The sequence below is a fragment of the Haliscomenobacter sp. genome, from assembly GCF_033763495.1.
Classification (GTDB): domain Bacteria; phylum Bacteroidota; class Bacteroidia; order Chitinophagales; family Saprospiraceae; genus Haliscomenobacter.
Genome location: NZ_JANRKL010000184.1, coordinates 1 through 57,671 on the forward strand (window position 1 = coordinate 1; position 57,671 = coordinate 57,671).

A 57,671-nucleotide genomic window follows, 5' to 3' on the forward strand; every position below is an offset into this window, starting at 1 on the left:
AACAATCTGGCTTTGGTGCCAATCATGCTTGCCTGATTTCCTTTTAAAGCCCATATCGTACTGTCGAGTTTGGTGTAATACGTCGTGTTGGCGATGGTGATGATTTGCAAAATGTCTGTCCAATTGTTTCCAGAGCCGGAGTAAAGTTTGATTTTGCTATCGTTTTGATGGGCTACCGTATATCCATTTTCACAGCGGAGTACATCACAATTGGTCAGGATTTGATTGTTTCCATCAAACACCAGATCGCCGTATAAGGATAGATTCTTTTGTGGACAAAACAATTTTTGCTTTAAATAATCAGTATTGAAAGTTTCATTGAGAAAAACTTTGGGGAAGGTTTGTCCATACTTTTTGATGGTTAAAACTTCTGCCTGGGTGCCTTCTCCGGTGTTGGGATTGGTGACATAACCAAAGTTACTGCTCATACTTTCAACCCCTCTGGTGATGGTCACATTGCCTGTACTCTTTTGTTCGTACAATATGCTGTCTTGTAAAAAGAAGGTTCTACTGATTCGATTAAACACGTCGACAAACACCGATACCGATTGAATAACCAAGAGGTCATAGCTACCCTTGGCATTTTGCCATCCATCTACCACAATGTAATAAGTACCGGGGTCAAGATAACGTTTGATCGTCGACTCCTTGGTGCCTGAATTTCCACCACCTGAGTCAATAAAATCATTGTTGTTGCAGGATCTGAGCAGGATAAGATCCAATGCGGCACCTTTATTGCTGAGTTTGATTGAAACTTCACCACCCGTCCATTCCAGTTTGTGCACAACCTCGGGACCTGTCAATTGCCACCAGGGGTCGTTGTTGTAGGTGGATACATTGCTTTTGCCATTGGTGCTGGTATTGCCCTGGATGGTTTTTCCAATGGTGAGGAGGGGGGCATTGCTGCAATTCAGCTGTGCAAAAGCTGCTACACTATTGAGGAGTAATAAACCAGCACATAACATTTTCAGGTTGTGCTTGGCAAATAAGCGGTACAAGTTGGATTTTTTGCTCGGGCTCAAAAGGCTAGTTAGCGGTTGCATGGTTTTTAGGTGTTTGGATTTTACCATAGTTTTCCAAGCATAAAAATAGCCCCCTTCTCCCACTTGCATTTGCTTTGAGCAGGGCGATGTTCTGAACGGTAGCCTGGATGTTCTGAATGGTAAATCATTTGAGTGCATGACAAAATAGCGTCTCTACGTAGCACTGCCCCGATTTTGTCATGCACTCTGATCATTTAGTACTAGGACTTATAGAAACTTCACATCTATATGCGTGTTCATTGAACTGGTGCTCCGCTGGTGAAATTGGAACTTGAACCGCTCAATTGGAATTTTTGCAAGGTGCCATTCAGTACAGATTTTGAGTCGCTTAGGGTCGTCATAGTTTTGTTATCACCATTGGCAGTTCCCTGATTAAACTTGTAGTAGTTGCTTAGCCCTGGTTCATTGCCAGTTAAGGTTTTGTCCTTATTGGCAAGGATATCCTGCTGCGATCTGGCTACATTCCAAAAGCGGATTTCGTCCATTGAGCCCTTGTAGTAGCGTGGGGAATGCGGTTGATCCATGCCCAAACGCATCTTGTAAGGTGTAGAAGCAAAATCACCTGTTAGATACGGACTTTTACCTTCCAACTTCCCATCAATGTACAATTGCAAGTAATCGTCATCCCCCTTCACAGCTGCGAAATGATGCCATTTCCCATCTGTGACTACATTTACTTTGCCAATAATATCGGCTCCTCCTGACTTAGCTGGCGGATTACGGACAAGAAACCGGAAAGTGTTGTACATTGTAACTTCTGCATAAATGGCAGAGTTTTCATTTTGATAAACGTTGAAGATTGCTCCTGCACCCATGGGTTTGATCCAGCCTTCTATCGTAAAACTGTTTTTGTAAAAAGTTGGAACACCCAATTCGATAACATCGTCTACCCCGTCAAAAGTTAAGGCGTTGTTGGGTGTGGTTGGATAGGCTTTTAAAAAATCCGCTTTGCTGTTATAACTACCGCTTTTGACATGAATTTGAATATTTCCAACGGATCCTGTCGCCACAAGTGGTCTGATGGCAGAAAGATCAGTCAAAGCAGGTGACTGACTTACATAGAATCTTTCACTTACTTGTTGCAATGAGAATAAATCGTTCAAGCTTTTTAGGTTATTGTTAAGCGTTATTTCGGCGCTTCCAATACTTGTTAAAGCCGACATTCCAATGGTAGTTAGGCTATTATTTTCGGAAATAAATAAGACCCCTCCGATGGTTGTCAGCTTCGACAGCCCTGCTGCATCCGTCAACAATGGATTTTTAGTAATAAAAAATCTTCCGCCACATGTGTTTAGCCCTGATAGCCCGATCAGGCTTGTTAAGTCGTTATTAGATTGAATGTAGACGTAGTTGTCCACTGTCTTCAAATTTTGCAAACCTTGAAAATTGACAATTTTTGTGGCGTTTACACTCAAAGACTTAACCTTCTTAAGTGAAGTTAATTTGTTAAGATTCGTCACATTGGCTCCCGAAATAAACAAATTACCATTCACCTCTGAGTAATTAAATGCGTCTACCTCGGTTTGAGTATAAAGGTTTAAATCACCATTATGCACTTGCGCCAAAGACGCCCCAAGCGCGATAAAATACAAGCAAAAGGCTAAGAGGAATTTTTTCATAAATGTGGTTTTTAGGTGCCTACTCTTTGAAGGATTTTCGGCTTCTCCGAGCATAAAAATACCCCCTTCCCCTACCTTCATTTGCTTTAGGCAGGGCGATGTTCTGAATGGTAGCCTGGATGTTCTGAGTGGTAATTTTTACTTCATCTGAATGCAGCGCACATGGTTGCCAACCCGGGTATCCTGCCCTTTGATTTTGAGGATGCCCAGGTTATTTACTTCAAAGGTATAAGCTTCCTTTTTGGGGGTGTTGGCTACCCGGTCAATGCTCCACCAAAACCCGATGGCATTTTGTAAACCCGATCCATAACTATCGATGCGACCATTTAAGGTTGCGTTAAAGCCGCTGTCCCCACCAGCGAGTAGCTTTTTGCCAGCCACGCTCAAGCCACCTAGTTGTACGATCAGCTCCTCCCAATCCGCTTTAGTAGGAATCCTGTAACCTTCCGGGCAAATGGAGCAGTTTTGAATAGCCTGATAATTGTAAATGATCCCATTATTTCCTAAATCTTTATTGTTGTAAAAAGCATAATGCGGGTGAAGAGTATCGTAAAAAGCAACGCCCGGGCCTCGTTCCAGACCATCTGAAAAGATGACTTTCAGGTCATTGTCACATTCAATTTTGTTGTTTCGCAAGTCTTCTGCCATCCAGATTTGGGCACCAATTTTGATGGTTTTGTATTGGTTTCCAGCCTTATCGGTGCAAAATCCTTCTAGCGTCTCTTTTTTTTCAGAAGTATCCCCTGATTCTTGGGGCGTAGAGGTTGAACAACTTGAGGTAAAAAGATTCCAACTGAAAATGGCAAGGTAAATGAGTGGTATAATAATTTTAGGCAATTTCATTGTGGCACAATTGAAGGAAGTGAAGGATGGTTCGAGCAGTTCTGTTTGGTTCAAGTACGTAAAACTACAAAGGAATTTTTATACCTTTCAGGCAACTTCATCAAATTAGTTGCATATATGGGAAGGCTGTTCACTTTTACTTTCATGAGTATGACGCTGCTCCTGGGAATAAAAATGTCAGCACATGCACAATCGCCCGAGGAGTTCATTCCCGCTCCTATGCAACAAACTTTACGTAAAGCAAAGCGACTCATTGATTTATCGCGGAGCGACAGTGCACTATATCATCTCTCACCGCTTGTCCAACGAATAGAGGAGCAAAAACTTACCTATACCGCCTTCTTTTTGGAGGCGAACTTGAATTTGGGAATTGCTTATGCCGAAGGCAACCGGAATGTGCAAGCCATGCGGATACTCAACGCCGTAAAAGATAAAAGCCGAACGAAAGGCTACTGGCGGACGTATGCAAAAGCTTGCCTAGGTTTAGCTCGGTTGCAGCAAAAATTGCAAAGGCCAAATCAGGCCAAAACAAACCTTGACGATGCCCGTATGGCAATCGTTCAAAATGGTTTAAATACCACTTATCCTGCCCTGGCAATCGGAAGTGCATCCTGGCATTACAACTTTGGGTATCCTGACAGTGTGCGGTACTTTGCATTGGAAGCAATTGGAGCTTCCCGGAAATTCAATTTCCCTATTTTACTTGCCGATGGCTACAGCCTGATGGGGCTTTTTGCAGAGGAGAACCAGGTGCAAAAAGCCATCAAATACCATCAACAATCAGCCCATATTTTCCGTGAGGTTCACAACTTCAAGCGTTTAAGTGAGGAATACATGCATGTTGTGCAATTGTATCTTAAGTTCCCGGATTTTCTAAATGGTATGTTGTACGTCGATTCCTCCATCGTTACGGCCTATCAGTCGATAGCAGTTGGGGACGAGAAAAATGCAACGCTGCACGAAGCCTATCAGGTTAAAGGAGCAATTTTTAATCACCTTGGCAGACTTGATTCCGCCCTTTTTTATACGAATAGAGGCTGGTCGCAAATGGTCATGTTCATGCAACTCCAGGACCACGACCGGGCAGTAGAGGTTGACGAAAAATACAAAGACGAACAACGCACACAACAACTCAAAACCCAAGCCCAACTCCTCGTTTTGGAGCGACAGCGTTTTCGCGGGGCCTTGATTATGACCGGTGTCATCCTGTTTTTTACCAGCATTTTAGTGTATTATTATCTGCGGCTGCAAAAAGCCAATCGAATCACCAGGGAACAGACGAAAACCATCCTTGAAACAAACGATAAACTGTCCCATTCCCTTGATCAACAGATCACCCTGCAAGGTGAAATACACCACCGGGTGAAAAACAACCTCCAGTTGATCATCAGTTTGTTGGAGCTGCAAAAGGAGGAGATTAAAGATGAAAACACGCGCAATGGCTTGGAGGCCATGTCTTCCAGAATCTACGCGATTGCTGCTGTGCACGATGTGTTGTACCAGGGGCATGAAGGGCAACTCATCAATTTTTTGGATTACACCAACAAACTCTGTTTGCACCTCCAGCAAGCCATGGCTAAGGAAGATTCCATATTCAAGCTGAAAATCCCGGAGCAGCTCTTTAATTTAGATACCCTGATTCCGCTTGGAATTATGTTGAATGAATTGATTACCAACAGTTTTAAGTATGGTTTTCAAAAGAATAATCCTGTTCGGATCGACATTCAATTGAAACCGGAGCCCAATGGATTTTATTTGAATTACAAGGACAATGGCCCTGGTTTTCCAGACGGTCATTTGCAGGGTAGGGAAGGAGGCCTAGGGGCGTATTTGATTCGGAGTATGGCCCGCCAGTTGAGGGGGCAAGTGGAGTCGCAAAACGATGGAGGAGCTAGTTATACCATTTTTTTTCAGGAAAAAAATGCGACTAACCTCGCTCAAGTTTAAACTCCTGGAATCAGTCATCAAACTACGGTACTTTGAGAAAGTGGAAGATTCTAATTGTTGAAGATGAAATCTTAATTGCAGATACCCTTCAAAGGTACCTGGAGCAGCAGGGGTATCAGGTGTGCGGCATTGCCATTTCTTTTGAGGAAGCCTTGGATTTTTTTTCTGCCGAGCAGCCTGACCTTTTGCTGATTGACATCCGTTTGAGCGGGCCCAAAACCGGAATTGATCTGGCGCTTTTCCTTCAGGAGCAAGGTCAAACCGTTCCATTTATTTACCTGACCTCACAAACGGACAAAAAGCATATTGATCTGGCCAAACAAACCTTTCCTGCTTCTTTTTTGACCAAACCCATCCAGGCCTCTGCGCTTTATGCCAACATTGAAATTGCTCTGCACAAACAAGAGACACAAAGCCTCCACGAAACCAAAATCAATATTTACGATGGGGTGAACATGTACCTCATTCCAGTAGAAGACATCCTGTACTTAAAGGCGGATCACGTATACGTAGAGGTGCACACGAAAAATCAAGGCGTCTTGATTCAGCGCAAACCTTTAACGGAAATGCTGGAAGACTTGCCCATTCCTCATTTCCAACAGGTTCATCGCAGTTTTGTGGTCAACCTGAAAGCGGTCACGGGTTGGCAACACCATTGTGTATTCGTCAATGAGGCTACCATCCCAATTAGTCGTTCCAGAAGAAAGGAAATCCTGACTTACCTGGAAGAGATGAAATGAAATCAATGCACCTGTTTGACAAAAAACAGGGTATCTACCGCCATCCGAGGAAACTCCAGTGGTAAACCACCTGCTTCAACCCGATCAAAGCCATTTTTTTCATAAAACTTTACTGCTGCTTCGAGCCGGGGAACGGTGCCCAACCAAATGCTTTCCAGGCCATTTTCCACACACCATTCGAGGGCTATATTCATCAAGGATTGGGCCAAACCATATGTTTTTCCCCGATACTCGGCGGCTACGAACATTTTGCGCAACGCAGCCCGGTTGGGCGGGAATTCAATCAAGGCAATGGTACCGATGACCCGATGTTCGGCATTGGTGGCCACCCAGAAATTACCCCGACCTTGTTGGTATACTGCAGGAATTGTAAACAAGTCTGGTTGATCATCAAGGGTGATGGGCACCTTGAATTCAATCTGTTGGATGGGCAAAATCAAGTCGATGATGCCCTGGCAGTGTTCGGGTTGGTAGGTTTGAATGGTGATCATTGGTCTGTACTCATGAATCGGCCAGGAGCTGGTGGTAAACCGCCAAACCCCGTGCAGTTAAATGTGGGGCCAAGGTAGCAAAAAACAGTCGAACGTAGTGCTTTCGTTTGTAATCTGAATCGCCATCCAGCATGATTTCGGCGCTGGCCATCCAATAATCGCCAATCAAAGAGGCCTGCTCAATCCAGCCTTTAAATTGGCCAGGGTATCGCTCGGCTTCAACCCAGCCACCTGCTTGTAAGGCGGCAATGAGGGAGAGAAACTGGCTTTGGCGCACTTTTGCCAGTTCCCGGAAATGCTTTTTCAGCAGTTCGTGCCTGCGCATGATGTCCGCAAAATCCAGCATCAAAAATTTGTAGCGCTGGAAAATGGCAAAAGTTTGTTCGATGGAACGATAGGTAAATTGCAGATCAATGCCTTGGTTGCTGGCCAACTGCATACTTTCCAAAATCAGTGCATCCAACTCTTCAACCAACCGAAAATACAAGGCTTCCACGATCACATCCACATTGGCGTAATGATAACTCAGGTTGCCCGGGCTCATGTTTAGCCGATCCCCAATGCTCCGGATGCTGACCTGTGCAACACCCTGTTCATTGAGCAATTCCAGCGCTTTTTCGAGAATCCTTTCCTTGGTTTTTGACATTGCAGAAAAATAGTTTTTAGAACACTTGACCTAATTGTGCAAAATTAGTACATTTGTTCTAAATTTTCTAATTTTTACACCTCATACTGTATGAAGATCAACATTATTGGTGCGGGCATTGGTGGACTAACCGCAGCTATCGCACTTGAAAAAAAAGGCCATCAGGTTGAAGTATTCGATGCTGCTGCCGCATTGCGCCCAATTGGGGCAGGCATCATTATGGCTTCCAATGCCATGCAGATTGCCCGAAAATTGGGTTTTGCAGATGAAATTGCCCAGGCTGGTAATGTACTTGAACGTTTTGGCGTTGCCGATCACCAGGGGCGACCCTTGCAAATGATGGACATCCAGGCGATTCGGGCAAAATTTGGCGAACCCAGCGTGGCCATCCACCGGGGGCAATTGCAACAGGTTTTGCTGCAACAATTGCCCAATACACCTATTCATATCAACAAACGGCTTCAATCGATCCAACAAGTCCCAGGGGGCAGAGTAATTGCCTTTTTTGAAGACGGCAGTCAGGCTGAATCCGATGTATTGATCGGAGCAGACGGATTGCGCTCGGCAACGCGAAAAGCTATTTTTGGTGAAAAAACCTTGCGTTACTCCAGCCACACTTGTTGGCGCGGCATCATCGAACACCAGTTCGAAGCTCCCCATCAGGCCAAAGAGTTGTGGGCAAAAACGGGTGGCAAAAGGGTGGCCATGATTCAGGTAGCGCCCAACAAGGTTTATTTTTATTACACCGAAAAACACAAGCCAGGTTTTAAGGTATCGACAGCTGATCAGCTCAGGTATTTGCAGGTGCAATTTCGTGAATTTCCCCCCATGTATGCCGGAGTGATTGCCAAAGCCAAGTCCACTGAAATTTTCCATGACGACTTGTACGATCTCAAACCACTCTCCAAATGGCATCACGATAGGGTTTTGCTATTGGGCGACGCTGCCCACGCTACCACACCCAACATGGGGCAGGGAGGTTGCCAGGCCATTGAGGATGCCTGGTATCTGGCGGAATACCTGGAGCGTTACGACAGTGTTGCAGGGGCATTTGTGGCATACGAACAATTCCGGCGGCCCAAGGTCAATTTTGTGGTGAACACTTCTTTTATGATTGGAAAAATGAGTAATCTGGGGGGAGTTTTGGGGTATCGTTTGCGTAATTGGGTATTGTCGGCTACGCCGAAGAAGATGGCGGAGCAGCAGTTGGAGGCTTTGTTCAGGTTAAATTGAGGAGTTGAGGCCACGCAGCGGCATAAACTCCTCAAGTGCTCAACTCCTCAACCATTCACCGCAAACTCATATCCCGCAATTTCGGCGCTTTCCACCACGTTGTCACCACGACCACCAAAGTCATCGTGCCACCAAACACCACCGAAGGCACCAAGCCCATTATTTTAGCTGCCAGCCCCGACTCAAAAGCCCCCAATTCATTGGACGAACCGATGAAGAGGGCATTAACCGCGGATACCCGGCCCCGCATTTCGTTGGGGGTATACAACTGGATAATGGTACCCCGAACCACCATGCTGATGTTGTCGAAAAAGCCTGTACCTGCCAGCATAATCAGGGAAAACAAGAAAGAATTGGATAGGGCAAACAAAATGGTACAAATGCCAAAACCCGCCACCGCGCCCAGCAAAATTTTACCGGAGTTTTTAAGGGGTGGTCGATAGGCCAAAATCCAGGCCATGAGGAAAGCCCCCACCGCCGGAGCGGCCCGGAGCGCCCCAAAGCCTTGAGGACCAACTTCCAACACCTCTTTGGCAAAGGCGGGCAATAAGGCTACCGCACCACCAAACAATACGGCAAACATGTCCAGGGCCAGGCTGGCGAGAATAATCTGTTTGTTCAATACAAAACGGAGTCCGGTTTGGACACTTTTGAAAAAACCTTCTCTGGGCACATTTTTCCCTGAGCTATTTGAATCTTCGTGTTTGCTGGGAATCAGCAATAAACATCCTAATCCAACAATGGCTAAAGTGGTGGTGAGGACATAACTCGGCCAGGCGCTTTTACTAAAGGCGCACAACAAACCTCCAACTGCCGGGCCACTCATCGAGGAAATCTGCCAGATCATGGTATTCCAGGTGGTTGCATTGGCGTACAATTGGGGAGGGACCAGTTGTGCAGCAAAGGCGGTTTGGGCCGGGCTCATAAACCCTCGAACCAGACCCGTCAGCCCAATGATGAAATAGATGGGCGTAGCACCCTTGGCGAGTACTTCCGGGAATTGATGGGTGATCAGGTACAGGCTAAAAGCGCAGGTAGTGTACAAGCTGATACAAGTTAGCATGATTTTGCGCCGATCAAAAATATCTGCAATGTAGCCACCAATCAGGGTTACCAGTAAAAAAGGCAAAAACTCGGCCAAACCAATCAAACCCAGCGCAAAAGGCTCCTGAGTGATTTCGTAAATTTGCCAACCCACCGTTGGCCCCAGTACGTTTACCCCAAAAGTAATCGCTGCCCGGGAAAAGAGATAGTTTCGGTAATCGGCAATTTTGAGTACCTCGTAAGCGTCCTTGGATTGCGTTTGTGCCATGTGTTTAGTGCGGGTTGGAAAGTGGGCACAAGATACAGTTCTTATGCCCATCTCTGGTACATCCCCACTAGCGCTTTTGCAAATACTGCCGGGCAAAGCCAATTTTTGACGAAAGATTGCAGCAAGAAATAGTATTTTCGTGAATTAGTCTTCTTAACCGAATAAGACATGAAAAAACTGATCTTTTTGCTCTTGCTGAGCATCGCATCAATGGCCAATGCCCAAAATGCAGAAACGGCCAAACCCAAATTGTACAATCCCAGCGCCGACGCCAAAGCGGACATCGATGCTGCGGTGAAGCAGGCGGCCAAAGAAGGCAAACACGTATTGCTACAAATTGGCGGCAACTGGTGCAGCTGGTGTATTCTTTTTCACAACAAAGTGACTACCAATGATACCCTCAAAACGGTAATGGAGAAAAACTTTGTTCCTTACCATTTGAATTACAGCCCTGAAAATAAAAATGAAGCAATCCTGGCATCTCTGGGCTATCCGGAGCGTTTTGGTTTCCCGGTATTTGTGATTTTGGATGGTAAAGGCAATCGCCTGCACACTCAGAATAGTGCCTATCTAGAACAGGGCCAAGGCCACAGTACGGCAGCCGTATTGGAGTTTTTTAACCACTGGTCGCCCAAGGCCATTGACCCCAAGACGTACCAGAAGAAGGGGAAGTGAACCCAGTCTTCAACATATTTTTTGCCACAAAGACTCAAAGGCGCTAAGTGCAAATTTTCTGAATAACCGTACGCTGTGTCTTAGTGTCTTCGTGGCGAAGAAAAATGTTTAGTGGTAGGATAAAAATAAGATTTTAGGGCTTTGATTTTTTGAATATTAGCCTTCTTTTTTCTACCAACACTACGGCCAAAACCCCCATCGTGTAAGCCAAAATATCCCGCCATTCAAATGAACTGCCAATGATGATGCGTGCAGCCCTGGAATGTTGTAGCCCCAACACTTCAACAATGTGGAAATACTGCAACAATTCAACCATGTAGGCAAAAAACAAAACGCCAATTGCGGTAGGCACTACCGGGGTGTTTAAAAATGATTTGACGAAGCAATAAATCAAAATCACCACCAAAAAATCGCCGATGTAGGGACGGATGAATTGGTCGTGGACGAAGAGGGCAATGAGCACTTCGGTGATGAAAAGCAGCAGTGTTGAGATGGCATAAAATGGAGAAAATTTTAAAACAGGATTTGGCATTATGGAAACTTTAAACGGTTAAAGGTAGAATTATAAAGCCAAACACTCCCGTTTAATCTCCCCAATTTCCCGGCACCCCGCCAAGCGCATGGTCAGCTCAAAGTCGGACATCAAATGCCTCAATACCTGATGCACGCCCTGCTGACCGCCTAAGGTAAGTCCATACACATAAGGTCGGCCCAAACCAACTGCATCTGCCCCTAGCGCCAAGGCCTTGAACACATCCGCTCCACCACGAATACCACTGTCGAGGATGACGGGTACTTGTTTGAACACCGCCGCCACAATCCCCGGCAACGCTTCAATTGCGCTGATGGAACCATCTACCTGTCGGCCTCCGTGGTTGGACACTACCAGGCCGTTCACACCGTAATCCAGCGCTTTGCGGGCATCATCGGGATGAAGAATTCCTTTGAGGATGATGGGCAATTTGGTGTGCTCGCGCAAGAAAGACAAATCCTCCCAAGTGATGGCAGGATTGGAATAAGTTTGCACGAAGAGCTGCACCGCAGCCATTGGACGCCCTGAGCGCAATTTGCGTACGAATCCCTTGCCAGGATATCGACTGACGCTGCTGATTAGCCCCTTGATCAACTCCAAAGAAAGGGGAGGCCGCGCTGGCCCAGCACCAGGATTTTGCATTTTTTCATCCAACATTTTTTGAAACACCGGATCGGAGGTGTACTGAGCAATACCTTTTCCCTCCAAAAAAGGCAGATAGGCCAATTCCAAATCCATGGTGCGCCAACCCAGTAGGGTAGTGTCCAGCGTAAGCACAATGCCACTGCAGCCACAAGCCTCCGCTCGTTGTACAAAACTGGCCACCAGGTCCCGATTCTTAGACCAATACAATTGAAAAAAGCGGGGACTAGAACCCATTGCTTCGCCGCAGGTTTCCATGGGCACAGAAGCCTGATTAGAAAAAACGTAGGGAATACCCAGTTCAGCAGCAGCCCTTGCCACCGCTAGATCGGCCTCAGGGTGCACCATTTCCAGGACACCGATGGGGCAAAGCCAGAAGGGGGATGGCGTTTTTTGTCCAAATAACTCGGTTGAAGTGTCGCCCTGCTCCACGTTGCGCAACATGCGGGGCACAATTTTGCATTGCCCAAAGCCAGAGCGATTGCTGGACACCGTGTCCTGATTGCCTGCACCTCCCACAATATACCCAGCTGCCTGGGGGCTCATTTTTTGGATAGCCGCAGCTTCCAGTTTGTTCCAGTCTGGGCTTAGGGTATCTTTTTTTCCGGCAAATCCATTGATGTAGATTTTGGATTGCCAATCGATGGCTTTGTGCATAGTAGAATTTTTAAAGACCAAACCCTAAAGTAGGAAAAAATAATATAATCAGTTATTTTGCCCTCAAATCATTTACCATATGGCGACGGGCACCGCAATTGTACTTTCAGGAGGAATGTTGAGCGAAATCAATGCTAAAACCACGCATGGACTGTTGAGGGGGAGTGAACGTTTTGAAATTTTGGCAGTAATCGACTCCAATCATGCTGGCAAGGATGCGGGCGAAGTAATGGATGGTCGCCATTGCAATATACCCGTATACGCTACCATTGACGAAGCGCTACAAAAGGTAAGTGTGCTACCCGATTTTTGTATCGTTGGGGTAGCAACGATAGGCGGTGTGCTGCCTCCAAGTATCCTCGACGAAATTCGCGAGGCTTTGATGCACGGCATTTCCATTATAAATGGTTTGCACGATTTTTTGAGTGAAAGGCCAGACATCCTAAAACTTTCCCAAGCCAATGCAGCTATGCTGATCGATGTCCGCAAGCCCAAACGCCGCGCTGAATTGCATTTTTGGGAAGGAAAAATTTATCAGGTTACTGCGCCAATCGTGGCGGTAATGGGCATGGATTGTGCTACGGGCAAACGTACTACCGCCCGTTTTCTGCGCGACGCCTGCCGGGCCAAAGGCAAAAATGCCCACATGATTTACACCGGGCAAACGGGCTGGATGCAAGGTGGGGAGTATGGCTTTATTTTTGATTCTACGCTGAATGATTTTATTTCTGGGGAGCTGGAGCATGCCATCGTTTCTTGTTGGGAAGAAACGCAAGCGGACATCATTTTTCTGGAAGGGCAGTCGGCTCTACGTAATCCCAGCGGGCCTTGTGGGCCGGAATTCCTGATTTCGGGCAACGCCAAAAAAGTGGTGTTGGTGGTGCCGATCAAACGGGAGTTTTATGATGATTTGCCAGAGTGGGGGCGGATTCCTTCGGTGGAGAGTGAGATTGCGCTGATTAACGCGTATGGGGCTGAGGTGGTGGCGGTGGCGCTGAATACGCAGGGGGCGACGGGGGAGGAGATTGAACAGTATAAGAAGGAAAAGGAGGCCGCATTGGGCATTCCAGTGGTAGCACCTTTGGAAGAAGGAGTTGAAGGAATATTGGCTGTTTTAAGCATTTAAATTGATAATTTTCATATTTTCTAAAATTTTCCTTGACGGTGTCAAATATTTTCCCAATATTTGCAATGCACATTGGGGAATCTCAGTGTAAACCAGTTTTTGAACGATTAATACCCTAAGTTAAATGGAAACCTTTTTGGCTAAAACCCAAATCGTAATCCGTTCGGAAAGATTTTTAGAAATGCTTTCACCGATTACAACGTTACACCTGAACCGACCGACTAACTCGTGCCGCAAGCTGATAAAACGGCTAGAAAAGACCCCACTGCATTACTCCCGTAATTTGCAGTTCCTGCTACCTTGTATCGACAAGATCATTTTTTCTACCCTTTCATTAGGAGTTCCAATTAAATCAAGTCTATACTACCTGAAGAATCATCAATAATGTATTCCCTTGCGAAGGAATCAATCTGATGTTGTGTTTTTAACATTACTCTTTAGCACGGTATTCAAACGTTAATTCATTTCATAAACACATGTATTGTCCAATGCCCGGTTCCTGGGTGTTGAGATAGCTATTTTGACTGAGTCCATTCTCCATGTGACTCAGAAAGGCGAAGCCGTATCATAACACTTAAAAAAACCATATGACACCTAACCCTAGTGCAGCCAAATGGTATGTATTAAAAGTCAAGCCAAAATCTGAAAAAAAAGTTGGGTTACGTTTACGTGAAATGGGATTTGAATCCTGTGTGCCTACACAAAAACAACTGAGAAACTGGAGCGACCGGAAAAAACTTGTGGAGGTTGTTCTTTTCAACAATTACGTTTTTGTCGCAACCAACTCACAACGCAAAAATGAAGTTTTTCGGGCTGGAAATATCTATGGGTACCTCAATCTTGGGGGGCGGGCCGCCGTACTTACTGAAAACGAGGTAACCATGGTAAAACGTTTAAGCAATCTAGTCGAGCCTGTTCAAATTACTTATGAAGGTTTTCGCTTGTACGAAGAAGTGGAGATCTTGTCAGGAACCTTGGCCGGATTGCGTGGGGTAATTACTGCAGTACACGGTTCTTCCCGGATTCAACTGGCACTTCCGAGTATGCAATGTTTTGCCAATGTGGAGGTGAAGGGGGTGGAGGTGAGGAAGATTTGTTAAGTTTAAAATCACTCAAGCTCGATTTATGCTTTTAATTCAATCAAATAATCGTATCCAAAAATAAGCAAGAAATTAGGTTTTAATTAATTCCTAAATGGGTTAACTTTCTCCACATGATATCACAAGCTGTCACATTTTTGAAAGAAGAGTTGAGTAGATATATTTTGGTGAATCAAGCTGAAGGCGATTCATTAAATTTAGGTGATGTCATGCTTGGAAATATTTCGGCCTTAGAAAATGACCAGGAAGGTAAACTAAAAAATAAGTTGGTAATTAGTCTTGTAAATTTAGAAGAGGAGAGTACCTTGAAAAATGGGAAACCCTACCATAAAAACCCGCTTACGAATGGGGCCGAGTATCTACAGCCCCCAGTTTACCTGAACCTTTACTTGCTTTTTTCAGCTACGCTTCCAGATTCGGCTACTAACGATGATTATGACCGGGCTTTACATCGCTTGGCTCTCGTTATTCAATTCTTCCAGTCTAAAAAAATATTCACCTTAAATAATTCTCCTCAATCTCCTTTTGCAGATCCCAAATACGACCTGTTTAATGAGGAGTTACGCCTACTCCCCGAACTTTATACCCTTACCTTTGAGCAAATCAATCATTTATGGGGATCCTTAGGCGGCAAACAAGTACCATTTGCCATGTATAAAGTTAGATTGGTGAAAATACAGAGTAGAATTACAAGTGATGCACCGCTTATCGAAGAAATTCAAGAAAAAAATGAGGAATTGGGCGCACCAAGAATTGATCAATTGACAAATTAACAGAATGGATACTAGAACAACTGAATATAAAGTACTCTGTGAAGTTCATTTCCTTCACGACTACTACTTAATAGATAGTTCATACAAGTCATTTTTTGCCCAAAACAAAGAACAACAACAATTACTGCTGAATCGAAAACTGCAAGCTGGAAAATATGACATGAGACGCAATTTCGAATTGCTCCTTAATAAAGAAGCATTGGAATTAATTAAAAATCATAAAATTAGGCTGATGCCATCTCCGCTGGGGTTTAGTATTGCCATCGAGGTAAAGTCAGAGCCCCAGCCAGATGGAAGTATTCGATACCGCCCTGCCATTTCTTTTGCAGAAAACGCTGAACTATATGTAGGTTTGAATATCGTTAACCCTCTTTTTAGTAACATCTCTAGTGTCGAATTACACCAATCGGATAAATACATTTATAGCTTTTCAAATACGGGATCGCGCAGCGAAAATACCCTCTCAAGCCCCATCTCCAATCTAGATACCAACCAATTTTATCGGATCGGGGATTTAGCACAGTTTGGCGGAACAATTCAGCAAGCATTGGAGGATAACCGAGGCGATTTTACAAAATGGATTCCTGTATCAGGATCAGGTTTTGTAAACGGTGCTGACAGAGTTTTAGATACGACGACGCCTTTCTTTCAGGACTGGAGCTTGGGGTTTTTTATTCCAAAATCGAAGCCCTTTGGGATAATTCATTTAAAATTTCAAACCGACAACCCAGATTTTTCACTAATCACATCGGATGGATATTTGGTTACACGCCGGCCCCCAGGAACAAATCGAGCAAATCCAAAACGGTTTGAATTGCGCTTTTTAAGTCGATGGGCTTATTGGCGATATACCAAAAAAGAGGGTTTTCTACAAAGTGAAATTGATGCTATCAATAACCGAGCAGCTACATTTTTAGAATGGCAAGGTAATAAAGCAGTCACTCGAAATCCTCGTTATTTTGCCCAGTCTTTAACTTTTTTTGGTGCACCAGGCGATATACACCTACCGAATGCTCAACCAGAATCTCTTCGCCAAGAAGGTGGACGGTTATACAGTGATATAGCTTTCAACGCAATCAATGCATTCCCCAAATAAGGGATACAATTATCTATAAAATCACATCATTATGGCAATAACATCATTAATTCCCCGCCTAAAAACACCGGGTGTATATGTTGAGGAAATTCCTAAACTTCCTCCCTCAATTGCACAGGTGGAGACGGCCATTCCAGCCTTTATAGGCTATACCCAACGAGCAATTGACGGAAGAGGGGAGTCTTTGGTCAATATTCCCCGGCGCATCACTTCTATGCTGGAATACGAGCAGTTTTTTGGTGGGCCACAACCGGAAATCAATAGTATTTCTGTTGAAATCATCGAAAACCGAGGGAATTTTGAGGTAAATGGGCGAATTGACCCGGCCACCCGTTCTAAGTTTTTGATGTATTACGCGCTACAATTGTTTTTCGACAATGGTGGAGGCCCTTGTTGGATTGTCTCGGTTGGCGATTATGAAGCTACTGGTGGCTTTATCATTCAGGGCGATCTGCGCCGTGGTCTGGATTCTACCGAACGCATCAATGAAATTACCCTCTATGTTTTCCCGGATGCACTAGGCATGGACAATGCTGCGGACTATTACGGCCTGTATACTGCTGCCATCACCATGTGTGTAGATTTACAAGACCGGTTTACCGTAATGGACGTTTGGGAAGACCCTCAATTGCCGCCTGATCAATGGTTTGACAACATCGTAACGCTTCGTAGTGCCACCCCTCCAGATATAGATAACCTCAAATATGCAGCAGCATATTACCCCAAATTAAAAACGACCATAAACTTTAATTATGGTGGGGAAGGTACTGGAGATGGAAACGTTCAAATTATCCACGCGGGAGCCCTCCAAGGCACCCTGGCAGAACTGAAATCAAAAAACAACCAATTGTACTTCCGCGCAAGGAATGCCATCAACGCGATTCCTTGTGAAATGCCCCCCTCTCCAGCGATGGTTGGGATTTATGCACGGGTTGATGCGGCCAGGGGAGTATGGAAAGCCCCGGCTAATGTAGGGGTTAACTCAGTAATCGAGCCTGTAAAATTGATCACCCACAGGGAACAGGAAAATTTGAATGTAGATGTAGAAGCTGGAAAATCTGTCAATGTTATCCGCTCCTTTCCAAATCGTGGAATTATAGTTTGGGGCGCACGTACTTTGGCAGGAAACGACAATGAATGGAGGTACGTTCCAGTGCGTCGCTTTTTCAACATGGTTGAAGAATCGACTAAAAATGCAACAGTACAGTTTGTATTTGAACCGAACGACCGCAATACCTGGACTCGGGTTCGCTCGATGATTGAAAATTTCCTCTCCTTGCAGTGGCGTGCTGGTGCCCTAATGGGAACCACTACTGAAGAAGCATTTTATGTACGAGTAGGATTAGGAGAAACCATGACCGAATTGGATGTATGGGAAGGTAGAATGATCGTAGAAATCGGTATGGCGGTTGTCCGCCCTGCAGAATTCATCATCCTACAGTTCAGCCATAAGATGCTATCAGAATCTTGATTCCTAACACTTCACATTAAGCTAAAACCAATTCATCATGGCCAACCCTAATGCAAACTGCAGCAATGGACCAACTAAGCCTGCAAATATCGTCTGCATATACCACAAAGACATCAAGGATAAAATGGATGTTTCGCTTAGCGAAGTCAGTTCATCCAATACCCTGATATCCTATTATGAAATGGTGAGAGGTTACAAGTTGTGCTGCTTAAGCATGGCTGAAGAAACCTATGACTTTTACCGAGATATTGACAACTACGAGTTGTACGATATGCAAAAGAGCACTGAGATCATTCAGACCAATGTTGAGGCCTACATCAAGAAAAATGGTGATTTGGCCAAAAGCATTAAGGAGGGCTCTAAAATGCTCAATGAGCTTAAAGTGAAATTACATGATGCAAACAACGCTGCTTGTGCCATGAGCAATTGTTTGAAGAGCATCCTTGCTTTTCCTGACGGAGCCATTCCCAAAGAGATTACGGCTGTAACTCAAGTAGCAAAAACACTGAGTGAAGATGGCCAAAAGGCAGCAGAAGCTTTGGTTAAAATTGCGGGCATTCATACTTTCTCCAATGTGGATGGGCTTAAATCGTTTAGCCAAAAATTGGCAGAAGCCATGAAGCAATTTAAAACATTGTCAGATGACTACATGAAAAAGGCTGCCGAGGATGCTAAAACTGCCCAAACCGAGTTGACCAAGAGTGTCGATGAGTTGAATAAGACCGAGTTCAAGTGTTTCGGAGAGACCAGTGCTTTAAATGCCAACAACGCAACGATAACATTCATATGTAATGATGACGAATGCTGCCCGATTGAACGAGTGGAGGCAATTTGCAAGGCAGTTAGCAGGAAGCCAGAAGGAGAGGAAGTTCAAGGCAGTAAACCGGGAGGAAAATACGCTGACGGCGACAGAAATTAATCTATCTCATCACTTCGTATCATAAAATTTGAAACAATGAGTGAAACAGTAAATAAACCTTTCTTGAGTAGTGATGAAAAGAGTCACTGCTGCAATGGTACTTCTACAAGTGATAGCAAATCCGAAGAATGTCTGGAGACTTGGAAAAAAGAGCTCAAACTTGCTTGCAATGAGCTGATGGAGGTATCTGCCACCGTTACCAGTGCTGAAGGGGTTTATTCCAATGCTTTTACCTGGGAAGCCAAGTTAAAAAAGTGGTTTGAAAATGCTGAGGCTACGCACGAAAAAGCATCTTCAGCTTATGCAGAATTAGCTTTGTTCATTAAGGCCGTAGAAACCTTAGAAACCAATACAGCTTATACCAGCAAAGCTTTACAGGCGTTGATCTGTTTGGTGAAAAAAATTCTAGATGAGGTATTTACCTTATTGTATGAAGGCGAAAATCTGACCGAATCCAATTTGATTCATAAACTGAAAGAATACATTCGCTGCAACGATGCGATCGATGAACAGAAAAAGCAAGCAGCCTTGGATTGTATTGCCGCTTATGAAAGCAAAGTAAGAGCTGTTTATGACCTCCAAGCGGGAATCATGAATAAAATGCTGGAAATCCTGCATTGCGCCAACATCATCGCTGCTGCCGTCGGAAATGCGCCACTTGATTGTAGAGATACTGAGACCGTGACTGGTAAAAATCTTGGGTTGAAATGGCAACTTGAAGACCTGCGCAAGCGGCTAATTGGCGGATCTACGGCGGAGGAAAAAGTACAAGCTTGTCAAATGGACAAAAAGGAAACTACAGCAATAGCCCCGCCTTGTGGAGCTGAAATTGCTAAACCTGCTAAACCCCTATTGCCAATCCGTAAGATGGAGGGTAAAATGGATAGCCATTATTATGACAACTTAGGTAAGCTGAAGGAGGCGGCAGAAGCAGCTTCCATAAATTACAAAGCTGAAATGCAGGCCGCCCGTGAAAAGCGAGATAAAGTGCTGGCCAGAAAAACCAGTCTTGATGCAGCAATCAGAGCAGCCGAGGCAGCAGAAACAGCCAAATAGGGGTAAAACCATGGTCGGCTAAATGGACACTTTTGTCAATTAATCTAAAATCAACTTAATCATGGCAGCTAAAGGAGATTATCCAATTCCAAAGTTTCATTTTATGGTTGAATGGGGCGATGGATTCCGTGTTGGATTTACTGAAGTAAGCGGACTCGACTTCGAAACCGAAGTGATTGAGTATCGTGAAGGAAGTAGCAAAAAATACAACAAATCCAAGCAACCTGGCCTCACCAAATACAGTGATATCACGCTGAAACGCGGCACTTTCGAAGGTGATCTCGATTATTTTAACCTTTGGAAAGAAACCTATTATTTCCAGGAAGGCAATAAAACTGGAAGTAAATACCGGCGCAACATCACCATTAAATTGCTCAATGAAAACCATGACCCAATTCTTATCTGGAAACTGGAAAACGCCTGGGCAAAAAAGATTCAATCCACCGATCTTAAAGCTGATGCCAACGAAGTGGCCATCGAAACCATGGAAATTACTCATGAAGGATTGACCCTTTCAGAAAAATAAACCAGCTTCCTCACCGCTTTCCTTTTATCGTTTGCAATAACTTTTTATGGAGAATCCTAAACCAGTAGATAACTTCTACCAAATGGTTGGTTTCCATTTTTTGGTTACTTTCCATGGCCTGCCAGGCGCCCAAAATGAAGATGTTCGGTTTCAGTCTGTAGCTGGGCTTGATGTTCAATTGGACACTGAAGCCTGGAAAGAAGGAGGTGAGAACCATTTCGAGCATACCTTGCCAACCAGAAGTAAATTCTCCTCTGCGCTAACCTTAAAAAGAGGGCTGTTAAAACCAGGCAAATCTGGCCTCACCGATTGGTGCATCAATTCCTTCGTTCATCTAAAAATCAAACCGCTGAAATTAATCAGTGTTGAGTTATTGGATGAAAACCACAACGTATTGGTAAAGTGGGATGTTGAGCACGTGTGGCCCAAAAGCTGGAAAGTGGCTGAGTTGAACGCCGAGCGCAGTGAGGTACTGATTGAAACTTTGGAACTGAATTTTAACCGTTTTAGCTTGAAAAATTCAGCATAACCATGCCTATAGAAATCCGAGAATTGGTTATTAAGGCTACCGTGGCTCAATCCGATGGAAATGGACAAGGTGGTAGCAACAATGGCAACAATGCAGATGCAAAGGAAGCAGATGTAAATCTGATTGTGGAAAAAGTACTCGCTATCTTAAAAGAAAAAGCAGAACGATAAGCTATGACAAACGGTTCAATTGAAAAGGTCAGGATATTTGCTTATACGGACAAACGCTTGACTACACCCAATGCTGCAGTTCCACAGCCGTTTTACCTGCCCATGAACCCTGAAAGTTATTCCAAAAATTTTAAAATTGAAACGGATAACCGCAGAGGGCATGGTAACGAAGGTACTGATCCACGCTACAATTCTACTGCGCCAGAAGAATTAAAATTGGATTTCATCTTCGATGGCACAGATACAATTGAAAACTACCGCTACACTGATCCTTCTGATAAATCGGTCAAAAAACAATTGGAATTGTTCATGAAGACGGTTTATCAGATGGCAGGGAACATTCACCGACCCAATTTTTTGAAAGTGCATTGGGGCGAATATTTGGTATTTCCCTGTATACTTTCTAACCTGGACATCAACTACCAGCTTTTTGAATCCAACGGTGATCCTTTGCGCATCAAGATCAGTGCTACTTTTCTGAACTACATTGCCCAAGAAGAACGCACTGCCCGCGAACGCCAAAGCTCTCCTGATCTCACCCATTTGCGTCTTGCCAAAGCCGGAGATAGGCTCGACTTAATGACCCATAAAATTTACAACGACACCAAGTACATGTTACAAGTAGCAAGAGTTAATAACCTGGTTAGTTTGAGGGTACTCAAACCGGGCAAAGAAATGCGTTTCCCTCCTTTGGATAAAACGGAAAAAGTATGAGCACCAGCACCATGATTCCCAATAATTCTACCCATGACATGGTCACTTATGACCTGGTGGTGAACGGGAGTGCCCTAGATTCTGGGTATCAAATATTGGCCATTTCCGTGAGTAAAGAGGTGAATCGTATTCCTACAGCAAGAATTGTTTTGCGCGATGGAGAAGCCGCGGATCGGGTATTTCAAGTTAGCAATGGTGATGACTTAATTCCCGGGAAACAGATTCTGATCAAAATTGGTCGCGACCGAATTAATGATACCGTATTTGAAGGCATCATCATCAAAAATCACATCAAGATAAATGAAAATGGGGCTACTGAGTTGGTGATAGAATGTAGGGATAAGTGTGTAAAAATGAGTGTGGGAAGGCACAATCACTATTATGAAGAAAGTAAAGATAGTGAAGTCATCGAGCAAATCATCGGAAGGTATCCTGGTTTGACTCCCGATGTCGAGCCAACTTTACTGGTACACAAAGAATTGGTCCAGCACCACTGCACCGATTGGGATTTTATCCTTTCACGCGCCGAAGTCAATAGTGAATTGGTTATCGTTGATGATGGAAAAATTCAGGTAAAAAAACCCAAAACCAACGAGGCTCCAACCCTGCAAGTCTCATACGGGGCAACCCTGCTCGAATTTGAAGCTGAAATGGATGCCCGTACCCAATGGAAATCGGTTGAAGCCAAAGCCTGGGACTATACCAACCAAACGATGTTTGAACATACATCAGACACGACGCCCATTAGCGAACCTGGGAACCTGGGTGGTGACACTTTAGCAGAGGCAATTAACCTTCCTAAACTCGAATTGCGACACTCTGGACAATTGCTTGAAGCAGAATTGCAACAGTGGACCGATGCCGCTATGTTGAAAAGCCGGTTGGCCAAGATTTGTGGCAGAGCAAAATTTATCGGTTTTTCAGCCATCAAACCTGGGCAAATGATCGATCTGCAAGGTGTAGGTGATCGCTTTAATGGAAAAGCTTTTGTAAGTGCAATTCGGCACAACATCGGCAATGGCGCTTGGGATACTCATGTACAATTTGGACTGCCACCAAAATGGTTTCATCAGTCGGCAGAAATTGTCGAAACTCCCGCTTCAGGACTCTTGCCATCCATCAACGGCTTGCAGATTGGAAAGGTAGTTCAGTTACAGGACGATCCAGACGGCGAAGACCGCATCTTGGTTCGCCTCCCCATTATCGACAACAGTGCCAGAGGGATCTGGTCAAGAGTAGCTAGCCTGGATGCAGGTAGCAACCGTGGGGCATTTTTTCGGCCAGAAATAGACGATGAAGTGATTGTTGGTTTTATCAATGATGACCCTAGGGATGCCGTTGTTTTGGGGATGTTGCACAGTAGTGCCAAACCAGCACCGATTAATGCCCAGGATGCCAATCACGAAAAAGGCTTTGTTACCCGCAGTGATATGCGCATTCATTTCCACGATGATACCAAAACAATTACCATTAGCACCCCTGCTGGAAATAGCATCAAGATCGATGAACAAAGCACTTCAATAGAAATCAAAGACCAAAACAACAATACGATCAAAATGGAGCCTGCAGGTATTACCATGGATAGCCCAGCTAATATTAAAATTAATGCAGGTGGAAAAATTGACATTACTGCAACCGCAGCTTTGACGATTGGTGCAGCACAAATGACCATTTCTGCTCAGAGTGCCATGGAAGTAAAAGGTGCTACTGCGAAACTTGCTGGCTCAGGTATTACGGAAATCACGGGTTCTTTGGTGAAAATCAATTGATCGCCCCTCAAAAACTCAAAAATGCCACTTGCTGCCCGAATAACCGATTTTCACACTTGTCCGATGGTAACTGCATTGGTACCTCATGTCGGCGGTCCTATCGTCAGTTCATCCGTACCAAATGTGCTGATTGGTGGCATACCAGCGGCGGTGGTTGGTGACATGTGTGCATGTGTAGGCCCACCTGATGTGATTGTGAAAGGTTCAGCAACTGTACTCATTGGTGGAAAACCTGCAGCACGGATGGGGGATATGACTGCACATGGGGGAGTCATTGTTCAGGGCGTAGGAAATGTAATTATTGGAGGCTAAAAAGCATTGAAAATGGAGGTAGATCAGTCTTTTTTGGGAAGTGGTTGGGCTTTTCCACCAAGTTTTGATAAAGTTGGACGCACGGTGGAAATGGTTCAAGAAATCGAAGACATTCGACAAAGTCTCCACATCTTACTTTCCACCAGCCTTGGTGAACGAGTCATGCAACCTACCTATGGCTGCAATTTACGAGATTATCAATTTGAACCACTTAGCAATACATTTATTGGCTTTTTGAAGGACATGGTTGAACGGGCCATCCTGTTTTTTGAACCGCGCATTGTGGTAGAAAAAATCGAAATTACTGAACCGGAAGACATGCTCCTTTTTGAAGGAAAAGTGTTGATTTCGGTAGACTACTATATCGCCTTGACCAATACCCGCAACAATTTTGTGTATGATTTTTATTTGCGTGAAGCAGATCAGAGGATCTAAATTAGGTTATTAGTATCCATTAGCAAAAAATCATGGCTCGACCCTCAAAAATTCAACACCCGCTCCTCAATCGCCCAGGTTCTAGTCAGCGCAAACGCTTGGCGGATTCCTTTGCCCTGAAATCGGAGTATGCGCCTATTGATAGCCGATCTCTGGCAGATTTATTGGGTTACATTCATCAATACGCCAGGCAAATCGTTTTTTATGAACAAAAAAGGAATGAACAAGGAGAGGAATACACAGAATTGAGCAATTGGCTTGCGTTTTTTGAAAACAGCTTGCCGTTCAGGATGGTGCGCTTTAGCAAGACTGATTTTGATCAGTTGGAGCAGGATCTACTGGGAATCCTCAGCAACCTTGAACAAAACCCCAGTCTTGAAAACCTGAAAATTCTGCTTGATTTTTCCTACTATGAACTGTTGCTGCCTATTGATCACTTACAGAAACTGGCGCGTTCGTACGAGTTTGATCTGGTCTCGTACCTTGAAGGTGCTATCCGAACAACATTGCTGCCCGCCGTGTTGCGATTTATCCTACTAAGCAATACCTCCCTTAAGTATCTTTGTGTGGGTAAACGCAATTTCACCAACCTTACCCAGGCGCCATGGAGTTTGCCCATCGAAGACATCTTCTCCACAGATGAAAGCATTAAAAATATACCTGGTGGAAACAATGGGGCGATCTTGTGGCTAAAAGAAGAAGCGAGCAAACTCATCTACCAACTGCTGGGCGGATTAAAGTTGATTGCCTATGAAATACCTCATCATCTTGAAGCAGGCTTGGAGGCCTTAAAAAGTAGAAACGAACCGCACCTGGGGCTGTTGTTTGCCTTTATTCGCCTGTTCCGCTATTTTCAGGGTGACCTCAACCAGTTGACCCAAGCCCACCTCGATTTTTTTTACCAACACGTACTACAAATTAAACCCAAAGGTGTTGTTCCCGATCAAGCCCACCTCGTCTTTGAGATCGCGAAACACCTGGAAAGTTACCCGATAAAAAAAAATACAGCATTTAAAGACGGCAAGGATGCCAACAATGCAGACATCGTTTTCCAAACTGACGAGGAAATTGTCATTGATAAAGCGCAGATAAAAGATTTGAAAACGCTTTATTTGAATCAGGTGAATGGAAAAGTGGAGGGTGTTTACATTGCTCCCGTAGCCAACTCTGCTGATGGGAAAGGTGAAAAATTTAAAGACGAACAGTCGAAAAACTGGGCAACTTTGGGCTCTAAACCCAGCAAATACATTGCTCCAGGCAAAGACACTCCCGAAAACAATCCTTTCGGTCGCATTGGTTTTGTGTTGGCATCTCCGGTGTTGTGGTTGAATGAAGGGCGAAGAGATGTAACCATTACCATAAATTGTGAAGATGGTGGGAATCGCGATATTTTCACCCCATGTTTTGAGAAATATAAGGAATTCACCAGCAAAACTTTTTACCAAATCAACGAACGGGTAATCATCAAAATTGAAAACTTGTTTTCAGCCGAAGCCAAATCATTTTTGCAGGAAGAATTGGATAAATCAACGCCAGTTACCATAGAAAACATAGATGCGTTTTTAAATGACAGATTTCCTTTCACGCCTACTGAAAAAACGTTGTTGGAAGGTTTGGTGAGTAGTGAGGTCAATGGAAAATTTTCTTTGCATGAAATGCCTTTTGCTTCTTTAATTCGATTTTTCAATTTGTTGTTGCTGCAACAAAATCCTTATCCAATCGGCTATGATTATATAAGTTTCTTCGCAATTAAAGACCCAATCACCTGTATGCCGCTTCTTGAAGATGAGCGAGTCTTGAAGGTTATCGAGGGGACCCTGGATAGAAGTCTTGAAAATAAAAGCCTCTTTTCCCTACAATTTAGCGGCGAAGAAGGTTGGTTTACACCAAAAGGGGCACTGCCTATAGAAAAAACGCCTTTTACCATTTATTTGACTCCTGCATCGGGAAATGTCCAACTCATTTTTAACTCTAGAATCGAGCCCGACGAACCCAAAGTAGCCTTTTACCACCCAGAAGCCATCAAAGAAAACTTTAAAATAGAACATCCCTTTCCCATGGTGAAAATAGAACTGAATCCCGAAATTCAGTTGCTATGTGAAAATGCGGTGGGTGAAAAGAACTGTTGCCTGGATAACTTGAACCAAACCAGACAAATATTAACCTCACTCTATCACTACTTCAGGCATTTAACTATCAAAAATGTTAAAATTGATGTACAGGTATGTGGGGTAAAGAATTTGATTGTGCAGAATGAAGAGAGTTTGCAGGATGTGAATAGTCCTATACTTCCATTTGGAACCAGACCTAAATTAGGCTCAACCTTTTACATTGGTAGCAAAGAAATATTTTGCAAAAATTGGCAAAAATTCTGGATTTCCACTGAATGGAAGGACTTACCATCGAGCTTAAGCGTGCATTATCGGGATTATGATTATGAACCTTTTGAAGATGGAAGCCCGTCTATAAACAACAATAGTTTTAAATTTAAAGCTGCTTTGTTAGAAGATCGAACCTGGAAGGATTTTACTCCTAATCCAAATATATTATTCCAAGATAAAGCTGGAGGTAATGCATGTGAAAGGGAATTAATATTGGACTCAATCTATTATAAAGAATTTAATAGAACCGAGTTTTCTACTCTTATCTACAAAAACAAATCTCTTAAGCCAGGAGAACTTGAATACTTCAATGTCAATAGTGATAAAGCATTTCTAAGAATCGCCCTTGATGGGGTTAGTTTTCAGCATGATAGGTATGCATTTGTTTTGGCCAGGAGAATGTTCCAACTTGCAGGGATGGTAGATCCGGTTTCAATTAATGCCATGCGGATCAATTTAACCAGTGCAATCACCCATCGAAATACCATTGAAACATTAATTAGAAATATAAATAGTGATATTACAACCCTAGGTAATTTACTTGAAAACCAGATTCAACCCGCGCTTAATCTAGATTCTAGCCTAACCTTGGACCTTTTTGATACAGATGGAATTATTCAACTGTTGGGAATTTTACAAACAAAATTAGACGCAATTAATACAGCTGTATTAACAAGTACAGTGCCCTCCGCTACAGATGTAAGTAATGCATTGGGATTATTCAGTGATATTGAAGGTAAAATATCAACCATTAATTCATTGAGTAATGACATGAAAATAATCATAGATAGGATTAAGAATCGGTTAAGAGCAATTGATGATCCAACTACACCTGCAACGGACGAAAGTGGTGTTCTTGAGTTATTGGACAAATTACAGGCTGAACTGAGTATTATCCAGGATTTGTTGCGTGTAGGTGCATTGGGCCTCCCCAAAGAACCCTACACACCAACCATAAAATCACTAATATTAGACTACACCGCCACCGCCGACAACAACGACATCGAACTCATCCACCTCTACCCCTTCGCCAATTCCTCCAAAACGGAGTACCTGACTTTAAAACCAACGCTGCTTCCCACCTTTACCGATGAAGGGTCTTTATTCATTGGACTGGAGAATCTACGGCCTGGCTCAAACCTGCACTTGTTGTTCCAATTCGCCGAAGCCACTGCTGATTCGGAGAGCAAGCGGGCGCTCATCCATTGGCATTACCTCAGCGGCAATCGTTGGCAGCCGTTACGGACGGGCTTCGAACTATTAGAGGACGCCACCGAACGTATGACCCGTTCTGGCATCGTCAAAATTGCCGTGCCTCGCGACATCTCCAATACTGGCAACACCTTGATGCCTCCAACTGCGGACAACAAGCACCTATTTTGGCTAAAACTAGCTGCCCCCCAATCCGTTGCAGCAGTAGCGGAAGTAATAGGGATACATACGCAAAGCGCCCTGTCAACTTACCAACTGTTGCCCAATAGTGAGATTGCTCGGGTGGGGACAGCGCTGGAGCCCATGAAGATCGCCAAACCTTTGCTTCCTGACTTCAGCATCAAAAAGTTGGAGCAACCCTACGAATCCTTTGGCGGTCAATTGCCCGAAGCTCAGGGACACCTCTACACCCGGGTGAGTGAACACCTGCGCCACAAAGGCCGTGGGATTGATACTTTTGATATTGAGCATCTGGTATTGGAAGCCTTCCCGCAGCTTTTTAAGTGCAAGTGCATCAGCCACACTTTTGGTCTTTCCGCCAACCAATATCGGCGCGACTTGGAAGTTGCTCCAGGATTCATTGCTGTGGCAGTAATTCCAGATTTGACAAAATTGAAAGCAGGGGACGGCCTCGAGCCTAAAGTACCCGTGAGTATGTTAAGCGCAATCAAGGAGTTTTTAAGTCGCAACACATCTCCTTTTGCCCGTATTAAGGTACTGAACCCCCGCTTCGAAAAAATCAAGGTTGACGTAAAAGTGAGATTAATGCCTGGGCGGGATGAAAACTATTACACCGCGCAGTTAAAAACAGACTTGACCCATTTCCTGGCGCCCTGGTATTTGGGCAATTCAGACAAGTTATCCTTCGGTCAAACGGTGGTTTATTCCGATGTGCTCGGGTTTATTGAACGCCTGGATTACATCGATTTTATCACAGCCCTAAAATTGATCGATACAGCGGGGGTAGAGCAAAATGAAATAGTACCCCTGACCGCCCGCTCCATTCTTACTGGGGGTGAAATTTGTATTGATCTGGACCGAAAAGAATGCCCCCAAAACGATAGACCTAATGATTGTGCCGAAAATTGGATGAACCGCAAGCGTGATCCTTTTCCCAAAGGTGTTCCGCAAACATTTTTGAAACATATTCCTGAGCCCCATCCAAACAACATCGATTGATGCATCCCTTATGGCCGAAATAACTGAAAACAACTCCAGCGTCATCCAGCAAAAAGACCCTTTCTTTGCTGAACGCCCGCATTTGGATTTCCAGGTTTTGCGGCGAGAAGGCTTAAAGCACATTGGCGAACTCTCGGGCAAAATCTGGACAGATCACAATGCGCACGACCCTGGCATCACCATCCTGGAAGCCTTGTGCTACGCACTGGTAGATTTGGGCTACCGCACCACTTTGCCCATTGCCGATTTGCTGGCTTCGGGAAAAAACGGAGTGAACCAAAGTGAAGACTTCCCCGAAGATGACAACTTTTTCAGCCCGCTCGAAATCTTAACCTGTAACCCCACTACCATTCTTGACTACCGCAAACTACTTTTGGAAGTCAAAGGGGTGCGCAATGCCTGGTTAGAACCAGTTAAGGATGCACATCTTTACTTAAACCCCGTTCAAGAAGAACAATATCGCTATTATCAATTGAGTTGTGAAATTGAAGAACAAAAATCATTGCCAATTCCAATTTCCCTCAATGGCCTCTACCACGTACTGATTGAAAAAGAACCAGACGCGGATTCAAGCGAGGTGCATCAAGCTGTACAAAAAATACTCTCTTCCCACCGCAACCTTTGTGAGGATTTCCAAGACATCACCATTTTATGCCCGCTTGAAGTGGGCATCTGTGCAGATGTTGAAATTGAAAAAAATGTTGATGTGCCAAAAGTTTATGAAGCCATTCTAAAGGCCATCAAAGCGTACATCTCACCCGAAATCCAATTTTATACTTTACCCCAATTGCTCAATAAAGGCAAAGCCATTGAGGACGTATTTGCTGGCCGACCCTTCCTGAGCGAAAGTTATGGTTTTGTAGATACCACGGAACTGGAAAACTTGCCTTTGCGCAAGGAGCTCTATGCCTCCGATCTGTATCAAGCCATCTTGAATATCGAAGGCGTCATTTCCATTCGAAACCTGTCTTTTCAGACGGAGAACACTCGCGTGGGCTTGAATGCAAATATCCAACGTTTGCCGATCTTTAATGGAGAAATCGCCCAATTTACCCTGGATAGAAACTGCATCCAATTGCGCAGCGGCCAGGTGAATGTACAATTGGATAAAGCTAAAGTCCACAAAGGGCTTACGATCAGCAATAAATCAAAAACTGGCCGCGATAACCTGGATCTTCCAATCCCTGAAGGCGTTTTTCATCCCGAATTGGCCGAATATTACTCTATTCAAAACGATTTCCCATCCGTTTATGGCATCGGGGCGGGCGGTTTACCCGAAGACGCAACGCCACTCCGAAAAACACAAACCCTTCAACTCAAGGGGTATCTGCTTTTTTACGATCAATTGTTGGCCAACTATTTGGAACAAATGGCCAACCTGCGCAATTTGTTTTCCTTAAAACAGGAATCCAAGCGCGATCCGGCAAGTCGTCATACCTATTTCAGCCAGCAATTGGATGATGTGCCTGGAATTGAACAACTCTTGCAGATTTACGCGGCAAAAGGGCTTCCAGATGGATGTGTAATCGCTGTTCCTGTAGCCAATGACAATGCCTTATGCCAGAAATTGCAGCAACTGGTGACCAATCCCCGCAATGAACTACGGGTTGAAGATAGTTGTGGTACTGCTCCGGGAGCTTTGGCCCATTTTGCCCTTCCTAATTCGGCATTGCAGGAAATATACGTTCAACAATCCATCCGCGAAATTGCCCAAGGAGATTTTTCGGTAGAAATTCATGAAGACAAAGCCGGGCATTTTTTTGTGTTGCGCTTCACCCAGGTAACGGAATGGGTTCTGATCAGCTATTCCCGCTACCGCAATGCCATGGAAGCTCAGGAAGCCGCCAATTTTGCTGGATTTTTGGCGACCATGCCAGATTATTACCAAAAATCCATCCACAATAACGACCAAAACACCCTTGATTATCAATTCGACTTGGTCTATAATCCGGTGGCTTATGCGGATTATTTACAACACTTGCTGGAAAATGAACAATTGTATGCCCAACGACGGGAAGCATTTTTAGATCACCTTTTGGCCCGTTTTGCCAGTCAATTTACCGATTATGCCCTCTTACGTTTTGGCGCCGTTGCGGGAGCGCAAGCTGATCGGAATCTGAGCATCGAAGACAAATCCAGATTTTTAGATCATTTCGACGATACCAGCCGGAATCGGGGCCGGGCTTTTGACTACCTTCAGCCATCCTGGGGCGCCCCAAACGTATCAGGTTACGAAAAACGGATTACCCTCTTGTCTGGTTTAAGCGATTGGACCCGCCGCAGTCTGTGTAAATTTGAAGTGGTACAAAGTTTCAGAATTGTACTGCCCGATCTACAGGGGCGGCCCTGGCTTTCCAGTATTGCAGCTTATCCCTCGGCACAAGATGTATTGCCTGCTACCCTTCAGTTTAGAGAACAATTGCGCCATCCTGAAGCCTATGGAGAGTTGCAGCGCAGGTTCATGGGCTTTGATCCATCTGCAGTAGGCAGAATGTTTGCAGAAACGCCAAGTGAGGAAAACATCATTGTATCGGAATACCACTACGCCCTCCAATTAAAGGGTAGCGGGGGCGAAAAAATACTGGAGAGCAAAAAACAAGATTACAGTTCTACTCCCAGTGCCTCAAAAGCCATCCCTGTTTTCCTGAATGAAATCAATAAGGGGCAAGACAAAGTCTTGAACCTAAGTAGAGTAGGCGAAAAAAGTCAAACATATCTCGACCTCAATCAATTGCAGTACCAGGTTGAAACCCTGATTACGTACAAATGGCGCCTTTACGATGAAGAAGGTGTACAAATTGCAACCGCAAATACGGCGTTTCCAGAGGAAACAGCTGCTTTGGCTGATTTTGCACGAATTGGTGATTTTAGCCGCTTTATTACCAAGGAAGCGACGGCTTTTCAATGGAGCATCAACCCCTCGCCGGGTGTTTCCCTTATCGGAGTAAATGCCTATACAAATGAAATAGAGGCTCAACGCGCTTGGTTGCGCTGCAAAGCCATTGGACAAGACCCTAAAAATTATACCGTTGAACCAACCGGGCAAGGAGGTACTCTGATTAGTTTGAAAAACGAAAAAGGCTTGCTACTTGCCCAGGCCAACATTCCAGAGGACAAAAAAATAGCCCCTGAGAAATACATCAAAGCCGCGAGTGATGCCTTTGGTAAAAAAAATACCAGGGTGCAATATCAGCAAATAGACCAGGCTTTGGGCTGGCAATTGAGCAACAAATCAGCTGGGGTTTTGATGACCAGTTTTGTGTTGTATACTGATGTAGTGCAAGCAATATCCGATTTACGTGATGCGGTAGCAGCGGCTCAAACCGACCAGAACTATTTTGCCGCTGGAACCGAGGACAATCCAGAATACCGCGTCTTGCTTCGCGATGCCGGAGGGCAATTTCTGGCATCTACTCCCGAGCCTTTTGCTGATGCGCCTGCCCGCGACAAAGCCCTCAAAGCCCTGCGCAAAACCATGAAGCAGTTGCAGGCTCCCATCCAGATTAGGGAAGAACCCCGCCAGTATCGTTGGATATTGCGCCGAGCCTCCAACTCGGATGTGCTGTTGCAAGCCACTCAACCCCTGGATTCGGAAAATGCAGCGAACTTGGACTTTGAGCATAAATTGCAACTGCTGACCACTAAGCAGCCTCAATCCTTTATCGCTCAATCCGTGTATTCCATTGAGCTTTTACCCATCCCATTCCAATATCGCTTCGTCTACTCCATCAATTCACCGGAAGGAAACCCCCTGCCTTTGTTACAGAGCGAGCAGCCCTTTGCAACAAAATCAGCAGCAGAGCTTGCCTACCCGCTATTTGTCAGGTCTTTGCCAAACTTGCAACTTCAAAATAATGGAGTCACCGATGGCGAGCGAGTAGTCGCTCAATTGATCGATGCAAATGCTGACAGCCAGCAAAAAGTCGCCAAGCTGTTGAACTACATGCGCGAGCATCATCGGCCAGTAGAAAGCGTAGTACAGGAGGAAAATGCCAAGTGGATTTATCGCCTGATCAATAAAGATTTTCCAGTCGCCAAGTCAAAAGAATGCTACGGAAATAAAGACGCAGCAGAACATAACCTTGGAAGGATATGCAGTTTTGATCCCTATCCGCTGGATCCTAAAAAACAGGTCATCCGAATTATTTGCCCAACCCTCGACCCAGGCCGATTCCATTATGCTTTGTGTTTAACTGATGATCAGGGTGTTGAATTTGTATTCCTCATCTCCTATGTGGGCTACGACAGCCGCGAACTTGCCCTGGAAGCAGCCCGGTCCAATTGGCTTAAAATCATTGAGTTGGCCACTGAAAGCGAGAACTATGGAGACAACAAACTATTTTCACTAAGGGAAATCTACAGCACCGGAAGCAACGCATGCGCCGACAACGAGCCATACCTGGCCGTTATCCCAAGCGAATTTAAAATGCTGGCAGGTCCCACCGTTGAAAAAGCGGTAAAATTGGCGCAACGTTACCCCATCCGTATCTCCTATAAAAATGACAAGAACGGCACCCTGACCAGTATTCCAGAAGGCTTTCGTTTTCAGGGATTTGATCTTAGCACCCAACAAATTGTCTGGCAAAGCACAAAAGTTTTTGTTACGGCTGAGGAAGCCATTGCGGCCTACCGCTTGTTTGTCATTGTATTGGGCAATCCCAACAGTTGTCGAATTGTATGCGAAAATGGTCAGTATTGTATTCATTTACTTGAAATTCTGGCCGAAAGCCGGGAGTTCAATACGGAAGCCGAAGCCTGGAATGACAAGCCTAAAAGTATAAGGGATGCCTGCGGAAACAGGGTTTGTCAACTTGAGGGCGTCCGCTTGTTTGCAGAAGCCGCAACGGAAGAAACGGCATTTATTCCATTAAGTGAAGGGGAATGTTACCGTTTCATGGTGGTGGATAAGTCCTACCATGTAGCCAATCACACCTGCGTTTACCCCAACCCAAAGGAGCGTGATCAAGCCTTGAACGAAATGCAGAAATGGGCACTAAGCCTTGAATGTAAAAGACAAGTTACCCATTATAAAGGCCGCATCCGATTTTATATCGGAGATGGCTATTACCTGGACAGTATTGACCAGGCCAAGCCTACTGATGTGGATCAGGCCATTTTGGAATGGATGTATTTTGCCGTAGATGGTGGAAACATCAATGAAAATGACGGTAGATGGGAGCTTAGAAACCCCTTGGAAGACGATACAGTGATGGCCATTATTTCCAGGGAAGAGGGGGACATTGTCAAAGAAGATGTCCAATTGCTGGCGCGCCAATATCCTGTATTTAAAAAAGGGGATGCTTATTGTTTTCGTTTGTATTACCCCGGGAATGGCGATGTTTTAGATCAAAAGGTCAGCATTTGTGGATGCAAAGAACCGGCTGTGGAAACCAGTGTAGAACCAAAATTCCGTGGCCAAACTTACCTGTTTGAAAGCGCCCATTGCTACCCTTGCCGGGAAGCCGCCGAACAAGCCTATTTCGATTTTTGCAACCTATTAAAAGACCCTTCCAATTATCAGTCCTCAGCAGAATCCGGAATTGGCCCGTACACCATTTCCATCATCAATCCTGCCAAGGTATTGGCGCATCACCCCAATTGCCATCCCGATCTCAGCAGTGCGATGCAAGCGGCGGAACGCGTCCGCTCCTGCCTGAACGATGAAGGCATGCACCTTTTGGAGCATATTCTCTTGCGCCCAAAAACAAAAACGGGTGATCGTGCTTGTGCTTGTTTATTGCCAGTTTGCCCAGATATCCCTTGTGAATTGGAATGGGAAGAAGACCTTAATGAACCCGATCCATGTGCGGAACAAGATAGCGCACTGAAATACATCCCGGGTTCCGATCCGTATTCATTTTGGGCCACCGTCGTTTTACCGGGCTGGCAGCAGCGTTTCAAAAGCGCTGAAGCGCGTTATTTTTACAAAGAAATGCTCTATCGCGAAGTACCCGCTATGGTTGGCCTGAATATCCTTTGGCTGAGCCCGCAGCAAATGTGTAAGTTTGAAACGGCTTATCAGAACTGGCTGGATTGGTACCGTAACCTCGACCCCAAATACATTCCGCTGTGTGATCCTCAAATCAATCCGCTTTGCGATTTGGTAGACTGTTTCAAAAAGCTTGAGGACGATCCGCTTTGCCAGATTACAGAAACCACAGCAGCGGAATGTGCCTGCCTCCATCCGCCAAAGGTCCCTGGAGACCCTTGTATTGAAAAAACCGATCACCTCTTTTGGATCGATTGCCCACCCGTAAACCAACCTGTTGGAAGTAACGTGGATACCATCCCGGAAGAAGTTATAACCGTCGTTTCAATACCGGATGCCATTTCCGAATCTACCGTTCCCCAGTTGGCGACTGCAATCCGCGAAGCAATCACCCAACGTGCGCAACAATATCAGCTCGCCATCCAGGCCATTACTGACAATAATATAACCTCTAGCGAGGGCTTCCAGCGCGCCTTGTTTTTTGTTAACAATCCCCCCAGTCTGGCTGCCTATACTCAATTGGTCAAGCAAATTCTCCAGAAAGACCTGGGGCGCAAAGGAACCACTAAACACCGTGTATTTTCAAATATCCTGCAACAGGCGAGTTGGTACCTGTTCGACCAGTTGTTGCAGGAACACCCCAACACCATCCCGGCAGAGACCAAGGCTGCACTTGCTCCGGTATTGGCCAGCATGCAGGCCAAAGGAATTAATATGGAAGACTTGGCCAAGGGCTGGCAAGCTGAAAACCTGGCGAAACTACTGGCAGCGAAAGCCTATAACAAGTTTCTGAAGTTGCTCAAATCCAATTGAATTGAGGACCAATCGGCACCTCATCGGCAAACAAACCTTCGATTTGCGCCTTAGCGCCAAAGATGAGGCTCATGACATCCAGCATGAGTTGAGTCGTTTGTATTGGCAGCGGGTAGTGCCTGGAATCGAGCGCTTGTTTGACCGTCTGGCTGGCCCGGATGAATTGATTCGACTAGATAAATTGGAGCTCGATCTCGGGACCATTTCTCCACAAGACCTGCGCTCGGATGTGTTTGTTCAAAAACTGATGAAGGAATTGGAATCTGTCCTTTTGGAGGCGCTGGCCCAAAATTCGCCCAATGTTATCAGCCAACCCTTGCGCCTGGGGCGTTTTGATCTCTGGCTGTATTTTTTGGAACACGGCGCTCTGCCTGCGCATGCCTCTATTCCCGAATCTATCCCGGAATGGCATCGCCACATTTTTGAAACCCTGGCGCTGGATGCAAAAGCAGTGGAGCGTTTACGCCGGCTCTTGGCGACCCGCCCCCAGGCTATGGAGCGACTCCTTGTTCAATACGAGGACGCTTTTTTGCAACAAGTCATTGGCCTGTTTACTGGCTACGATCAGCAACAGCTGCCTACCGCCGTCCTGGAACTCGCTACCAACATCACGGAAACGCTACAAATACTCCATCAGGCAATCCAACGGAATGCAAAAACAGCTTCCTTTACCCACGAAGCATGGATAGATGCCCTGATCAAAGCCTTATTGCGGCGCATTCCTGCCTTAAAGAGTAAGCCGCAGTGGCAACTGGATTGCAAAACCTGGTTGTTGCAAAATCAAATAAACACCAGCGCCATTTCTTCGCCAGCATTCAAGCGGCAGCTCGAAAAAGAAGTTTGGCGCATCCTCATCAATGCAGTAATCATCCAGCGTCAAAAAGCCAATACGGCGATCTTGATGTCGGGTGCTATCAAGCAGCCGACCTTCAAGCCCTGGCTGCTCGTGGTGATCCAAAACATCGAAAAAGGAAGTAAAAATTTACCCTTGCTTACGCACTGGCTGCAAGAACTGAAGGCAGATAACCCCTTGTCAGCTCATCAACCAGAGGTCCCTATCAATCATCCTTTATCCAAGGCCATTCCCAACACCACTGAAACAGATCGGAATGGGTACTTCATCCAAAATGCCGGGATCGTTTTGCTCCATCCTTTTTTAGCGCAATTTTTTAAACGCCTGGAATTGTGTGAAGGTCTGGAATTTAAAGACGATTGGAGTCGCCAAAAAGCCATTTGTTTGCTGCACTATTTAGGCACAGGTGAAATACACACCCCTGAATACCATCTTGTTTTGCCTAAATTCCTTTGTGGTTTGCCCCTGAACATACCCTTGGATCACTCCATCCACATCAGCCCCGCAGAGCAAGCCGAGGCAGACAACCTGTTGGCAGCGGTGATCGAACATTGGGGCGCCCTCGGCAGTGCCTCTCCCGATGGATTGCGCGAGGGATTCCTGCAACGGGAAGGCAAGTTGGAAAAACGACCCTCCGGCTGGTTCCTGCGCGTCGAAAGCAAAACCCTCGACATCCTGCTCGACCGTTTGCCCTGGAACCTGAGCCTGCTCAAACTCCCCTGGATGGAGGAAATGCTCAGAGTAGAATGGAGATAATTCATATCAACTAATAATTGGCCAAGTCATGGAACTCAATGCTAAAGAAGAATTTAAAACTGCCTTTGCAAAAGCCAAAGAACTGGGCATGGCGAAGTTATTGTCGGGCTTGACCATTCTGGTAAGAGATACCGCCGATTTCATCCATACCAATGGTTTGAAAGATGCCAGCACCGAAAATTTTAGGCAGGCCTATCTGGATATGTTGAACCATGATCGCTTTTATTGGGCGGCCTTTGGGGCTGATTTACACAAATCCCTGGATGATGCAGGAATGCCTTCGGGATTTGCCAAAAATGCAGCCAGTTGTAAGTTTGATTTTGCGGCATTAAACGACGAACAAATCGTTCAGGAATGGACCCGCGCATCGGGCTGGTATTTTTTTAAAACCTATTCCCAACAACTGCGCAGCGTCCTTTTGGGTAATGGAACCTCCCTCGAAACCCTGAAAACAAATTTAATTGATACCGAAGAACCGGATAAGCCCTGGATTGAACTCATCGATAAATTGGCCTACCAAGGCAACCAGGCATCACCGTTTTTGTCTCCGGTGATGCTCTATCTCGTTCTGCTCTTGAAAACATCGGACTTTATCACCTTGAAGTAAAAATTCCCTGGCGCATTCATGAAAGCCGCCGAGTCCAAATCCACCACGACCACCCAACAGCTTCAGGCCAAAGCGGAAACCCAGGAACCTTTCTTCCAAAAGGAAAGGACGGACAGCGTTTTGGAACAAGGCAATACCCCTTTCTTCTCCCCTCAAGCTCAGTCCCAACCTTTTTTTAGCAAGCCCACCATTCAAACCAAACTCACGGTAGGCCAGCCCGGCGATCAATACGAACAGGAGGCGGATCAAATGGCTGACCAAGTGGTGCAACGCTTGGCCGAACCGGATCAAAGCGGGCCTGTAGGACTTACCGGAAATGGCCAGGTGGGCAAAACCATTCAGCGCAAACCTATTTTTGAAAGCAATGCCGAACCCGACATTCAGGCTAAATTCCAGTCCTCAACAGCTCAAACAACTCCACTAATCCAGACCAAATGCGACGACTGTGAGCAGGAGGAAAAATTGCAGAAAAAGGAAGAACCGGGGGTAGAGGAGCAGGTACAAATGAAACCGATTTTTGAAAGCAACGGCGAACCTCTCGAAACTCCCCTACAAGCCAAATTAGAGCATACGCCCTTCCTGCAAAAACAATGCGCTGAATGCGCTGCGGAGGAAGAAACCCCAGGTGTGCAAATGCAAGAGGATTCAACAAATTCAAATACTGCCACTCCTAGCCTGGAAAGTCGCTTGAGCAGTTCGCGCGGTGGCGGTTCCCCTCTGCCCGAAAATACCCGTACCCAAATGGAAGGGGCTTTCGGCTCGGATTTCTCCGGGGTGCGGATACATACGGATAGCTCGGCGGTGCAGATGAACAAGGAACTGGGTGCGCAGGCTTTTACGCATGGGAGTGATGTGTATTTTAATGCGGGGAAGTATGATGATGGGAGTAGAGAGGGGAAAAGGTTGTTGGGGCATGAGTTGACGCATGTGGTGCAGCAGGGGGGGGAAGTGCAACCTAAGTTTATACAAAAACAAGAGGCTGATCAACAACCAGAATTTAGCAATAATGCCAATGTATACATTGAAGAAATAGAATCATCAGAGAATAAAAGACAAAGCCTGTTGTCTGATACATTGCAACTGGTACTCAATACGCCGAACTCGTTGGAACAGCAGAAAATTAATGGAGTTCCAAACTTAGAAACGAAGAATCAATTTCCTAACTTAGAAAATGAGGCACGGCCAATCGATGAGAAACGCTCACAATCCCTGCCTGCCTTCAACGATTCAATGGAATCGCAAGCCAGTGAGAACTCTTCTCAACAAGAAGGTGCGCTTAATGATACAAGTGATTCTTTAGAAAATCATCCTTATTCGTCCCCTACAGCTATAATGGATCGTCTTGTCCAGGCATCAGAATCTCCGATCAAGCCTCATGCTATAAATCAAGCCAACCTGATTTATTCTGATTATTTGAAAAACAGAGTACTTATTGGTGAAAACACGGAGAATAGAAATCTAATTACCAGCAATTATTTTAGAGGAATCAAGTCAGACATAGGAAGCTTTTTTGGTATAACTGGTGCAAGCTTTAGGAAAAATATTCTTCAATTTCAACGCCAAGTAACTGTAATATCTACCGAGCAAATTGCTGTTCTAAAGAGTTTTCTCTCCAGTATGCTTGAGCAAGGGATGGCACTAGGAAATCAATTTAGTTTGCTCATTCATAATACACTTACGAGCACAAGCGATTTCCTTCAGTCTCGGATTTTAGGAGTAATCAATAATGTTACTGATCTTCTAAACTTTATGCCACTCCCAGATATTCCTGGTGTAAGCCAGTTTCGCAATTTTATTCTGAGTTTGATAAATAGAGGTGCAGAAATGTTAAGAACAGGACTGAATACGGTAATAAATTTTATTACCAGCGCTCTTTCTCTTAGCATACAAACTATTCAGAACCTCATTGGGCAATTTCAGTGGTTTCTGACACAAATTTTTTCAAATATTTTTTCGTTAATAACACGTATTATTCAATCTATTTTACAATTTTTTCAAAATGTTACACAAAAAGTCCTTTCTACACTGGATGAATTTCTATGCAATATTATTAACCCTTTCCTCACGAGAATAGAATCTATAACGCTACAACAAATTGAGCAATCCAAACAAGAGGCATTACAGGCACTGGAAAAAAATACTGTTGAACACCTTCAAAAAATTGCAAATTTTCTCTTTCCATCCTTCAGTAAGCCGAAACAGTCATCGATGAACAGGCTAACAGAAGATAAAAAAATAGAATATATTGAAAATATCGTTCAGGAATGTATGTCTATTAATCAAGAAATTATTTCAAATTTTAATTCCACTTTACTAGTCAAGTTCATTGAACTTCAAAATGATTTCTCTCAAACAATTACACGCCTTTACACAGAAGTCAGAAATACCATTTCACAAATTATTGGTAGCGTAAATAAGTTGATAAGTCAGATCATTGATGCAATTTTTAATATTGTGCTGCAAGCATTTTCAATGATACAGCAAATTTTGCAGCAGATATCCAACGCCCTGTCTCAAATATTTCAACGTATCATTAATTTAGTTCAAAACCCAATAGATAGTTTAATTGAGCTTGCTGAAAACGTTTGGAATAGAGTAAAAAGTACGGTACAAAATTTAATTAATAATTTGCTTTCAGGCAACTTTTTGGCTGTAGGCAGTACTAATTCACTTTTTGCACCTGCATTCCTTGCACCTGCTCCAGTAATCGTAGAAGTGGTTATTGTCATAGTAGAGATTATTATTATCACAATTGGTGGAATAACAATAATCATTATAGGAGGAGGAACAGTTATTGTTGTAATTGGAGGATTAGTGTTTGAACTACCATTAGTTCTTTTTATTATAATTGTGGCCATTATTGTAGTCTTAACCCTATTAATAATAGCGTTACTCATTCATCTGTTATATAAATATTTAACTAAACCTGAACCAGTCCCAGTTCCTGTGCCAGTACCAATCCCTGATCCTGATGATCCTGATGATCCTCCTACTTGCCAACCTGATGAAATATTTGATCCTACTGCACCGGATGGCTTCTCAAGTCCAATAGGAATTAACTGGTATAAGCCGTTATCGGTATACGATAACCCAATCTCTTTGCATGGAGAGGATTATTTCATGACAGAAAGGAAAGAATTACCTCCGCCCAGAGAAGATTTTACAATAGGTGTAAATGCCGAATACTTGCCCTTTGAAGGCAAAATTTTGTTACTATTCAATACGCATGATAGAAACATATCGACAAAATTTATCAGATTACTGAGAGCCGCAGGTTATTCTTGGACTACTCCCCAAGGAACTCGAACATCTCCTGATCATGTGCAAGACTTAATGTGGAACGGTTTTGATGAGTTTGAAAACTTATGGCCTTTAGAATCTCAATATAATGAAGCCGCAGGAAGAAAACAAAACTCAGAACAAATCATTTACTTTAGGCCAGATCCATTGCGTCCCTGCGCCGTGGTTTTACCCATTACAGTAGCGAGAAGAAGATACAATATGAGTGAAAGGCGTTTTATCATAATATCTATTCTTCGTCTTTAGGATTCTATAAGGTAATCTACTTACCGCTGGTATTTTCTCTAACCCATACTATCTATCCTTGCCTCTTCGGACGCACAAGCATGCACGCTAACCCGAAAAAAGCAAAAATCCAATGAGCAGATATGTAACCCCCAAAATCGAACCTATCCATTTCGAATTCAAAATAATCGTCCCATTGCTCTGGTTTCGTCCAAAATCCACTCGTTAAATCCGACGCGACACGCAATGTTCTCAAGTCTCTCTGACCCAACCAAACCATAAAATTTCAAACGATACCCATGCCACAACAAAAATACATCAAACCATTCAAAATACCCTTAAAATCCAGGGCGGGAGGTGGCGAGACCCTGTCCTACCTGCTTTGGGGCGACCCTGTACAGGTGAAAGACAGCAATCCACCCAACGCTGAATGGGTAGAAGTGATGGCGCGTTTTTGGGACAGCGGCTTTGTAAAAAGCAGCGACCTGATGGTCGACCCTATTCTGGAAATCTACATCATCGACGTAGGGCAGGGCGATGGTGTGTTATTCAAAACACCCGATAATAAATGGCACCTGCTCGACGCGGGCACAACCAACTCGCGCCAGATGACCCGCAAAGGAGCAGCCAATTTCGTGCGGTTTAAATTCATACAGGACTTGAGGCGAGAGAAAGTCCAGTTGGAAAACTTGATCCTGTCGCACCCGGATTTAGATCATTACGGCGGTATGATTGACTTGTTGAAGGGCGACTTGCACGGGCACGATCGCTTTGAAACAGAGGTAGTCAATTTTTACCACAATGGGTTGGGGCGTTTCCGACAGTCACCAAAACTCGGTACGGAAGTAAGCGACGGCGTTATTGCTGATTTCCCGATCAGAACGTATAATTTAAACAAAAGGCCTACATTTATTACACAATTGTTAAACGGCAAAGCCGATTTCCAGAGCAACCGAGATCGGTTTATACCCGAATACCAGGAATTGGCTGATCTTTTGATCCAAAAAGCCGGAAACATTGCCCGAATTTCGGCTGATACGCGCTTCTTACCTGGGTACGAACAAGACAATCCGAGTCTCAAAATCCGGGTACTCGGCCCCATCATAGAACCCTTTAACAATAACCGAATCGGCCTGCGCAAACTCGGTAGCGAAGCCAAAACGGTCAACGGTCATTCCATTGTGCTGCGCATCGACTTCGACCAGGTTAAAATATTGTTGACCGGCGATCTGAATGAAGAGTCGCAAAAACTCCTGCTCAACTACATCCCCAAAGAAGAATTTGCCGTTGACATTGCCAAAGGCTGCCACCATGGCTCAGAAGATGTGTTGTTTGAGTTTTTGAAGCACATGAAACCCAAGGCTACCATCATCAGTTCGGGGGATAATGAGAGTTATTCGCACCCCCAACCGCAAATACTGGGCGCAAGCGCTTACTATGGCAGCGAGTACAAGGGTAAAGATGGAAAGCAATACCCGCCATTGGTATATTCCACTGAATTGGCGCGGTCGACCGAGTTGAAATTCCCCGGCTCGGTCAAAACCCGCAGCCAGCCAGGCGCCAACGATTATGTGACCCACGATGCCTTTAATACCTTGATCCAGGCACAGGGCGAATCGGGTTACCGCACGCTGCTGCATGTGCCCATCAATACCGATCTGATCTACGGCTTGGTATCAGTACGCACCGACGGGCGCACGGTACTCATCGCAACCAGCGAGGAACAAGGACGTGATTTTGATACAAAGGTTTTGCGTTTTGATTGAATTAAACACTGAGTCGAAAGTATGCCTGCATTCCCCACTCATCCTCCTAAAACTACCCCGCTGGTACGGCGTCTTTGATCTGTAAGATTATCCCTGGGTCTTCATACGCACAAACATGCACACTAGTCCAAAAGAGCTCAAATCAAATGAACAAATTTAGAAAAGCGTATAATCGACCCCATTCATTTCCGATTCAAGATAATCATCTCTTTATCCAAGTAAACGATGAATACCAACAAAGTTGAAACCATAAAAATGGTCCAGAATCTGAGAAAGATTATAACAAAAGGCGATATGAAAGAACTATCCTCGCATCTAGAGGAGTTTTCACATATTGTTAATCAATCTTTTAAAGATTATTGCATATTGTTATTGAATAAATTAAATACTGAGATAAAAAAGGAAAATCTTGGTTTAAGTGAAAATAACATTGAGAAAAATAAAACATTAAATAGCATACTGAATTTGTTGACAGAAATAGAAGAATATACAAATCCCGAGAAGTTGGATTTAAAATATCTAGAATACTTTGATGGAAGGCTTGGATATGATAGGCTTGTTCGAGCATTTCAAGAACAAGAATTGGTAAACAATAACGCTTTAATAGCTAAAAAATTAGCAGAGTTTTCAGAATTGGAAATTTACAAACAGAATCAAAAAATATACAAACAAGGAGAATTAGCTGGTGATCATTTTTTTATGGTGTTAATCGGTCAGGTTGAATTACAAAAAGATGGTCAGCAAATTAACATCATCACAAGTGGGGGATGCTTTGGCGAGTTTCCAATGATCATACCTACTGATGTCTTTTATTTGAATGCAATTTCCAATGGTGATTCTATTGTAGCAAAAATACCAATTATTCATTTTTTAGATATCACTGAAGAGTATCCTGAAATTTGGAAAAATCTAGCAAGAATGCTTGCAAAAAGGCTTCGAAATTCCGCCAATACGCGATAGAGTATTCGCTTATTTTCCAATAAAAGAAATCTCAATACAAAACAAAGTAGCATCCAAAAAATGCTGTATAAGGACTACAAAATAATTCATTGAAACCCCTAACTGATACCTGAGCTCCAATCCAATTTTCTAACTAACCAAACAGTTCAATCTATGTCCTACCAAGCACCCCTAGCACTCCGTTGGAATCGCCTAGCCTGCGATGCCATCTACTACACCAAAACGCCGCCCACCATTGCTGCCCGTGCCTTGGCCATGGTACACACGGCCATGTACGATGCCTGGACGGCGTACAGCGGCGGCTGTGAAGTAAGCACCACTACCGGGGCCCGTATGAAGCGCCCAGAAGAAGAATGCACCCAAAAGAACCGGGAGATTGCCTTCAGCTTTGCTGCTTATCGGGTATTGGAAGATTTGTTCAGCCACAACTTGCCAGAGGCGCACAAGGCCATGTTTGCCAAGCTGCTGCAAGAACTTGGTTGCCAAACCAGCGATGATACCCAGGACCCCAGCAAGCCCCAGGGCATTGGCAACCTTGCTGCCAAGCTGATTTTGGAATGCCGCCGGGGCGATGGCTCCAATCAGGACGAGGATTACGCCGACTACACCGGCTACAAGCCAGTGAACGACCCGCCGCCCAAAAAACCACTGAAAGACGTGGCAAAATGGCAGCCCCAGAACGACGCTGCCCGCAAGTCCCAAAAATTCCTGACCCCACAGTGGGGACTGGTTAAGCCATTTGCCTTACAGTATGGGCACCAATTCCGTCCACCTGCCCCTGCTGCCTGCGGCACCCCTAAATTCGAACGCCAGCTTGACGAAATCATACACCTCAGTGCTTGCCTGAGCGATGAACAGAAACTGATCGCCGAATACTGGGCAGGTATGCACGAGGATAAATTTGACACCACTACTACCGTACTCGGATATGGCTACTGGACGGTACCTCCGGCGCAGTGTTGCCGCATTGCCCACTACATCGCCGAAAAAAATGAGTTCAAAAACGCCAATGTGATCAAGCTGTTCTTCGCCCTGACCAATGCCTTGCTGGATGCATCCATTGCGGCCTGGGATGCCAAAGTCCACTACGACTACGCCCGCCCGGATTCGGTCATTCACGAATTGCGCGACGAAGTTTGCTTTGAGGCTTGGGGTGGCCCTTGCCGGGGCACCGTCAGTATGGAAGGAGAGGGCTGGTGCCCGTATCTGCTCACTACTCCGCCATTCGCCGAGTATGTGTCGGGGCACAGTACATTCAGCCGGGCCATGGCAGAAATCATTACCTGCTTCTGCGGCTCCAATGCCTATGGCGATTGTGTCACTTTTCCCGTGAAAAGTTCGGTCATCGAAAAGGATTGCACACCCGCTAAAGAAGTCACCCTCACCTGGGCCACTGTACACGAAGCAGCCGAACAGGCGGGTTGGTCCAGGCGGTATGGGGGCATCCACTTTGAAGAAGGCGATCTCAATGGCCGGGAGTTGGGGAAAAAAGTAGCCATCTGCGTTTGGAATAAAGTGTGCACCTATTTTGAAGGCATTGTAGGCGAATCCGCTGCAAAATGATCGTCGTCTCAGTAGCTATTCAAAAAGGGGGCGCGGGTAAAACTACCACTACGCTCAATCTGGCCGCAGCCCTGCGCGAAAGGGGTAAAAAATGCCTGCTCATCGACCTAGACCCACAGGCTAGCCTGTCGCAAGCGCTTGGTGTGCTGGATGAGCCAGAACCGAACATTTACCACTTGCTGAAACAGGAGGCAAGCGGCCAAGCGTGTAACCCCGGGTCTGCAATATTAACCAGAAGTGGACTGGACCTATTGCCCGCTTCACTGGAGCTGGCCAGCGCAGAACTTGAACTGGTGAGCGTTTATGGCCGGGAACACATCTTGTCGCAAATCTTGCAACGCTTGACTGTTGCTTACGATTTCGTGTTGCTCGATTGCCCCCCTTCGATCGGGATGCTTACGGTGAATGCCCTGGTGGCCAGCAACTTTATTCTGATGCCTTTAAATGCAGAATTCCTATCTTTGAAAGGGGCCAATAGCTTTTTGCGGCATCTGACCCTCATTCAGCGTTTGAACAGCAGCATTAAAGTATTGGGATTTGTACTGACCCGTTACGATGCCCGCAAAACGATGACTCGTGAAGTAGAGAATCGCCTAAAGCAGGACTACGGAGTTGACAAGGTTTTTAAAATCCATATCCGCAACAGCATTGCGCTGGCCAAAGCCCAACAAGCTGGAGTCGATGTTTTTTCTTTTGATCAAAAATCCAATGGCGCACTGGATTACCTCGCCCTGGCAACTGAGTTTTTATCTAAAATGACTGGATCATGAAAAGTGCATTTCTTTCTCGTCGGCACCGCAACCCGCAGCAAAACCATGAGCCGGAAAAGGAGCAACCCTTTTTCTCCAAATCTAACGATCAGGAAAAGCAGCCGTTTTTCCAGGCAGGGGCCCAATCAGGAAATGGCCAAGCCATCCAGGCCAAGCTCAGCATTGGCCAACCCGGCGACAAATACGAGCAAGAGGCGGATAGTGTAGCCAACCAGGTGGTCAGCGGCCAAAATCAAACGCCCGTGCTGCAACGGCAAGAGATCAGCACCGTTCAACGCGCTACTCTGGCTACCCCGCAAGAGGATGAGAAGTTAAGCACCGCCGAAAGCCGGATGGAAAAGGACAAACTCATCCAGGAAAAACCGGAGCTACAGCGGGAACAAATGCCGGAAGAAGAAAAGCCTGTACAGAAAATGGATGCGCCCAAAGAGGAAGAAGCCCTCCCTGTGCAACAAAAAGCGGATCCCAAAGAAGAAGAGCCCTTGCAAAAAATGGATGCTCCCGAGGAAGAAAAAGAGCCCGTCCAAATGGCTAAAGAGGAGGAAGAGCCGCTTCTGCAACAAAAAGCAGAGACGGGAGGGACTACAACGGCAAGTGCTCATTTGAGTAGCCGGATACAGGACTCCTCAGGGAAAGGTGCGCAACTAGCTGGCCATACCCGTGCTGAAATGGAACAGGCTTTTGGAACCGATTTTAGCAACGTCAACATTCATACCGATACAGACGCTGTACAGATGAACAAAGAACTGGGCGCGCAAGCATTTACGCACGGGCAGGATGTGTATTTTAATGCTGGGAAGTACAATCCGGAGAACAGCAGTGGTAAACGGCTGCTGGCGCATGAGTTGACACATGTGGTGCAGCAGGATAATGAAACCATTAAGCGGAAAGGAGGCAACTCAACTATACAAAAAACCAAAAAGAAAGGATTTGCTTATTTAATCGTTTATCCTGAGTACAAAATAGATTCCGAAATTGAAGCTATTGGCAAAGTAAAAGGGCCTGGTCATGCTGGGGTCTTGTTGGTTTCGCCGGAGGGACTTACCAAGTATTACGAATATGGTAGATATGCAACATTGGACGGAACCAAAGGGAAAGTTCAAAAGCGAACCATCCCTGATGCCAAGATGGACAATGAAGGAAACCCTGATTCAGCTTCAGTTAAAAAAGTAATGACCAGTCTTTCTACAAAAGCAGGTCAAGGGGGTAAGATCGAGGCTACCTTTTTTCCAGACTTGGATTTTAATAAGATGAATACTTTTGCCACTCAAAAATTTCAGGAAACCAATAAAGGATTTAAAAATTACAAAAAAGATAGAAAGGCTTATTCTCTTTATGACAACAATTGTGGAACATTTGCAATGGATGTCATTAAACAAGGAGGTGAACTTAAAACACCGATGTTTATCATGGTGAATACCCCGACCAATATAGCCAGCGAATATCAGGAAGAAGGGTATGAAAAACAAAATTTTAGCGGAACAAAGAAATGATAATAAAGAAATTACTAGACTTTTTTGGGCTGAATAAAAAATTAGAACAAGTCAATATGGAAACTAATTCTCCTTCTTTTCGTGCGCTCAACCCATTAGCAAAATTTATCGGAGATCGCATCAAGCAGCATTTTGATACACCTGGTGGTTTTACAAGGGAGCTAGAAGCGTATTTTCCCGATTTGTTTGAGACTTCAGCTCAAATACCTGTTTTTGCCCAAGAAAATTCATTAAAAGAACTAGAAAATACTTTATTGTGTATTGCCATTGCTCCTCACCTACAACCCGATTTCTACGACCGGGTCATCAAAGGTTCTCTCCCTCTATCCGGCGACTTCCCCCAACTCGGCGGCACCCGCGGCAAAAACTTCCGTGGATTTCTACCCACCGGTGAAACCGCTCTTTTTCTGCTCGCAGGTGATGACATGAAAAAGCGCATGGAAGTATATGAACTTTTCAGCGAAGACCATGTCTTTGCCAAAAAGCACATTCTTTGGCTTGAAGAAGTGCCTGAAGGCGAACCCTGCATGAGCGGCCGTATCATCCTCTCTCAAGAATGCGTCGACTTGTTCACTACTGGTAAAGTTGCACGCCCCAAGTTTAGCCTGAATTTTCCAGCACAATTTTTGGAGACGAAAATGGACTGGGAAGATTTGGTACTTCATCCCGACACCCTGCAGCAAATCAATGAACTCGAAATCTGGGTAAAATATGGCAAAATATTAATGAAAGACTGGGAAATGGAAGGGAAACTTAAGCCCGGCTATCGAGCCTTGTTTCATGGCCCACCCGGCACGGGTAAAACATTAACCGCTTCACTATTGGGGAACAAAACGGGCAAAGAGGTGTACCGCATTGACCTCTCCATGGTCGTCTCTAAGTTTATCGGTGAAACCGAAAAAAACCTTGCGAACCTCTTTGCTAAAGCTGAAAACAAAAACTGGATTCTCTTTTTTGATGAGGCTGATGCCCTCTTTGGCAAACGCACCAGCGTGCGTGATGCTCACGATAAATACGCCAACCAGGAAGTTTCTTACCTGCTACAACGGGTAGAACACTACGATGGACTGGTTATTCTTTCATCCAATTTCAAAAACAATATTGACGAGGCTTTCAGTCGCCGCTTTCAATCCATCATCTACTTTCCGATGCCTGGTGTGGATGAACGTGTTCTCCTATGGAAAAAGGCATTCCCATCCAAAATACAACTCGCCAACGACATCAATCCTTACGCGCTTGCGCAGAAGTATGAGCTTAGCGGCGCCGAAATCATCAATGTCGTTCAATTCGCTTGCTTGCGTGCGCTTGATCGGGGAGAGGAAAAACTGATTTTTAATGACCTCTACGAAGGCATCAAAAAGGAATTTCAGAAAGAGGGACGAATTATGAGGTGAAGTTTATTTTCCACTATTAAATTTATATTGCGATACATTTTGAATCAAAGGCATTCAGATGCCTCCCATGTATAAACTAAAACCACCCCACATGTCACTACCACCCAACTCACCATTGCTTACCATTATCTCTTTCGGCCTTGGTCTTCTCCTCCTCGGCGGCTTCCTCGGCGGCGAATTGGCCAAAAAACGCCAGGATAAGGCCGAAATCAAAGAAATCCAAAAACAGCAAAACGAACTTTTGAGCAAATTAGAAGAGTCAAGAAAAATCGCACTCCAGAATGAGCAGAGAGCCCTCGCTCACATCGACTCCATTTATCAAGTCCTCGATGTTTTGGCCATGCAAGAGCTAAACGTGCGTTCAGAAATCAATCGATTGCGGGATGAACTCCAGCGCAAAAGAAAAGCGCTGGTGACTACCAAAAGTAAATTAAGTGAACAAAGTAAAAAAAGTACTTTTTCTTTTAAAAACGACTAAATTACATGGACATGAAAACTAACCAAAAAACCCAACTTGCCATTGGTATTGGGTATTTCTTATTGTTTATACTTACCATCAATACCCCTCAAGCTCAATCGCTTCCCAAAGGAGTGTTCCAAAAGGAGGTATACCTTCATTTGGATTCAACTGCCGATACAATTGTGTATCTGGAAGTACGTGATGCCGATGCCTTAAAATTACTGGGAGAAAAATTACTGGCTGAAAACTACCCAATTAGTATCATCAAGAAACCTGTTTTAGATCCATTTTTCGAACTCATTTTGCAGTACGAATCACAATTGGATGATTGCCAATTGTTAAGTCACCATTATTCGACTTTGGATAGCATCCAACAAGAGAAAGAACTGGAGTTAAAAAAAGTAATTCGCCTTCAAGAGGATCGAGTCAACAATTATAAAAAACTCAATGAAGACCTTAGCCAGGCTAATACGCAGCTTAATTCTCTCTTAAGCAATACCTTGGAAATCGCCAAAGATGGAACCAGGCACCGAGTGAAAAAACAATGGTTGACCGCCATTCTAGGTGCAGGTGTAGGTTTTTCAATAGCTGGTATCATAACCTCGTTTAAATAGAATGTTTTTTTAATCATAAAACTAAATCTACATGTCAACATTTGTTGTAACTGCAACCGCCCTTAACATGCGGAGCGAACCCAAGGTTACTACCACCAATCGTATTGCTCTTTTACCACAGGGGCACCTTGTTTCAAAAATTCGAGTTGCACCACAAAACCCTGATTGGTTTGAAATAAGTACCATCCTTAATGGGGCCTTATTTGTTGGATATGTCAATGGCGCATTTCTGGCTGAACAGGATTCTGTGGTTTTTCCAATTTTTGACCAAATAGGAGGGGTACACCTTCAACCTCCCAAAGCACTTCGGAGTGTAAGGGGAATTTGGGCTTATCCACTCAGTGAAACCAACATGCCTCAAAGAGACCGGAATGAAAGTGTAGCTTTACAAAAACAGACGCTCCTCGATATCGTCGATTGGCTTGATGTAACCCAAAGTGATCGCTATCAACCAGGACAGAATACTTATTGTAATATTTACGCTTATGATTATTGCTCTTTGGCAGGTGCTTACTTGCCTCGGGTTTGGTGGAACAACAATGCCATCATCAAACTTTTAGGAGGCACGGAAGTTTCAGTGAAGTATGGTGATTCAGTTTATGAAGTGAATGCGAATGGCTTGTATAATTGGTTAGGCGATTTTGGAGATCATTTTGGTTGGCAAAGACTAAGCAATGCCCGTGAACTACAGGCACAAGTCAATCAGGGAAAGGTTGGCATAATTAGTGCAGAGAACAAGTCTGCCAACAATTCAGGGCACATTGCGGTGGTTATTCCAGAGCACGATGGGTTCAATGCTACCGACAACCCTTTTATCCCCATACAGAGTCAGGCCGGGCGGGTAAACCGCAAGAAATTTAACCACCTTAACTGGTGGACTAAACCTGAATTTCGGGCATTCGGTTTTTGGGTTCATGATTAAAATGGAAAGGAAATTCAAATAAAAAAGAACTTATACCAAACAAGTGGAGGCCCAATTCTTTGAACCTCCACACCCCCAAAACTATTTCTCCGGACAAGTAATATCCACATCCAAATGCCGATTCTTCCCAAACAACTTCATACTCCCTTTAATCCGACAGCCATTTGAAGCGGTAATGTCCACCGTAACGGTATAAGGAGTAAGTACGTCCCCACCCGTTGTAATTTTCCCCAAGGAGGAGATGGTTTTTCCATCAGGCATTACTGCCACTACCGATTCCTGGGTTCCCTTTGTATTATAAGCCAATTTGATTCCATTGCTAAAGGTATGTGCTACTTTGAGCCCTTCAGCAACAATCAAATCCTTCTGGACTTTCTCCGTCAAATACCGTTGCGCATGTCCTTGCTGGGTAAAACCAATGGTAAAAATCAACATCAAAGTGGCCAGTTTGGCGAAGGTGAAAAAGCTTTTCATGGTTTAAGCGTCTAATAAGGTTTAAAAAGGTTTTGGTGAACTGGGTCGTAAGCCTACGACTCATTTGATACCACAAAGTTCAAGCAAAGCCAGCCCCCAAAACACCTCCCTAAGGAGGGTTTTACAAAAACCATAAAAAAGAAGGGGGCTTATCCCCTAAAATGAGGACCAGAATCCAGTTCTTTCCTCCCATATAGATTTTCCTACATCAATAATTCCCTACCACTACTATAAAAGTTACAATTTTCAGTCTACCTTTGCGCGGTTATGAAATTATCGTAATCGGTTAGCTGCTCCAAACAGCTAGGTGTTTTACATTTTAACACGCAAAAGTATCGCACACTTCTATGGAATCCTTAGTGTACTTACTACCAGGTTTTGGTATTTTGGCTTTGCTGTATATGGCTTATTTATCCGCTTGGGTAAGCAAGCAAGATGCGGGTGGAGATAAAATGCAGGAAATTTCGGCGGCAATTGCTGCCGGAGCAATGGCATTCTTGAAGGCAGAATATAGCCGCCTGGCTATTTTTGCCGTCATTGCCAGTGTATTATTGGTGATTCAATCCCAAATGGTTGAAAACTCCCATTGGTTGATCTTTGTAGCCTTCATCTTTGGCGCAAGCTTTTCGGCGCTCGCGGGTTTCTTTGGTATGCGCATTGCAACCAAGGCCAACGTTCGCACCACTCAGGCTGCAAAAACAAGTTTGGCACAAGCCCTTAAAGTTTCCTTTGCTGGAGGTACGGTAATGGGGATGGGCGTTGCAGGCTTGGCAGTATTGGGTTTGAGCGCTTTCTTCATCTTTTTCTACAACTTCTTTATGGGAGGAACCATGGGCGACAGCGTGGATACGGTGATCAGCATGGAGCGAGTCCTGGAAGTGTTGGCAGGTTTTTCGCTGGGAGCGGAATCCATTGCCTTGTTTGCCCGGGTTGGTGGCGGTATTTATACCAAAGCTGCTGACGTAGGTGCCGACCTCGTAGGTAAAGTAGAAGCAGGAATTCCTGAAGACGACCCTCGCAACCCGGCTACCATTGCCGACAACGTTGGTGACAACGTGGGCGACGTAGCAGGTATGGGTGCCGACCTTTTTGGCTCATATGTTGCCACTGTATTGGCAGCGATGGTATTGGGCAACTACCTGATTGGCGACAACCCAAGTGTATTGGCTGACGCATTTGGTGGCATTGGCCCAATCTTGTTGCCGATGTTGATTGCGGGCCTAGGCATTATTTTCTCCCTGTTGGGTAGCTTGCTGGTACGTGTAGGTGAAGGCAATGCTTCTGCTCAAACCGTTCAAAACGCACTCAACCGGGGCAACTGGGGCTCGATCATCCTCACTGGGGTGGTTTGTTATCCGGTAATCACCTGGATGTTGCCTACTGACATAAACATCAACTATTTTGGTGAAGGCATCAGATCGGTACCTTCCATCAACGTGTTTTTTGCAGTATTGGTAGGTCTGGTCGTAGGTGGCTTGATTTCGCTGATTACTGAGTACTATACGGCCATGGGCAAAAAGCCGGTGAACGACATCATTCAGCGTTCTTCCACTGGTCCAGCTACCAACATCATCGAAGGTTTGGCACAGGGTATGCTTTCTACGGCAATGCCCGTTATCCTTTTCGCAGTAGCGATTTTTGTTACCTATTCTTTGGCTGGTTTCTACGGAGTAGCATTGGCAGCTTCAGGCATGATGGCTACTACGGCTATGCAGTTGGCGATTGACGCTTTCGGACCAATTGCCGACAACGCTGGTGGTATCGCCGAAATGAGCGAATTGCCCAAAGAAGTACGCGAGCGCACCGATATCCTCGATGCAGTAGGTAACACCACTGCGGCCATTGGTAAGGGTTTTGCAATTGCTTCAGCGGCTTTGACTGCCTTGGGCTTGTTTGCCGCTTATGTGACCTTCACCAAAATTGACGGGATCAACATCTTCAAAGCAGATGTACTTGCCGCCTTGTTTGTCGGTGGGATGATTCCGGTGGTATTCTCCGCTTTTGCGATGCGTGCAGTAGGCCGTGCAGCCATGTCGATGGTACAGGAAGTACGCCGCCAGTTCCGCGAGATTCCTGGCATCATGGAAGGAACGGGCAAACCTGACTATGGCCGTTGTGTCGACATCTCCACCAAAGCCGCCATCGCCGAAATGACCATTCCTGGTTTGATCACCATCGTTACCCCAATCGTGATTGGTTTCTTGCTGGGACCAGAAGCATTGGGTGGTTACATGGCTGGTGTAACGGTATCTGGTGTGATGTGGGCCATCTTCCAGTCCAACGCTGGTGGTGCCTGGGACAACGCCAAGAAGTCATTTGAAAAAGGGGTAGAAATCGATGGTCAAATGTACTACAAAGGTTCAGAGCCACACAAAGCTGCCGTTATCGGTGACACAGTGGGTGACCCTTTCAAAGATACATCCGGCCCATCCATGAACATCCTCATCAAATTGAGCTGCCTGGTTGGTTTGGCTATTGCTCCAATCCTCGGCGAGCGCTATGCTGCCCAGCAAGAGGAATTGGGTCAAAAACAAGAGAAAAAAGAAATCAAACTGGAATCGAAGTTGGAGAAAGATGCTCCAGCGGAGGTGTTCTAGTCTGAGCTTGAATAGATCAAAAAACGCCTGTTCACATGTGTGTGAGCAGGCGTTTTTTTTGTTGGAAATTAAACCGCAAGATTTCACTTCCAATCCTCTAATTTCCATCCAAACTCCGGCGCCACCAACTCCGGCGCATGGTGCGGCTTCTTCCGCGCATCCACAATTAGCGGCCCTCGACACCCCCAATGTTTGTGCTCCACAAAAGCATCCACCCCATGTAGATCATGTGAAGGATTGGCACGAGTGAATGTAACCCACAAGAAATTATTCAAGGTAGCCGCCAAAAACTGTGGATCGTCACACAAAACAATCAGCGGAAATCCTTCCAGCCCAGCCTGCCCTTTTAGAGCATCGGCCAGAACCTGAACATCTGCATATGCCTCATTGCTGCTAAACGTTGGCCCACTCATCGCCAGTACCCCCGGCAAAGCCACCTGTGGCCCACTAAACCCCGTTGGCAAATTAAAAGCTGAGGAGGGTAGGGTAGTGGCCAGTTCCCGGCGCTTTTCTCCCCGGCAAGCCATCACCACTTTTGAGCCCGCATTCCAGCCTGACCCAGAATAATCCAGCGTATCAATGGTGGTTTTGGTATAAAAATGCAGGTCTCGCGTCCAATCAATACGCTCCAGCACGTGGCGGAAAAAATCTGCAATATCATGGCAATCCAAATTTGGATCATCATCGGCAGCCGCAATGACCAGGAATTTTGCCAAACTGGTTTGCCCCGAGCCCAGAATGTGGTTGGCCTGAGTCAAAATCTCCTCCGGTACCCGCTCGCGGAAAGGCATGTAACGCTCTTGCCCAATGGCCAACAACAAGGGGTGTACCCCAGCTGCATCCACCGCGTGGATTTGTTTGATCCCCGGGAATTCCTGCGGTGTAAGTAGTTTGACAATTTTGTGGATCAGGTACCCAAAACTGCTGTCCTCCATCGGCGGGCGACCCACTACGCTGAAATGCCAGAGTGGATCCTTGCGGTAATACACTTTGTGTACATCCATCACCGGGAAATCGTGGGTGAGGCTGTAATAGCCCAGGTGGTCACCAAATGGTCCTTCCGGTTTTTTCTCTCCCTTACGGATGGTACCCGTAATTACAAAATCAGCATCACTGGACAACACATAACCATCTTGCCAGGTATAACGAAAGCGCCGTCCAGCCAGCATGCCCGCAAAAGTCAGCTCAGATAAACCTTCCGGCAAAGGCATGATCGCCGAAAAAGCGTGCGAAGGTGGCCCCCCTATAAAGATGGAGCATTTAAAATCTTCTTCGGTCTCATTGTATAAGGTGTGGTGTACCCCGATGCCTCGGTGCAATTGGTAATGCAGACCAATTTCTTTGTTGGTGACGTAGTCATTGCCGTCCAATTGAATGCGGTACATCCCCAGATTGGATTGCATGATGTTTTTGGAGCCTGGGGGCAAACTGAAAACCTGGGGCATGGTCACAAAAGCACCGCCATCCATTGGCCAGGATTTGATCAAGGGGAGTTGGTCAATGGTCGTTTCGCCCCATTGTACGGGGGCCTTACCGATGCTGCGCATGGGTAAGGCACTCAGAGCAGTGAAAGGAGCGCCTAAGTACCGAGTAGGTGTTTTGAAAAAATTAGCTGGATCGGCTTTGAGTTCAATCACCCGTTTGACTTTCTCCAGGGTATGCCGAAAAATGAAGTCCGTTCGTTCATAGGTACCATATATATTACTCACTGCCTGAAAAGGGCTGCCTTTTACTTTTTCAAATAAAATCGCCGGGCCCGCTTCGTCAAAAACGCGGCGGTGGATTTCAGCCATTTCCAGATTCGGATCCACTTCTTTTTTGATGCGGAGCAGTTGGCCGTGTTTTTCCAGGTCATTTACACAAGCGCGCAGGCTGGAGTAACTCATAGAAGCGTATTTAGAGATGGTATGTTAGGTTCTGTGCAAGCAACAAAAATAAGCAGGAAGAGTTTTTGTTCAAGCTCAACTCCTAATAATTACAGAATCAACACAAAGGGGCGATAAAAAAATAAATGTTCATTTTGCCAGAGGATTAGATAAGTAAACGGTTCAATTTAAGTGTTTTATCTAATCCTCTGGCTCAGGAAAAATGAACATTTATTTTTGCCCCACTACAAAGGGAACCAAGCAATGGTGAAAATCCGCAATCACATTGAAAAAAATCATTGCATTGCCGCAAATTCCTGCAAAAGCATGACGGTTTTTTCATTAATCCTTTTTACCTTTCGCCATCCAAACAAGAATAAACAAAAACACCGATATGCAGCAGTACCATACACTGCTTCAGCACATCCTGGAAAATGGAGTACGCAAGCATGACCGTACGGGAACAGGCACCATCAGTGTTTTTGGTTATCAAATGAGGTTTGACCTCAATCAGGGATTCCCACTTATCACCACGAAGAAAGTACACGTCAAATCCATTATCCACGAGTTGTTGTGGTTCCTCAAAGGGGATACCAACATCCAATACCTCGTGCAAAATGGTGTAGCCATTTGGAATGAATGGCCCTTTCAGTTTTGGTTGCAAAACAATCATCCTGAACTGGCCACCGAAAAATACAGCCTGGCCTGGAAAGACAAGCTGGGCACATTCGTGGAGCGCATCAAAACCGAAGATGACTTTGCGGCCCAATGGGGAAACCTGGGGCCAGTCTATGGTCAACAATGGCGCAACTTTGAAGGTGTGGATCAAATTGTACAAGTTGTAAACGACATCCGGCACAACCCGGATTCTCGGCGCCTGTTGGTGTCGGCCTGGAATCCTAAGGATATTCCAGTGATGGTCAAATCGGGTTTACCCCCCTGTCATGCCCTGTTTCAGTTCTATGTGGCAGATGGTAAACTTTCTTGTCAGTTGTATCAACGTTCTGCCGATGTATTCCTCGGCGTTCCTTTCAATATTGCTTCCTATGCCTTGCTTACCCTGATGATGGCACAAGTATGTGGCCTGCAGCCCGGTGAATTT

Annotated in this window: 44 protein-coding genes (1 of these 44 running past the window's edge); 34 read left to right on the forward strand and 10 right to left on the reverse strand. The window is 45.0% G+C overall.

The window, feature by feature from the left end; genetic code table 11:
* The 3 genes from SFV55_RS20210 to SFV55_RS20220 all read right to left on the reverse strand — a co-directional run.
* On the reverse strand, nt 1-1,043 hold a 1,043-nt coding region (locus SFV55_RS20210), incomplete at its 3' end, for a PPC domain-containing protein (protein WP_320031360.1).
* 236 nt (nt 1,044-1,279) lie between these two features.
* On the reverse strand, nt 1,280-2,662 hold the full coding sequence (locus SFV55_RS20215) for a LamG domain-containing protein (protein WP_320031361.1): 1,383 nt from the start codon (nt 2,660-2,662) through the stop codon (nt 1,280-1,282).
* Nucleotides 2,663-2,800: 138 nt separating this feature from the next.
* Nucleotides 2,801-3,505 carry an FISUMP domain-containing protein gene (locus tag SFV55_RS20220; protein ID WP_320031362.1) on the reverse strand — a complete coding sequence of 235 codons (705 nt, stop codon included), beginning with the start codon at nt 3,503-3,505 and terminating at the stop codon, nt 2,801-2,803.
* A 117-nt stretch (nt 3,506-3,622) separates the two neighbouring features.
* Between SFV55_RS20220 and SFV55_RS20225 the strand changes: the two genes are divergently transcribed.
* Nucleotides 3,623-5,452 carry a sensor histidine kinase gene (locus SFV55_RS20225; RefSeq protein ID WP_320031363.1) on the forward strand — a complete coding sequence of 610 codons (1,830 nt, stop codon included), beginning with the start codon at nt 3,623-3,625 and terminating at the stop codon, nt 5,450-5,452.
* Nucleotides 5,453-5,484: 32 nt separating this feature from the next.
* The gene (locus SFV55_RS20230; RefSeq protein ID WP_320031364.1) at nt 5,485-6,192 is read left to right on the forward strand and encodes a LytR/AlgR family response regulator transcription factor; all 708 of its coding nucleotides are present in this window, start codon (nt 5,485-5,487) and stop codon (nt 6,190-6,192) included.
* A gap of 2 nt (nt 6,193-6,194) precedes the next feature.
* On the opposite strand, the gene SFV55_RS20235 is transcribed toward SFV55_RS20230, so the two are convergent.
* Both SFV55_RS20235 and SFV55_RS20240 read right to left on the reverse strand, forming a co-directional pair.
* The gene (locus SFV55_RS20235; RefSeq protein WP_320031365.1) at nt 6,195-6,683 is read right to left on the reverse strand and encodes a GNAT family N-acetyltransferase; all 489 of its coding nucleotides are present in this window, start codon (nt 6,681-6,683) and stop codon (nt 6,195-6,197) included.
* A 10-nt stretch (nt 6,684-6,693) separates the two neighbouring features.
* Nucleotides 6,694-7,329 (reverse strand): TetR/AcrR family transcriptional regulator, encoded by a 636-nt coding sequence (locus SFV55_RS20240; protein WP_320031366.1) that lies wholly within the window; start codon nt 7,327-7,329, stop codon nt 6,694-6,696.
* Nucleotides 7,330-7,419: 90 nt separating this feature from the next.
* On the opposite strand from SFV55_RS20240, the gene SFV55_RS20245 reads away from it, so the two are divergent.
* Nucleotides 7,420-8,562, forward strand: a complete 1,143-nt coding sequence (locus SFV55_RS20245) for an FAD-dependent monooxygenase (RefSeq protein ID WP_320031367.1) — start codon at nt 7,420-7,422, stop codon at nt 8,560-8,562.
* Nucleotides 8,563-8,617: 55 nt separating this feature from the next.
* Here SFV55_RS20245 and SFV55_RS20250 read toward each other — a convergent pair whose 3' ends face one another.
* Nucleotides 8,618-9,874, reverse strand: coding sequence for an MFS transporter (locus SFV55_RS20250; protein ID WP_320031368.1), 1,257 nt, complete (start codon nt 9,872-9,874; stop codon nt 8,618-8,620).
* 168 nt (nt 9,875-10,042) lie between these two features.
* On the opposite strand from SFV55_RS20250, the gene SFV55_RS20255 reads away from it, so the two are divergent.
* Nucleotides 10,043-10,549 carry a thioredoxin family protein gene (locus tag SFV55_RS20255; RefSeq protein ID WP_320031369.1) on the forward strand — a complete coding sequence of 169 codons (507 nt, stop codon included), beginning with the start codon at nt 10,043-10,045 and terminating at the stop codon, nt 10,547-10,549.
* Nucleotides 10,550-10,682: 133 nt separating this feature from the next.
* Here the strand turns inward: SFV55_RS20255 and SFV55_RS20260 are convergent, their stop codons facing one another.
* Both SFV55_RS20260 and SFV55_RS20265 read right to left on the reverse strand, forming a co-directional pair.
* The gene (locus SFV55_RS20260; protein ID WP_320031370.1) at nt 10,683-11,081 is read right to left on the reverse strand and encodes a DUF2809 domain-containing protein; all 399 of its coding nucleotides are present in this window, start codon (nt 11,079-11,081) and stop codon (nt 10,683-10,685) included.
* A gap of 30 nt (nt 11,082-11,111) precedes the next feature.
* On the reverse strand, nt 11,112-12,380 hold the full coding sequence (locus tag SFV55_RS20265; RefSeq protein WP_320031371.1) for an alpha-hydroxy-acid oxidizing protein: 1,269 nt from the start codon (nt 12,378-12,380) through the stop codon (nt 11,112-11,114).
* A 79-nt stretch (nt 12,381-12,459) separates the two neighbouring features.
* Between SFV55_RS20265 and SFV55_RS20270 the strand changes: the two genes are divergently transcribed.
* From SFV55_RS20270 to SFV55_RS20405, 28 genes are all read left to right on the forward strand, one after another.
* Nucleotides 12,460-13,506 (forward strand): DUF1611 domain-containing protein, encoded by a 1,047-nt coding sequence (locus SFV55_RS20270; RefSeq protein ID WP_320031372.1) that lies wholly within the window; start codon nt 12,460-12,462, stop codon nt 13,504-13,506.
* A 587-nt stretch (nt 13,507-14,093) separates the two neighbouring features.
* Entirely contained in the window at nt 14,094-14,606 is a 513-nt protein-coding gene (gene nusG / locus SFV55_RS20275) for a UpxY family transcription antiterminator (protein WP_320031373.1), read from the forward strand.
* Between the two features lie 113 nt (nt 14,607-14,719).
* Nucleotides 14,720-15,379 (forward strand): DUF4255 domain-containing protein, encoded by a 660-nt coding sequence (locus tag SFV55_RS20280; protein WP_320031374.1) that lies wholly within the window; start codon nt 14,720-14,722, stop codon nt 15,377-15,379.
* A gap of 4 nt (nt 15,380-15,383) precedes the next feature.
* Nucleotides 15,384-16,475, forward strand: coding sequence for a hypothetical protein (locus SFV55_RS20285; RefSeq protein ID WP_320031375.1), 1,092 nt, complete (start codon nt 15,384-15,386; stop codon nt 16,473-16,475).
* Between the two features lie 31 nt (nt 16,476-16,506).
* The gene (locus tag SFV55_RS20290) at nt 16,507-17,946 is read left to right on the forward strand and encodes a phage tail sheath family protein (protein ID WP_320031376.1); all 1,440 of its coding nucleotides are present in this window, start codon (nt 16,507-16,509) and stop codon (nt 17,944-17,946) included.
* Nucleotides 17,947-17,983: 37 nt separating this feature from the next.
* A complete protein-coding gene (locus SFV55_RS20295; RefSeq protein ID WP_320031377.1) occupies nt 17,984-18,865 on the forward strand; it encodes a hypothetical protein in 882 nt (293 codons plus the stop codon).
* A 36-nt stretch (nt 18,866-18,901) separates the two neighbouring features.
* Nucleotides 18,902-19,921, forward strand: a complete 1,020-nt coding sequence (locus tag SFV55_RS20300) for a hypothetical protein (RefSeq protein WP_320031378.1) — start codon at nt 18,902-18,904, stop codon at nt 19,919-19,921.
* A gap of 61 nt (nt 19,922-19,982) precedes the next feature.
* Nucleotides 19,983-20,447 carry a phage tail protein gene (locus SFV55_RS20305; RefSeq protein ID WP_320031379.1) on the forward strand — a complete coding sequence of 155 codons (465 nt, stop codon included), beginning with the start codon at nt 19,983-19,985 and terminating at the stop codon, nt 20,445-20,447.
* Between the two features lie 46 nt (nt 20,448-20,493).
* A complete protein-coding gene (locus SFV55_RS20310) occupies nt 20,494-20,976 on the forward strand; it encodes a phage tail protein (RefSeq protein ID WP_320031380.1) in 483 nt (160 codons plus the stop codon).
* Nucleotides 20,977-20,978: 2 nt separating this feature from the next.
* Nucleotides 20,979-21,146 carry a DUF5908 family protein gene (locus SFV55_RS20315; protein ID WP_320031381.1) on the forward strand — a complete coding sequence of 56 codons (168 nt, stop codon included), beginning with the start codon at nt 20,979-20,981 and terminating at the stop codon, nt 21,144-21,146.
* Nucleotides 21,147-21,149: 3 nt separating this feature from the next.
* Complete coding sequence (locus tag SFV55_RS20320) at nt 21,150-21,860, forward strand: hypothetical protein (protein WP_320031382.1); 711 nt, start codon at nt 21,150-21,152, stop codon at nt 21,858-21,860.
* Entirely contained in the window at nt 21,857-23,629 is a 1,773-nt protein-coding gene (vgrG, locus tag SFV55_RS20325) for a type VI secretion system tip protein VgrG (RefSeq protein ID WP_320031383.1), read from the forward strand. Before SFV55_RS20320 ends, vgrG begins: the two co-directional genes overlap by 4 nt.
* Nucleotides 23,630-23,650: 21 nt before the next feature.
* Complete coding sequence (locus SFV55_RS20330) at nt 23,651-23,941, forward strand: PAAR domain-containing protein (RefSeq protein ID WP_320031384.1); 291 nt, start codon at nt 23,651-23,653, stop codon at nt 23,939-23,941.
* A gap of 12 nt (nt 23,942-23,953) precedes the next feature.
* The gene (locus tag SFV55_RS20335; protein WP_320031385.1) at nt 23,954-24,376 is read left to right on the forward strand and encodes a GPW/gp25 family protein; all 423 of its coding nucleotides are present in this window, start codon (nt 23,954-23,956) and stop codon (nt 24,374-24,376) included.
* A gap of 32 nt (nt 24,377-24,408) precedes the next feature.
* Nucleotides 24,409-29,148, forward strand: coding sequence for a hypothetical protein (locus tag SFV55_RS20340; protein WP_320031386.1), 4,740 nt, complete (start codon nt 24,409-24,411; stop codon nt 29,146-29,148).
* A 10-nt stretch (nt 29,149-29,158) separates the two neighbouring features.
* Complete coding sequence (locus SFV55_RS20345; protein ID WP_320031387.1) at nt 29,159-35,950, forward strand: hypothetical protein; 6,792 nt, start codon at nt 29,159-29,161, stop codon at nt 35,948-35,950.
* A 1-nt stretch (nt 35,951) separates the two neighbouring features.
* Nucleotides 35,952-37,559, forward strand: a complete 1,608-nt coding sequence (locus SFV55_RS20350; RefSeq protein ID WP_320031388.1) for a contractile injection system tape measure protein — start codon at nt 35,952-35,954, stop codon at nt 37,557-37,559.
* Nucleotides 37,560-37,587: 28 nt separating this feature from the next.
* On the forward strand, nt 37,588-38,166 hold the full coding sequence (locus SFV55_RS20355) for a hypothetical protein (RefSeq protein WP_320031389.1): 579 nt from the start codon (nt 37,588-37,590) through the stop codon (nt 38,164-38,166).
* Between the two features lie 18 nt (nt 38,167-38,184).
* Entirely contained in the window at nt 38,185-41,712 is a 3,528-nt protein-coding gene (locus SFV55_RS20360; protein WP_320031390.1) for a DUF4157 domain-containing protein, read from the forward strand.
* A 278-nt stretch (nt 41,713-41,990) separates the two neighbouring features.
* Nucleotides 41,991-43,457, forward strand: a complete 1,467-nt coding sequence (locus SFV55_RS20365) for a ComEC/Rec2 family competence protein (RefSeq protein WP_320031391.1) — start codon at nt 41,991-41,993, stop codon at nt 43,455-43,457.
* A 294-nt stretch (nt 43,458-43,751) separates the two neighbouring features.
* The gene (locus SFV55_RS20370; RefSeq protein ID WP_320031392.1) at nt 43,752-44,417 is read left to right on the forward strand and encodes a cyclic nucleotide-binding domain-containing protein; all 666 of its coding nucleotides are present in this window, start codon (nt 43,752-43,754) and stop codon (nt 44,415-44,417) included.
* A 153-nt stretch (nt 44,418-44,570) separates the two neighbouring features.
* The gene (locus tag SFV55_RS20375; RefSeq protein ID WP_320031393.1) at nt 44,571-45,980 is read left to right on the forward strand and encodes a vanadium-dependent haloperoxidase; all 1,410 of its coding nucleotides are present in this window, start codon (nt 44,571-44,573) and stop codon (nt 45,978-45,980) included.
* A complete protein-coding gene (locus tag SFV55_RS20380; protein ID WP_320031394.1) occupies nt 45,977-46,750 on the forward strand; it encodes a ParA family protein in 774 nt (257 codons plus the stop codon). The genes SFV55_RS20375 and SFV55_RS20380 overlap by 4 nt, the downstream gene beginning before the upstream one ends.
* The gene (locus SFV55_RS20385; protein WP_320031395.1) at nt 46,747-48,243 is read left to right on the forward strand and encodes a DUF4157 domain-containing protein; all 1,497 of its coding nucleotides are present in this window, start codon (nt 46,747-46,749) and stop codon (nt 48,241-48,243) included. Before SFV55_RS20380 ends, SFV55_RS20385 begins: the two co-directional genes overlap by 4 nt.
* 56 nt (nt 48,244-48,299) lie before the next feature.
* A complete protein-coding gene (locus SFV55_RS20390) occupies nt 48,300-49,637 on the forward strand; it encodes an ATP-binding protein (RefSeq protein ID WP_320031396.1) in 1,338 nt (445 codons plus the stop codon).
* Nucleotides 49,638-49,728: 91 nt separating this feature from the next.
* Nucleotides 49,729-50,115 (forward strand): hypothetical protein, encoded by a 387-nt coding sequence (locus SFV55_RS20395; RefSeq protein WP_320031397.1) that lies wholly within the window; start codon nt 49,729-49,731, stop codon nt 50,113-50,115.
* 11 nt (nt 50,116-50,126) lie between these two features.
* The gene (locus SFV55_RS20400) at nt 50,127-50,711 is read left to right on the forward strand and encodes a hypothetical protein (protein WP_320031398.1); all 585 of its coding nucleotides are present in this window, start codon (nt 50,127-50,129) and stop codon (nt 50,709-50,711) included.
* Between the two features lie 31 nt (nt 50,712-50,742).
* The gene (locus tag SFV55_RS20405) at nt 50,743-51,633 is read left to right on the forward strand and encodes a hypothetical protein (RefSeq protein WP_320031399.1); all 891 of its coding nucleotides are present in this window, start codon (nt 50,743-50,745) and stop codon (nt 51,631-51,633) included.
* A gap of 81 nt (nt 51,634-51,714) precedes the next feature.
* Here SFV55_RS20405 and SFV55_RS20410 read toward each other — a convergent pair whose 3' ends face one another.
* Nucleotides 51,715-52,107, reverse strand: coding sequence for a hypothetical protein (locus tag SFV55_RS20410; RefSeq protein WP_320031400.1), 393 nt, complete (start codon nt 52,105-52,107; stop codon nt 51,715-51,717).
* A 347-nt stretch (nt 52,108-52,454) separates the two neighbouring features.
* Between SFV55_RS20410 and SFV55_RS20415 the strand changes: the two genes are divergently transcribed.
* On the forward strand, nt 52,455-54,704 hold the full coding sequence (locus SFV55_RS20415; protein WP_320031401.1) for a sodium-translocating pyrophosphatase: 2,250 nt from the start codon (nt 52,455-52,457) through the stop codon (nt 54,702-54,704).
* An 83-nt stretch (nt 54,705-54,787) separates the two neighbouring features.
* On the opposite strand, the gene SFV55_RS20420 is transcribed toward SFV55_RS20415, so the two are convergent.
* Nucleotides 54,788-56,590, reverse strand: a complete 1,803-nt coding sequence (locus tag SFV55_RS20420; protein WP_320031402.1) for a UbiD family decarboxylase — start codon at nt 56,588-56,590, stop codon at nt 54,788-54,790.
* 373 nt (nt 56,591-56,963) lie between these two features.
* Between SFV55_RS20420 and thyA the strand changes: the two genes are divergently transcribed.
* A protein-coding gene (gene thyA / locus SFV55_RS20425) for a thymidylate synthase (protein WP_320031403.1) crosses the window boundary here: on the forward strand, nt 56,964-57,671 show its 5' portion. It continues 198 nt past the right edge of the window; only the first 708 of its 906 coding nucleotides appear in the window; the start codon lies at nt 56,964-56,966; its stop codon lies off the right edge, out of view.

What these genes read in the sequence shown, in the direction of transcription:
- SFV55_RS20215 (WP_320031361.1), bottom strand. Translation starts at nt 2,662, where the DNA reads ATGAAAAAATTCCTCTTAGCCTTTTGCTTGTATTTTATCGCGCTTGGG.
- SFV55_RS20220 (WP_320031362.1), bottom strand. Translation starts at nt 3,505, where the DNA reads ATGAAATTGCCTAAAATTATTATACCACTCATTTACCTTGCCATTTTC.
- SFV55_RS20225 (WP_320031363.1), top strand. Translation starts at nt 3,623, where the DNA reads ATGGGAAGGCTGTTCACTTTTACTTTCATGAGTATGACGCTGCTCCTG.
- SFV55_RS20235 (WP_320031365.1), bottom strand. Translation starts at nt 6,683, where the DNA reads ATGATCACCATTCAAACCTACCAACCCGAACACTGCCAGGGCATCATC.
- SFV55_RS20240 (WP_320031366.1), bottom strand. Translation starts at nt 7,329, where the DNA reads ATGTCAAAAACCAAGGAAAGGATTCTCGAAAAAGCGCTGGAATTGCTC.
- SFV55_RS20245 (WP_320031367.1), top strand. Translation starts at nt 7,420, where the DNA reads ATGAAGATCAACATTATTGGTGCGGGCATTGGTGGACTAACCGCAGCT.
- SFV55_RS20250 (WP_320031368.1), bottom strand. Translation starts at nt 9,874, where the DNA reads ATGGCACAAACGCAATCCAAGGACGCTTACGAGGTACTCAAAATTGCC.
- SFV55_RS20255 (WP_320031369.1), top strand. Translation starts at nt 10,043, where the DNA reads ATGAAAAAACTGATCTTTTTGCTCTTGCTGAGCATCGCATCAATGGCC.
- SFV55_RS20260 (WP_320031370.1), bottom strand. Translation starts at nt 11,081, where the DNA reads ATGCCAAATCCTGTTTTAAAATTTTCTCCATTTTATGCCATCTCAACA.
- SFV55_RS20265 (WP_320031371.1), bottom strand. Translation starts at nt 12,380, where the DNA reads ATGCACAAAGCCATCGATTGGCAATCCAAAATCTACATCAATGGATTT.
- SFV55_RS20270 (WP_320031372.1), top strand. Translation starts at nt 12,460, where the DNA reads ATGGCGACGGGCACCGCAATTGTACTTTCAGGAGGAATGTTGAGCGAA.
- nusG (WP_320031373.1), top strand. Translation starts at nt 14,094, where the DNA reads ATGACACCTAACCCTAGTGCAGCCAAATGGTATGTATTAAAAGTCAAG.
- SFV55_RS20280 (WP_320031374.1), top strand. Translation starts at nt 14,720, where the DNA reads ATGATATCACAAGCTGTCACATTTTTGAAAGAAGAGTTGAGTAGATAT.
- SFV55_RS20285 (WP_320031375.1), top strand. Translation starts at nt 15,384, where the DNA reads ATGGATACTAGAACAACTGAATATAAAGTACTCTGTGAAGTTCATTTC.
- SFV55_RS20290 (WP_320031376.1), top strand. Translation starts at nt 16,507, where the DNA reads ATGGCAATAACATCATTAATTCCCCGCCTAAAAACACCGGGTGTATAT.
- SFV55_RS20295 (WP_320031377.1), top strand. Translation starts at nt 17,984, where the DNA reads ATGGCCAACCCTAATGCAAACTGCAGCAATGGACCAACTAAGCCTGCA.
- SFV55_RS20300 (WP_320031378.1), top strand. Translation starts at nt 18,902, where the DNA reads ATGAGTGAAACAGTAAATAAACCTTTCTTGAGTAGTGATGAAAAGAGT.
- SFV55_RS20305 (WP_320031379.1), top strand. Translation starts at nt 19,983, where the DNA reads ATGGCAGCTAAAGGAGATTATCCAATTCCAAAGTTTCATTTTATGGTT.
- SFV55_RS20310 (WP_320031380.1), top strand. Translation starts at nt 20,494, where the DNA reads ATGGAGAATCCTAAACCAGTAGATAACTTCTACCAAATGGTTGGTTTC.
- SFV55_RS20315 (WP_320031381.1), top strand. Translation starts at nt 20,979, where the DNA reads ATGCCTATAGAAATCCGAGAATTGGTTATTAAGGCTACCGTGGCTCAA.
- SFV55_RS20320 (WP_320031382.1), top strand. Translation starts at nt 21,150, where the DNA reads ATGACAAACGGTTCAATTGAAAAGGTCAGGATATTTGCTTATACGGAC.
- vgrG (WP_320031383.1), top strand. Translation starts at nt 21,857, where the DNA reads ATGAGCACCAGCACCATGATTCCCAATAATTCTACCCATGACATGGTC.
- SFV55_RS20330 (WP_320031384.1), top strand. Translation starts at nt 23,651, where the DNA reads ATGCCACTTGCTGCCCGAATAACCGATTTTCACACTTGTCCGATGGTA.
- SFV55_RS20335 (WP_320031385.1), top strand. Translation starts at nt 23,954, where the DNA reads ATGGAGGTAGATCAGTCTTTTTTGGGAAGTGGTTGGGCTTTTCCACCA.
- SFV55_RS20340 (WP_320031386.1), top strand. Translation starts at nt 24,409, where the DNA reads ATGGCTCGACCCTCAAAAATTCAACACCCGCTCCTCAATCGCCCAGGT.
- SFV55_RS20345 (WP_320031387.1), top strand. Translation starts at nt 29,159, where the DNA reads ATGGCCGAAATAACTGAAAACAACTCCAGCGTCATCCAGCAAAAAGAC.
- SFV55_RS20355 (WP_320031389.1), top strand. Translation starts at nt 37,588, where the DNA reads ATGGAACTCAATGCTAAAGAAGAATTTAAAACTGCCTTTGCAAAAGCC.
- SFV55_RS20360 (WP_320031390.1), top strand. Translation starts at nt 38,185, where the DNA reads ATGAAAGCCGCCGAGTCCAAATCCACCACGACCACCCAACAGCTTCAG.
- SFV55_RS20365 (WP_320031391.1), top strand. Translation starts at nt 41,991, where the DNA reads ATGCCACAACAAAAATACATCAAACCATTCAAAATACCCTTAAAATCC.
- SFV55_RS20370 (WP_320031392.1), top strand. Translation starts at nt 43,752, where the DNA reads ATGAAAGAACTATCCTCGCATCTAGAGGAGTTTTCACATATTGTTAAT.
- SFV55_RS20375 (WP_320031393.1), top strand. Translation starts at nt 44,571, where the DNA reads ATGTCCTACCAAGCACCCCTAGCACTCCGTTGGAATCGCCTAGCCTGC.
- SFV55_RS20380 (WP_320031394.1), top strand. Translation starts at nt 45,977, where the DNA reads ATGATCGTCGTCTCAGTAGCTATTCAAAAAGGGGGCGCGGGTAAAACT.
- SFV55_RS20385 (WP_320031395.1), top strand. Translation starts at nt 46,747, where the DNA reads ATGAAAAGTGCATTTCTTTCTCGTCGGCACCGCAACCCGCAGCAAAAC.
- SFV55_RS20390 (WP_320031396.1), top strand. Translation starts at nt 48,300, where the DNA reads ATGGAAACTAATTCTCCTTCTTTTCGTGCGCTCAACCCATTAGCAAAA.
- SFV55_RS20395 (WP_320031397.1), top strand. Translation starts at nt 49,729, where the DNA reads ATGTCACTACCACCCAACTCACCATTGCTTACCATTATCTCTTTCGGC.
- SFV55_RS20400 (WP_320031398.1), top strand. Translation starts at nt 50,127, where the DNA reads ATGAAAACTAACCAAAAAACCCAACTTGCCATTGGTATTGGGTATTTC.
- SFV55_RS20405 (WP_320031399.1), top strand. Translation starts at nt 50,743, where the DNA reads ATGTCAACATTTGTTGTAACTGCAACCGCCCTTAACATGCGGAGCGAA.
- SFV55_RS20410 (WP_320031400.1), bottom strand. Translation starts at nt 52,107, where the DNA reads ATGAAAAGCTTTTTCACCTTCGCCAAACTGGCCACTTTGATGTTGATT.
- SFV55_RS20415 (WP_320031401.1), top strand. Translation starts at nt 52,455, where the DNA reads ATGGAATCCTTAGTGTACTTACTACCAGGTTTTGGTATTTTGGCTTTG.
- SFV55_RS20420 (WP_320031402.1), bottom strand. Translation starts at nt 56,590, where the DNA reads ATGAGTTACTCCAGCCTGCGCGCTTGTGTAAATGACCTGGAAAAACAC.